Annotated in this window: 56 protein-coding genes; 54 read left to right on the forward strand and 2 right to left on the reverse strand. The window is 67.1% G+C overall.

The annotated features are described in order from the left end of the window. Positions 1-318: 4Fe-4S binding protein (locus JW876_10320; GenBank protein MBN1885901.1), on the forward strand; the 318-nt coding region annotated here is incomplete at its 5' end. 79 nt (positions 319-397) lie between these two features. Then, the gene (locus JW876_10325; GenBank protein MBN1885902.1) at positions 398-1270 is read left to right on the forward strand and encodes a lysophospholipid acyltransferase family protein; all 873 of its coding nucleotides are present in this window, start codon (positions 398-400) and stop codon (positions 1268-1270) included. Here the strand turns inward: JW876_10325 and JW876_10330 are convergent. Beyond that, the gene (locus tag JW876_10330) at positions 1267-1599 is read right to left on the reverse strand and encodes a DUF3467 domain-containing protein (protein ID MBN1885903.1); all 333 of its coding nucleotides are present in this window, start codon (positions 1597-1599) and stop codon (positions 1267-1269) included. The two genes, JW876_10325 and JW876_10330, sit on opposite strands and share 4 nt — an antisense overlap. A gap of 376 nt (positions 1600-1975) precedes the next feature. Between JW876_10330 and rfaE1 the strand changes: the two genes are divergently transcribed. From rfaE1 to JW876_10410, 16 genes are all read left to right on the forward strand, one after another. Beyond that, positions 1976-2917, forward strand: coding sequence for a D-glycero-beta-D-manno-heptose-7-phosphate kinase (gene rfaE1, locus JW876_10335; protein MBN1885904.1), 942 nt, complete (start codon positions 1976-1978; stop codon positions 2915-2917). 5 nt (positions 2918-2922) lie between these two features. Further along, positions 2923-3414, forward strand: coding sequence for a D-glycero-beta-D-manno-heptose 1-phosphate adenylyltransferase (gene rfaE2 / locus JW876_10340; protein MBN1885905.1), 492 nt, complete (start codon positions 2923-2925; stop codon positions 3412-3414). Positions 3415-3480: 66 nt separating this feature from the next. Further along, positions 3481-4797: a GTPase gene (locus JW876_10345; GenBank protein ID MBN1885906.1), complete on the forward strand. Its 1317-nt coding sequence runs from the start codon at positions 3481-3483 to the stop codon at positions 4795-4797. Positions 4798-4860: 63 nt separating this feature from the next. Further along, the gene (gene sucC / locus JW876_10350) at positions 4861-6021 is read left to right on the forward strand and encodes an ADP-forming succinate--CoA ligase subunit beta (GenBank protein ID MBN1885907.1); all 1161 of its coding nucleotides are present in this window, start codon (positions 4861-4863) and stop codon (positions 6019-6021) included. Beyond that, positions 6018-6890, forward strand: a complete 873-nt coding sequence (sucD, locus tag JW876_10355; protein ID MBN1885908.1) for a succinate--CoA ligase subunit alpha — start codon at positions 6018-6020, stop codon at positions 6888-6890. The genes sucC and sucD overlap by 4 nt, the downstream gene beginning before the upstream one ends. A 41-nt stretch (positions 6891-6931) precedes the next feature. Next, entirely contained in the window at positions 6932-7336 is a 405-nt protein-coding gene (ndk, locus tag JW876_10360) for a nucleoside-diphosphate kinase (GenBank protein MBN1885909.1), read from the forward strand. A 33-nt stretch (positions 7337-7369) separates the two neighbouring features. Next, positions 7370-7888 carry a DUF177 domain-containing protein gene (locus JW876_10365; GenBank protein MBN1885910.1) on the forward strand — a complete coding sequence of 173 codons (519 nt, stop codon included), beginning with the start codon at positions 7370-7372 and terminating at the stop codon, positions 7886-7888. Positions 7889-7919: 31 nt separating this feature from the next. After that, positions 7920-8108: a 50S ribosomal protein L32 gene (rpmF, locus tag JW876_10370; GenBank protein MBN1885911.1), complete on the forward strand. Its 189-nt coding sequence runs from the start codon at positions 7920-7922 to the stop codon at positions 8106-8108. A 52-nt stretch (positions 8109-8160) separates the two neighbouring features. Beyond that, positions 8161-9162, forward strand: a complete 1002-nt coding sequence (plsX, locus tag JW876_10375; GenBank protein ID MBN1885912.1) for a phosphate acyltransferase PlsX — start codon at positions 8161-8163, stop codon at positions 9160-9162. 38 nt (positions 9163-9200) lie between these two features. Continuing rightward, positions 9201-10157 carry a ketoacyl-ACP synthase III gene (locus JW876_10380; protein MBN1885913.1) on the forward strand — a complete coding sequence of 319 codons (957 nt, stop codon included), beginning with the start codon at positions 9201-9203 and terminating at the stop codon, positions 10155-10157. 20 nt (positions 10158-10177) lie between these two features. Next, on the forward strand, positions 10178-11125 hold the full coding sequence (gene fabD, locus JW876_10385; protein MBN1885914.1) for an ACP S-malonyltransferase: 948 nt from the start codon (positions 10178-10180) through the stop codon (positions 11123-11125). A gap of 76 nt (positions 11126-11201) precedes the next feature. Then, positions 11202-11948 carry a 3-oxoacyl-[acyl-carrier-protein] reductase gene (gene fabG, locus JW876_10390; GenBank protein MBN1885915.1) on the forward strand — a complete coding sequence of 249 codons (747 nt, stop codon included), beginning with the start codon at positions 11202-11204 and terminating at the stop codon, positions 11946-11948. A 29-nt stretch (positions 11949-11977) separates the two neighbouring features. After that, complete coding sequence (acpP, locus tag JW876_10395; protein MBN1885916.1) at positions 11978-12211, forward strand: acyl carrier protein; 234 nt, start codon at positions 11978-11980, stop codon at positions 12209-12211. Between the two features lie 56 nt (positions 12212-12267). Then, entirely contained in the window at positions 12268-13515 is a 1248-nt protein-coding gene (fabF, locus tag JW876_10400; protein MBN1885917.1) for a beta-ketoacyl-ACP synthase II, read from the forward strand. Positions 13516-13526: 11 nt separating this feature from the next. Then, on the forward strand, positions 13527-14312 hold the full coding sequence (rnc, locus tag JW876_10405; GenBank protein ID MBN1885918.1) for a ribonuclease III: 786 nt from the start codon (positions 13527-13529) through the stop codon (positions 14310-14312). Then, entirely contained in the window at positions 14302-14787 is a 486-nt protein-coding gene (locus tag JW876_10410; GenBank protein ID MBN1885919.1) for a hypothetical protein, read from the forward strand. Before rnc ends, JW876_10410 begins: the two co-directional genes overlap by 11 nt. A gap of 16 nt (positions 14788-14803) precedes the next feature. Here JW876_10410 and JW876_10415 read toward each other — a convergent pair whose 3' ends face one another. Beyond that, complete coding sequence (locus tag JW876_10415; protein MBN1885920.1) at positions 14804-16114, reverse strand: hypothetical protein; 1311 nt, start codon at positions 16112-16114, stop codon at positions 14804-14806. Between the two features lie 246 nt (positions 16115-16360). Between JW876_10415 and JW876_10420 the strand changes: the two genes are divergently transcribed. The 36 genes from JW876_10420 to JW876_10595 form a co-directional block, all read left to right on the forward strand. Then, the gene (locus JW876_10420) at positions 16361-18067 is read left to right on the forward strand and encodes a tetratricopeptide repeat protein (protein MBN1885921.1); all 1707 of its coding nucleotides are present in this window, start codon (positions 16361-16363) and stop codon (positions 18065-18067) included. Then, complete coding sequence (locus tag JW876_10425) at positions 18064-18822, forward strand: hypothetical protein (protein ID MBN1885922.1); 759 nt, start codon at positions 18064-18066, stop codon at positions 18820-18822. Before JW876_10420 ends, JW876_10425 begins: the two co-directional genes overlap by 4 nt. Before the next feature lie 82 nt (positions 18823-18904). Continuing rightward, on the forward strand, positions 18905-19546 hold the full coding sequence (locus JW876_10430) for a sigma-70 family RNA polymerase sigma factor (GenBank protein MBN1885923.1): 642 nt from the start codon (positions 18905-18907) through the stop codon (positions 19544-19546). 25 nt (positions 19547-19571) lie between these two features. Next, positions 19572-20204 (forward strand): hypothetical protein, encoded by a 633-nt coding sequence (locus tag JW876_10435; GenBank protein ID MBN1885924.1) that lies wholly within the window; start codon positions 19572-19574, stop codon positions 20202-20204. 112 nt (positions 20205-20316) lie between these two features. Further along, entirely contained in the window at positions 20317-21330 is a 1014-nt protein-coding gene (locus JW876_10440) for a DUF4837 family protein (GenBank protein MBN1885925.1), read from the forward strand. A 92-nt stretch (positions 21331-21422) separates the two neighbouring features. Continuing rightward, positions 21423-22412 (forward strand): tetratricopeptide repeat protein, encoded by a 990-nt coding sequence (locus tag JW876_10445; protein MBN1885926.1) that lies wholly within the window; start codon positions 21423-21425, stop codon positions 22410-22412. 21 nt (positions 22413-22433) lie between these two features. Continuing rightward, positions 22434-22997: an elongation factor P gene (gene efp, locus JW876_10450; protein ID MBN1885927.1), complete on the forward strand. Its 564-nt coding sequence runs from the start codon at positions 22434-22436 to the stop codon at positions 22995-22997. Next, entirely contained in the window at positions 22994-23464 is a 471-nt protein-coding gene (gene accB, locus JW876_10455) for an acetyl-CoA carboxylase biotin carboxyl carrier protein (protein ID MBN1885928.1), read from the forward strand. Before efp ends, accB begins: the two co-directional genes overlap by 4 nt. A 118-nt stretch (positions 23465-23582) precedes the next feature. After that, positions 23583-24719 (forward strand): type IV pilus twitching motility protein PilT, encoded by a 1137-nt coding sequence (locus JW876_10460; protein MBN1885929.1) that lies wholly within the window; start codon positions 23583-23585, stop codon positions 24717-24719. 10 nt (positions 24720-24729) lie between these two features. After that, positions 24730-26088 carry an acetyl-CoA carboxylase biotin carboxylase subunit gene (accC, locus tag JW876_10465; protein MBN1885930.1) on the forward strand — a complete coding sequence of 453 codons (1359 nt, stop codon included), beginning with the start codon at positions 24730-24732 and terminating at the stop codon, positions 26086-26088. A gap of 5 nt (positions 26089-26093) precedes the next feature. Beyond that, on the forward strand, positions 26094-26804 hold the full coding sequence (locus JW876_10470) for a 2-phosphosulfolactate phosphatase (GenBank protein ID MBN1885931.1): 711 nt from the start codon (positions 26094-26096) through the stop codon (positions 26802-26804). A gap of 28 nt (positions 26805-26832) precedes the next feature. Next, positions 26833-27894, forward strand: coding sequence for a thiamine phosphate synthase (locus JW876_10475; GenBank protein ID MBN1885932.1), 1062 nt, complete (start codon positions 26833-26835; stop codon positions 27892-27894). Between the two features lie 46 nt (positions 27895-27940). Further along, the gene (locus JW876_10480; GenBank protein ID MBN1885933.1) at positions 27941-30097 is read left to right on the forward strand and encodes a DNA translocase FtsK 4TM domain-containing protein; all 2157 of its coding nucleotides are present in this window, start codon (positions 27941-27943) and stop codon (positions 30095-30097) included. Further along, a complete protein-coding gene (gene rimO, locus JW876_10485) occupies positions 30084-31412 on the forward strand; it encodes a 30S ribosomal protein S12 methylthiotransferase RimO (protein ID MBN1885934.1) in 1329 nt (442 codons plus the stop codon). Before JW876_10480 ends, rimO begins: the two co-directional genes overlap by 14 nt. Before the next feature lie 98 nt (positions 31413-31510). Beyond that, positions 31511-32194, forward strand: a complete 684-nt coding sequence (locus JW876_10490) for a hypothetical protein (GenBank protein ID MBN1885935.1) — start codon at positions 31511-31513, stop codon at positions 32192-32194. Further along, positions 32187-33119 carry a tetratricopeptide repeat protein gene (locus JW876_10495; GenBank protein ID MBN1885936.1) on the forward strand — a complete coding sequence of 311 codons (933 nt, stop codon included), beginning with the start codon at positions 32187-32189 and terminating at the stop codon, positions 33117-33119. The genes JW876_10490 and JW876_10495 overlap by 8 nt, the downstream gene beginning before the upstream one ends. Next, entirely contained in the window at positions 33094-33882 is a 789-nt protein-coding gene (gene bamD, locus JW876_10500; GenBank protein ID MBN1885937.1) for an outer membrane protein assembly factor BamD, read from the forward strand. The genes JW876_10495 and bamD overlap by 26 nt, the downstream gene beginning before the upstream one ends. Continuing rightward, complete coding sequence (nadD, locus tag JW876_10505) at positions 33872-34483, forward strand: nicotinate (nicotinamide) nucleotide adenylyltransferase (protein MBN1885938.1); 612 nt, start codon at positions 33872-33874, stop codon at positions 34481-34483. Before bamD ends, nadD begins: the two co-directional genes overlap by 11 nt. Further along, entirely contained in the window at positions 34480-37185 is a 2706-nt protein-coding gene (gene polA / locus JW876_10510) for a DNA polymerase I (GenBank protein ID MBN1885939.1), read from the forward strand. Before nadD ends, polA begins: the two co-directional genes overlap by 4 nt. Next, the gene (coaE, locus tag JW876_10515) at positions 37182-37820 is read left to right on the forward strand and encodes a dephospho-CoA kinase (protein ID MBN1885940.1); all 639 of its coding nucleotides are present in this window, start codon (positions 37182-37184) and stop codon (positions 37818-37820) included. Before polA ends, coaE begins: the two co-directional genes overlap by 4 nt. After that, a protein-coding gene (prfB, locus tag JW876_10520; GenBank protein MBN1885941.1) for a peptide chain release factor 2 occupies positions 37799-38915 on the forward strand; the annotation gives its coding sequence in 2 pieces (ribosomal slippage) (positions 37799-37879 and positions 37881-38915; 1116 coding nt in all). The genes coaE and prfB overlap by 22 nt, the downstream gene beginning before the upstream one ends. Before the next feature lie 79 nt (positions 38916-38994). Then, positions 38995-40404, forward strand: a complete 1410-nt coding sequence (lysS, locus tag JW876_10525) for a lysine--tRNA ligase (protein ID MBN1885942.1) — start codon at positions 38995-38997, stop codon at positions 40402-40404. Positions 40405-40419: 15 nt separating this feature from the next. After that, positions 40420-41676: an FtsX-like permease family protein gene (locus JW876_10530; protein ID MBN1885943.1), complete on the forward strand. Its 1257-nt coding sequence runs from the start codon at positions 40420-40422 to the stop codon at positions 41674-41676. A 57-nt stretch (positions 41677-41733) separates the two neighbouring features. Further along, entirely contained in the window at positions 41734-42408 is a 675-nt protein-coding gene (locus JW876_10535) for an ABC transporter ATP-binding protein (GenBank protein ID MBN1885944.1), read from the forward strand. A gap of 12 nt (positions 42409-42420) precedes the next feature. Further along, entirely contained in the window at positions 42421-42927 is a 507-nt protein-coding gene (locus JW876_10540; protein MBN1885945.1) for a UvrB/UvrC motif-containing protein, read from the forward strand. Next, positions 42927-43979 (forward strand): protein arginine kinase, encoded by a 1053-nt coding sequence (locus tag JW876_10545; protein MBN1885946.1) that lies wholly within the window; start codon positions 42927-42929, stop codon positions 43977-43979. The genes JW876_10540 and JW876_10545 overlap by 1 nt, the downstream gene beginning before the upstream one ends. A 38-nt stretch (positions 43980-44017) precedes the next feature. Then, positions 44018-46462: an ATP-dependent Clp protease ATP-binding subunit gene (locus JW876_10550; GenBank protein ID MBN1885947.1), complete on the forward strand. Its 2445-nt coding sequence runs from the start codon at positions 44018-44020 to the stop codon at positions 46460-46462. Positions 46463-46645: 183 nt separating this feature from the next. Then, positions 46646-48907: an outer membrane protein assembly factor BamA gene (gene bamA, locus JW876_10555; protein MBN1885948.1), complete on the forward strand. Its 2262-nt coding sequence runs from the start codon at positions 46646-46648 to the stop codon at positions 48905-48907. Positions 48908-48977: 70 nt separating this feature from the next. Then, positions 48978-49517 carry an OmpH family outer membrane protein gene (locus JW876_10560; GenBank protein ID MBN1885949.1) on the forward strand — a complete coding sequence of 180 codons (540 nt, stop codon included), beginning with the start codon at positions 48978-48980 and terminating at the stop codon, positions 49515-49517. Positions 49518-49630: 113 nt separating this feature from the next. After that, on the forward strand, positions 49631-50689 hold the full coding sequence (gene lpxD, locus JW876_10565) for a UDP-3-O-(3-hydroxymyristoyl)glucosamine N-acyltransferase (protein ID MBN1885950.1): 1059 nt from the start codon (positions 49631-49633) through the stop codon (positions 50687-50689). After that, entirely contained in the window at positions 50664-51974 is a 1311-nt protein-coding gene (locus JW876_10570; GenBank protein ID MBN1885951.1) for a bifunctional UDP-3-O-[3-hydroxymyristoyl] N-acetylglucosamine deacetylase/3-hydroxyacyl-ACP dehydratase, read from the forward strand. The genes lpxD and JW876_10570 overlap by 26 nt, the downstream gene beginning before the upstream one ends. 11 nt (positions 51975-51985) lie before the next feature. Next, entirely contained in the window at positions 51986-52762 is a 777-nt protein-coding gene (gene lpxA / locus JW876_10575; GenBank protein MBN1885952.1) for an acyl-ACP--UDP-N-acetylglucosamine O-acyltransferase, read from the forward strand. Positions 52763-52795: 33 nt separating this feature from the next. Next, positions 52796-53755 (forward strand): Gfo/Idh/MocA family oxidoreductase, encoded by a 960-nt coding sequence (locus JW876_10580; protein MBN1885953.1) that lies wholly within the window; start codon positions 52796-52798, stop codon positions 53753-53755. 12 nt (positions 53756-53767) lie between these two features. Further along, positions 53768-54889 (forward strand): lipid-A-disaccharide synthase, encoded by a 1122-nt coding sequence (lpxB, locus tag JW876_10585; GenBank protein ID MBN1885954.1) that lies wholly within the window; start codon positions 53768-53770, stop codon positions 54887-54889. Then, complete coding sequence (locus JW876_10590) at positions 54886-55569, forward strand: lysophospholipid acyltransferase family protein (GenBank protein ID MBN1885955.1); 684 nt, start codon at positions 54886-54888, stop codon at positions 55567-55569. The genes lpxB and JW876_10590 overlap by 4 nt, the downstream gene beginning before the upstream one ends. Continuing rightward, positions 55556-55827 (forward strand): tetraacyldisaccharide 4'-kinase (locus JW876_10595; GenBank protein MBN1885956.1); only part of this gene is annotated, 272 nt, incomplete at its 3' end. The genes JW876_10590 and JW876_10595, both read left to right, overlap by 14 nt.

A 55827-nucleotide genomic window follows, 5' to 3' on the forward strand; every position in this document is an offset into this window, starting at 1 on the left:
ATCGACTGCGTCGGCGACGGGGCGGATGTGCGCGCCGGGGGGTTCGCGCTCCCCTCCAACAAGGGGCTCAGGCTCGTCCCCGAGTGGCTCGCCAAGCTCGTCGCGCCGCTGGTGTGGGTGCAGCCGGCGATCGTCCCCGAACGGTGCGTGGGGTGCGGCTTCTGCGCGGAGAGCTGCCCCGTGGACGCGATCGACCGCGACGGCGACGTCTACCGCATCGACCGGCGCCGGTGCGTGCAGTGCATGTGCTGCCACGAGCTCTGCCCGCACCGGAGCATCGATATTCGGATGAGCCGGCTCGCCCGCCTCTTCCGCTGAGCGGAACGGGCGCCTGAACGAAGGAGGCGCGGCCACGAAACGCTGGAAACGGATACGGCACCGGCTCGAGCTGGCGGGCGTGAAGCTGCTCGTCTTCCTGCCGCGGCTGTTGCCCATGCGCGCGGCCGTCCGCGTCGGCGGCCTGCTCGGGATCGTCGCCTTCGACGTCGTGCGCATCAGGCGGGCGGTGACCCTCGCCAACCTCGAGCGGGCCCTCGGCGACGTCCTCGACCGGCGCGCGCGGATCAGGACGGGGCGGCGCTCATACGTCAATTTCGCGAAGTCGATGGTCGAGTTCGCCTCGCTCGGGCGGCTCGGCGCCGGCAGGGTCCTCGATCTCGTCTCCTTCGCCGGGCGAGAGCACGCCGACGACGTCCTCGCGCGCGGCGGGGCGATCGTCGTCACGGGGCACTTCGGTTCGTGGGAGCTCCTCGGCGCCGCGGCGGCCGCCGCCGGGATGCCGGTCGAATTCCTCGTGGGAGAGCAGCAGAACCGGATGGTCGACGGCCTGATGAACGATCTGCGGCGCTCTGCGGGGATCGGGATCATCCCGCGCGGGGTGGCGGCGCGGGGGATCTTCGCCGCGCTGAAACGCGGACACCTGGTCGCCCTGCTGAGCGACCAGGAGGCCCGCCGGGGCGCGGGCGTCATCGTGGATTTCTTCGGGATCCCGTCGTCGACCTATCCCGGCGCCGCGCAATTCGCCTACCGCGCGGGCAAGCCGATCCTCTTCTGCTATATCGTGCGCCGGCCCGACGAGACGCACGAGGCGGTCTTCTTGCCGCCGATCGAGGTCGATCCGTCGGCCGAGCGCGAAACCGAGGTTCTGCGGCTCACCGCCGCGCACGCCGCGGCGCTCGAAGCGGCGATCAGGAAGCACCCGGACCACTGGCTCTGGGCGCACAAGCGATGGAAGACCTCGCCGCCGGCAGGCGGGCTCCCGGCCGGCTAGTGCATCTTGCTCTTCCCCGAATCCGATCCCGGATGGAATCCCATCGGCGACGCGCCGCCCGGGCCGCCCGGAGGCGCGATCGGGCCGAAGTTCTTCTCGTACTGCTCCACGGTGCGGCTCAGGACGATGAGGAGGGATTTCGCCGACTGCGGCGTCATGATGATCCGCGAGTGCACCCGCGCCTTCTTGAAGCCGGGGAGCATCCGGGCGAAATCGAGGATGAACTCCGAGGCGGTATGGGCGGTAACGACGAAATTCGAATAGGTCCCCTCGGCGGCCTTCTCGTCGATCTCGACCGGGAGGGATGTCTGCTTCTGCTCCGTGTCCATGCGCTGGCGATCCTTTCTTCCGGGCCTTCCACGTTCCCCGCGTTCCCCGTAATGATATACCCGTTCGCCGGCGGGCCGGTCAACACGGGAATCGGCCGCCGGCAAACCGGCCCCCGGCATCCGGGCAGGCCGCCAGGTGAGCGGCGTTTCGCCGGGGACCGTTCCGGCAGCGGCCGCGGCGGCTCCGCGGGCCGGAAGTCGCGCCGCCCGGCGGGTGAATACTCCTTGAAAAGCGATCAAGCTCCGGGTATATTGTCCCCTGTTCGGTTGTGTGTTATGTCGCAATTCGACAGACAAATCTGTCCGGCGATTCCGGTATAGAAAACGGCGGCGAGGAATGTTGCGGCGAAGAACGGTTCGCGGTATCTGCGGGAAGATGACTCGATCGGCAGTCGCCGTCGTCGGCGATCTCATGCTCGACCGGTATCTCTGGGGGCGGGTCGACCGGATCAGCCCCGAGGCGCCGGTCCCCGTCGTCGCCGTCGACGGCACGGGCTCCCGTCCGGGTGGCGCGGCCAACGTCGCCTGGAACCTCGTCTCCCTCGGCATCGACGCGCGGCTCGTCGGCGTGGTCGGCCGCGACGCCGCCGCGCGCGAGATGCGGGCACTGATCGCCGAGCGCGGAATCGAACCCGGTTTCATCATCGCCGACGGCGAGCGGGTGACGACGGAGAAGATCCGGATCGTCGCGCACAACCAGCAGGTCGTCCGCGCCGATTTCGAGACGGGCGGGGAGCCGGGAAGCCGGGCGCTCGGACGGTTGCTCGCGGCAATCCGGCGAGCGATCGACGGCGCCGATGCCGTCGTCGTTTCCGACTACGGCAAGGGCGTGGTGACCGGTCCCGTGATGGACGCGGTCCGCGAGGCGGCCGCCGCGCGCGGCGTGCCGATCCTCGTCGACCCCAAGGAAGGGCATTTCTCGCTCTACCGCGGGGCGTACGTGGTCACGCCGAACCGCAAGGAAGCGGGGGGGTTCTACAACCGCCGGATCGGGACGGCCGCCGAGCTCGACGAGGTGGGTCGGGCCCTCCTCGACGATCTCGAGGCCGCGGCGATTCTCGTGACGCTCGGCGAGGACGGCATGACCCTCTTCGAGCGCGGCGAGCGGCCGCGCCACTTCCCGACGAGGGCGAGCGAGGTCTTCGACGTGACCGGCGCGGGGGATACGGTGGTCGGCGTCCTCGCGGCGGGGCTCGCCGCCGGGGCCGGCCTGCACCGTTCCATAGAGCTGGCCAACGCCGCGGCGGGGATCGTCGTCCGGGAGGTCGGCACGGCCACCGTCGGGCGCGCCGAACTCGAACGTTCCTTTCCCGCGTGAGAGAGATGGAAGAGGCAACCGAACGCATCGTGCAGAGAGAGGACCTGCCCCGGCTGCGAGAGCGGCACGCCGGCGAGCGGATCGTCTTCACGAACGGCTGTTTCGATATCCTGCACCGCGGCCACGTCGAGTTGCTCGCCTCGGCCCGCGAACTGGGCGACCTGCTCGTCGTCGGTCTCAACAGCGACGACTCGGTGCGCCGCCTCGGCAAGGGGGACGGGCGCCCCTTCAACCGGCAGGACGACCGGGCGTACCTGCTCCTCATGCTCAGGTGCGTCGATTGCGTGACGATCTTCGACGAGGACACGCCGCTCGAGACGATCGCCGCGCTCAGGCCCGACGTCCTCGCGAAGGGCGCCGAGTACGCCCCGGGCGAGATCGTCGGGGCCGACATCGTCGAGGAGAACGGGGGGGAGGTCGTGCGGATCGACATGGTCGGCGCGCACTCGACGTCCGCCCTGGTGAGAAGAATACGAGAGGAGGCCGACGCGCCCTGAGCGGGAAGCCGCGGGGCCCGGAGGCCGGAACACGAGCGCAGTTACCATCGGAGGTGAATGGACCGCATGAGCAAGAAGAGGATCGTCATCATGGGTGCCGCAGGAAGGGATTTCCACAACTTCAACACGCTCTTCCGCGGCAATGCCGACTACGAGGTCGTCGCATTCACGGCGACGCAGATTCCCGACATCGACGATCGCGTGTACCCCGCGGAACTGGCCGGTGAGCTCTATCCCAAGGGCATTCCCATCAGGCCCGAGGAGGATCTCGGCGAGATCATCGAGAACGAGAACATCGAGGAGGTCCTCTTCGCATACAGCGACGTCTCGAGCCAGTACGTGATGGAGAAGGCGCAGTACGTCAACGCTCTCGGCGCGCATTTCGTTCTCGCCGGCGGCCGGCCGACGATGATCGAGAGCACGAAGCCGGTCGTCTCGATCTGCGCGGTGCGCACCGGCTGCGGCAAGAGCCAGACGACCCGCCGCGTCGCCAGGATCCTTATCGACGCGGGCAAGAAGGTGGCCGCGATCAGGCACCCGATGCCCTACGGCGACCTCGTCGCGCAGAAGGTGCAGCGCTTCGGATCCATCGAGGACCTGGCGAAGCACAAGTGCACGATCGAGGAGATGGAGGAGTACGAGCCGCACATCGAGGCGGGCGTCGTCATCTATTCGGGGGTCGATTACGAGGCGATCCTCCGCGAGGCCGAGAAGGAGGCCGACGTGATCCTCTGGGACGGCGGCAACAACGACCTGCCCTTCTACCGTCCCGACCTCGCCATCACCGTCGTCGATCCGCACCGGCCGGGCCACGAGCTCGAGTACTACCCCGGGTTCGCGAACCTGCTCATGGCCGACGTCATCGTCATCAACAAGATCGACACGGCCGATCTCTGCGGCATCGAGGAGGTCCGCTCGAACATCGCCCAGGTCAATCCCGACGCGATGGTCGTCGATGCGGCCTCGCCGCTCGTCGTCGACCATCCCGAGCTGATCGCGGGGAGAAAGGTCCTCTGCGTCGAGGACGGACCCACCCTGACGCACGGCGGGATGAAGTACGGCGCCGGCGTCATGGCGGCCCTGAAGTTCCAGGCCGCCGAGCTGGTCGATCCGCGTCCGTGGGCCACGGGCAAGATCGCGCGCACCTTCCGGCGGTATCCGGACGTGGGCGAGCTGCTCCCGGCGATGGGCTACGACGCCGACCAGATCAAGGATCTCGAGAAGACGATCGCCGCCACCGAGTGCGACACGGTGATCATCGGCACGCCGATCGACCTCACGAGGATCGTCAGGATCGACAAGCCCACCGTGCGGGTGAGCTACGATCTGGACGAGATCGGCCACCCGGATCTCGTCGACGCGCTGAAACCGATCCTCTCGTAGCCCGAGTTCGTCCGGCCCGGACGACCGACGGTTCGATCGATCGCAGAATACAGGGGGTTGCCCGTGAAAATGCACGAAGCGGACGCACGCGGCGTCTTCGCCGCCCACGGCCTGCCCGTGCCGCCGAGCCGGCTCGTCTGGACGGCGGACGAGGCGGAGGCGGCCGCCGGCGAGCTCGGTTGCCCGGTCGTCGTCAAGGCGCAGGTCCTCGTGGGCGGACGGGGCAAGGCGGGGGGCGTCAAGCTCGCCTCGACTCCCGGGGAGGCGGCCGCGAAGGCGGAGGCGATCCTCGGCATGGAGATCAAGGGCCTGCGCGTCGAGAAGGTCCTCGTGGCGAAGGCGGTGGACATCGCCGAGGAGTTCTACGTGGGCATGGTGATCGACAGGATCACCCGGCGGCCGATGATGATGGTCTCGCCCGAGGGGGGCGTCGACATCGAGGAAGTCGCCCGGACGGCGCCGGAGAAGATCCTCAAGACCACCATCGATCCCTCCGCCGGCCTGCTCGCCTTCCAGCTGCGCAGGCAGGCGGCATTCCTCTCGGGCGACCGCGACGTCGCCCGGCAGGTCGCCGGCGTGCTCCCGCGTCTCTTCGACGCCTTCATGGCGGTCGACGCCTCGCTCGCGGAGATCAACCCCCTCGTCGTCGATCCGGCGGGGAAGGTCTGGGCGATCGACGCGAAGATCAACATCGACGACAACGCCCTCTACCGGCAGCCGGCGATCGCCGACCTCCGCGACGACGCCGATGCCGATCCGGGCGAGGTCGAGTCGAGAGAGCACGGCCTCTCCTTCGTGAAGCTCGACGGCGGGATCGGCTGCATCGTCAACGGCGCCGGGCTCGCCATGGCCACGATGGACATGATCAAGCACTTCGGCGCGGAACCGGCCAATTTCCTCGACATCGGCGGTTCCTCGAGCCCGGAGAAGGTCCTCGCCGCGATGAAGATCATCCTCCGCGACCCGAACGTCCGCTCGATCCTCATCAACATCTTCGGCGGGATCACCCGGTGCGACGACGTCGCGCTCGGGATCATCGAGGCGAAAAAGCAGCTCGGCATCGAGGTGCCCCTCGTCGTCCGTCTCACCGGGACGAACGAGGAACGGGCCCGAGAGCTGCTCGCCGGCACCGACCTCGTTCCCGCCGCCTCCATGGAGGAAGGCGTGCGGAAGGCCATCGACGTCGCCCGCGGCAGCGCCGGCGAGAAAGGGAGGGACGCATGAGCATCCTCGTCGACAGGGAGACGCGGCTCGTCGTCCAGGGCATCACGGGGCGCGACGGCGCATTCCATACGGCGCAGATGATCGAGTACGGGACGCGGGTCGTCGCCGGCGTCACCCCCGGCAAGGGCGGGCAGACGACCGGAGACGGGGTACCCGTGTTCGACTACGTGGACGAGGCGGTTCGCGAAACCGGCGCGAACACGAGCGTGATATACGTTCCGGCGGCCTTCGCCGCCGATGCCGCATGCGAGGCGGCCGACGCCGGGATCTCTCTCGTCGTCTGCATCTCCGAGGGGATCCCCGTCAAGGACATGGTGCGCGTGCTGCCCTACGTCCGGGCGCGGGGCGCGCGGCTCCTCGGCCCGAACAGCCCGGGAGTCATATCGCCCGGGAAGGCGAAGGTCGGCATCATGCCCGGCCACATCCATCTCGAGGGCCGAGTGGGAATCGTCTCTCGCAGTGGCACGCTCACCTACGAGGTGGTGTATCATCTGACGAAGGCGGGGATCGGGCAGTCCACCTGCCTCGGCGTCGGCGGCGATCCCGTCGTCGGCCTGAACCTGCTCGACACGATGGATCTCTTCGCCGCGGACGGGGAGACCGACGCGGTGGTCATCATCGGGGAGATCGGCGGGAACGACGAGGAGCTCGCCGCGGAGAAGATACGCGCCGGCTACCCGAAGAAGACGGTCGCGTTCATCGCCGGCCGCACCGCGCCCCCGGGCAAGCGGATGGGACACGCCGGGGCGATCGTCACCGGCGGCACCGGCACCGCCGCCGAGAAGACGGCCGCCTTCGAGGCCGCCGGGGTGGCGGTGGCCGACACGCCGGCCGGGATCGCCGACATCGTGAAATCATTTCCGGCGTAGCGGAGAGCGCGATCGCCGGCATCGAGAAAACGGAGGAAGACGTGCAGAAGACCTACATGATGATCAAGCCCGAGGCCGTGCAGGCCGGGAAACAGGGGGAGATCATCGATTTCGTGCTCAGGAACGGATTTGCCATCACGCAAATGAAGCTCTTCCGCTTCGACCGGGAGCAGGCCGGCGAATTCTACGGCGTGCACCGGGAGAAGCCCTTCTTCGCGGACCTGATCGAGTACATCACCGGCGGACCGGTCATCGGGATGCAGGTCGAGAAGGAGGAAGCCGTCACCCTGGTGCGGGAACTCGTCGGGGCGACGAATCCCGCCGACGCGCGTCCGGGCACGATCCGGTACATGTACGGGACGAGTCTCCAGGCCAACGCGGTGCATGCCTCGGACGCCCCGGAGACCGCCGAAAAAGAACTTGCGATCGTCTTCGGTGACGATTAATATAAGCGCTTTATGAATCAGGACGTTACCAGAATGGAACTCGACCTCGGCCACAGCGCCGACCGGGACGGGTTTTCTTTCCGGGAGACGTTCACCCTCCCGACCGAGGAGGGGGGGGAAGCGCTCTGCGCGGTCGCCGTCGAGGGGACCTCGTCGAGGACGGGGAGCCGGTACTACGTCGACGCCGCCGTCACGGGCACCCTGACGGTCGATTGCTCGCGATGCCTCGGGCCGTACGAGCATCCCGTGGACGTGGCGTTCAGGCTCGTGCTCCAGCGAGGGGCGCACGACGCGCCGCCGGAGAGCATCGAGGACGACGATTTCGTTTTCCTGGACGAGAGGGCCGAGTACGCGTTCGATCTCTTCCCGCGCGTGCGGGAGGCGGTCATTCTCGACCTGCCCATCCGCTTTCTCTGCGACGACGGATGCCGGGGTCTGTGCCCGGCCTGCGGCGCCAACCTGAACGAGGGCGACTGCGGCTGCGAACGCGAGGAGGGGGATCCGCGCTGGGGGGCGCTGAGAAAACTGTTGAACCGCTCGGACGAGAGTTGAATATTGCCCGGAACCGGAAGGAGACACGGAAATGGCCGTACCGAAACGGAGAACGTCGAAATCCAAGAAACGGATGCGGCGCTCGCACTACAAGGCGGCGGCGCCGACCGTGACGAAGTGTTCGCATTGCCACCAGGCCAAGCCTCCCCACGTCGTGTGTCCGCACTGCGGGTACTACGGCGGGCGGGAAGTCGTCAAACCCGAAGTCGAGGAAGCCTGAGCCGGCCGGCGGCTCGGCGGTGTTTGGTCGAGGGTAGCCCGGTGAGGCGAGGATGAGAATCGGTCTTGACGCAATGGGCGGCGACAACGCGCCGGTGGGTATCATCGACGGCGCGATCGAGGCCGTGCGCGAACGGGACGGGCGGATCGAGGTCGTCCTCGTCGGTCCGGAACGGGTCGTGCGGGAATATCTCGAGGAACACGGGTACGGCGACGATCACATCGAGATCGTCGACGCGCCCGAGACGATCGGGATGAACGAGAGCCCGTCGCAGGCGATCCGGCGCAAGAAGGATTCCTCGATCGTCAGGGCGATGCTCCTGCAGAAGGAGGGCGCGGTCAAGGCCGTCGTGAGCGCCGGGAGCACCGGCGCGGCGGTGGTCTCGTCGCTCTTCTACCTCGGCCGGCTGAACGGGATCGACCGCCCGGCGATCGCTCTCTGGTGGCCGACGAAGACGGGGACGTCAATCATCCTCGACGGGGGCGCCAACGCCGACTGCACGCCGCGGAATTTGCTCCAGTTCGCCGAGATGGGGGCGGTCTACGCGGAATATTTCCTCGGCATGAAATCCCCCCGCGTGGGGCTGCTCTCGAACGGTGAGGAGTCGTCGAAGGGAAACGAGCTCACGCGCGAGGCCCACGCGCTCCTGGCGGCGAGCGATCTCGATTTCGCGGGGAACGTCGAGGGAGGGGACGTGTTCGAGGGAGCCGTCGACGTCGTCGTCACCGACGGTTTCACCGGGAACGTCATGCTGAAGTTTTCCGAGAGCGTCTTCGGCTACTTCAACTGGATGATACGGAAAGGGGTCGATTCGTCCGTGCTGGCGAGGATCGGGGCGGCGATGATGCGGCCCGTGTTCCGCGGGATGAAGCGGAAACTCGACTACGCGGAGTACGGCGGGATGCCGCTGCTCGGCGTGAACGGCGTGACGATCATCGGCCATGGCGGATCGTCCGCCCGCGCGGCGAAGAACGCGATCCTCGCGGCGGAGCGGTTCGTCGAGAGCGGAATCAACGAGCATATCAGGGCACGAACGGAGGAGACGGGGGAGTGACAGGCAAAGCGGGATGCAGGGGCGCGCGAATCGCGGGGATGGGCTACTACGTTCCCGAGCGGGTGCTGACGAATCACGATCTCGAACAGATGGTCGACACGACCGACGAATGGATCGTCACCCGTTCCGGGATCAGGGAACGCCACATCGCGGCGGACGACCAGGCGGCGAGCGATCTCTCGTACGAGGCCGCCCGGAAGGCCCTCGCCGACGCGGACATCGATCCGGCCGATCTCGATCTCATCATCGTCGCATCGGTCACCCCCGACATGTCCTTTCCCGCGACCGGATGCCTGCTGCAGGACCGGCTCGGCGCGACACGGGCCGCGGCCTTCGATCTCAGCGCCGCCTGCTCCGGCTTCATCTACGGGACGAGCGTCGGGCGCGCGATGATCGCCAACGGCCAGGCCGACCGCATCCTCGTGGTGGGCGTCGAGCTCCTCTCGCGGATCACCGACTGGGACGACCGCGCCACCTGCGTCCTCTTCGGCGACGGGGCCGGCGCCGTCGTGCTCGAGCCCTGCGAGCCGGGCGACGGGATCCTCTCCAGCTTCATGCAGAGCGACGGCTCCCTCGGCGACCTGCTCTACCGGCCGGGGGGCGGTTCGCGGATGCCCTTGACCGAGGAACGGCTGCGGGAGGGGATGCAGTACACGAAGATGAAGGGGAACGACCTCTTCAAGTACGCCGTCCGCTCGATGGTCGACGCGGCGCACCGGACACTCGGCGACGCGGGGCTGTCGACCGGGGACGTGGATTACCTCATTCCGCACCAGGCGAACATCCGGATCATCGAGGGCGTGAGGAAACGCTTGAAACTGAAGAAGAATCAGGTCATCGTCAACATAGACCGCATCGGCAACACCTCGTCGGCGAGCATCCCGATCGCTCTCGGCGAGATGCGGGAGCAGGGGATGCTGAAGAAGGGCGATCTCGTCATCATGGTCGCCTTCGGCGGGGGGCTCACGTGGGGCTCCGTCCTGTTCCGGGTCTGACGGCAAGGAGACTGAGTACGATGAAGAAGACAGCGATGTTGTTTCCCGGGCAGGGATCGCAGTACGTCGGCATGGGGAAGGATCTCGTCGCGGCCTACCCCCGGATCGCGGAGATCTACAGGGAAGCGGACGAGACCCTCGGCCAGTTCTTCTCGCGCCTCTGCTTCGGCGGCGAGGCGGAGGTCCTCACCGAGACCCGCAACGCGCAGCCGGCGATTCTACTCAACAGCGTCGCCGTCGCGACGATCCTGCGCGAGGAAGGCGGCGTGGAGCCGGCGATCGCGGCCGGGCACAGTCTCGGCGAATACTCGGCCCTCGCGGCGGTCGGCGTGCTCGCGCCGATGGACGCGCTGCGCATCGTGCGCAAGCGCGGCGAGCTGATGTACGAGGCGGGGCTGCGCCAGCCCGGCACGATGGCGGCGATCATCGGCCTGGAGGCGGAGACGGTCGAGGAGATCTGCCGCGCCGCGTCGACGGGCGAAGAGACGGTCGTCATCGCCAATCTCAATTCCCCCGGGCAGATCGTCGTCTCCGGGCACATTCCGGCAGTCGAGCGCGCCATGGAATCGGCCACGGCCGCGGGGGCGAAGAAGGCGGTCAAGCTGAACGTCTCCGGCGCCTTCCATTCGCCGCTCGTCGCCTCGGCACAGGATGAGCTCGTCTCCTTCATCGGGCAGTTCGACTTCCATCCCGCCCGTGCGGGAGTCGTTTCGAACGCCGACGCGAAACTCGTCCGCGAGCGCGGCGAGATCGTCGATGCGCTCTCGCGCCAGCTCACCAGCCCCGTGCGATGGACCGAATCGATGCGCGTCCTTCTCGACGGATGGGACGGGGAGATCATGGAGATCGGTCCGGGCAAGGTCCTTTCCGGCCTCATGAAGCGCATCGACCGGTCGCGGCCGGTCGAGACGGTCGGCACGGCCGCGGCGCTCGAGGCGTACGTCGCGCCCGAGGTCGAGATCGCCTGATCTTCTGCTTTACCGGCGACCGAGATTCTGGTATACAGGGGCGTTCCCGGCGCCGCAAGCTGAAGGAATGGATGAGATGAATGGAATGAAGGGAAAAACGGCCATCGTGACCGGCGCGGGCCAGGGGATCGGCAGGGATATCGCCCTGGCGCTCGCCGCGCGGGGTGTCGACACGGCCGTCATCGACGTCAACGCCGCGGGAGCGGAAGAGACGGCGGCGCTCGTCGAACAGGCGGGGGCCGGCTCGCTGGCGCTCGCCTGCGACGTCGGCGACCTGGGACAGGCGCAGGAGTGCGTCGCGAAGACGCTCGCCTGGCGGAAGCAGGTGCACTTCCTCGTGAACAATGCAGGCATCGCGAGGGACAACCTGCTCATCAGGATGAGCGAGGCGGAGTGGGACGCCGTGATCAGGGTGAACCTGACCGGCGCCTTCAACTTCACCAAGGCGATCGCGCGGCACATGTTCAAGATGCGGTGCGGCAGGATCGTGAACATCTCGTCGGTCATCGGCCTCATGGGCAACATCGGCCAGGTCAACTACGCCGCCAGCAAGGCCGGCGTCATCGGCCTGACGAAGTCGGCGGCCAGGGAGATGGCGGCGAGAAACGTCACGGTCAACGCCGTGGCCCCCGGTTTCATCGAGACGGCGATGACGGACGCGCTTCCGGAGAAGGCGCGCGAGGAGATGCTCCGTCTCATTCCGCTCGGAGCGTTCGGAACGGGGCGCGACGTCGCGAACGTCGTCCTCTTCCTGCTCTCCGACATGGGTTCCTATGTCACCGGGCAGGTCCTGCACTGCGACGGCGGCATGGTGATGTCCTGAACGAACGTTTACAGGAGGTACGACGCAAGATGACGATCGAGGAACGGGTAAAGAAAGTCGTCGAGGAGCAGCTTTCGGTCAACGAGGATCAGATCACGCGCGAAGCGTCCTTCATAGACGATCTCGGCGCCGATTCCCTCGACACGGTGGAACTCGTCATGGCTCTCGAGGAGGAATTCGGCATCGAGATCCCCGACGAGGAAGCCGAGAAGATCACGAAGGTCGGCGAGGCCATCGATTACATCGAGGGTCACAGCGAATAATCCGGGGCGCCGGCCTCTGCGCCGGCGCGACCGGCATCAACGATACGGGGGGCGAAGTGTCTGGAAACGGCAGAAGGGTGGTCGTCACCGGTCTCGGGCTCATCAGCCCGTGCGGCAATGATGTCCAGTCGGCATGGGAGGCCGTACTCGCTCGCAGGAGCGGGATCGACAGGATCGGGGCCTTCGACGTCGGCGAGTACACCTCGCAGATCGGCGGCGAGATCAAGGACTTCGATCCGACGACCGTCATCGACAAGAAGGAAGCCCGGCGGATGGACCGCTTCACCCAGCTCGCCATCGCCGCCTCCGTCGAGGCGATGAACTCGGCGGGGCTGGGAGAGGGCGTCGAGGACAGCGACCGGTTCGGGACGATCATCGGCTCGGGGATCGGGGGGATCTACACCTTCGAGACCCAGCACGAGAATCTCATCGCGAAGGGCCCGTCGCGCATCAGCCCCTTCTTCATCCCGATGATGATCTCCGACATGGCAGCCGGCCTCGTGTCGGTGCGATTCGGACTGAAGGGACCGAACTTCTGCACGGTTTCGGCCTGCGCCTCCGGCGGTCACGCGATCGCCACCGCCTGTCTCACCATCAAGCACGGACTCGCGGACGCCGTTCTCACGGGCGGCGCCGAGGCGACGATCTCGCCCATGGCGCTCGGCGGCTTCTGCTCGATGAAGGCGTTGTCCACGCGGAACGACGAGCCGCAGCGGGCAAGCCGGCCCTTCGATCGCGACCGGGACGGCTTCATCATGGCCGAAGGGTCCGGCATGGTCGTCATCGAGGAGCTCGAGCACGCCCGGGCGCGCGGCGCGACGATCCTCGCCGAGCTCGTCGGCATCGGGATGACGGGGGACGCGTACCACATGACCTCGCCCGCTCCCGAAGGGGAGGGGCAGGGACGCGCGATGAAGATGGCGCTCGACGACGCCGGCATCGAGCCGAAGGACGTCGATTACATCAACGCGCACGGCACGTCGACGCAGCTCAACGACCCGGGAGAGGCCGCGGCGATCAGGCGGGTCTTCGGCGAGGGCCCTGCCGCGCCGAAGGTCAGCTCGACCAAGTCGAGCCACGGCCATCTGCTCGGCGCCGCCGCCGGCCACGAACTGGTGATCTGCGTCAGGGCCATCGGGGAGAACATGCTCCCGCCGACGGCGAACCTGGAGAATGTCGATCCGGCGTGCGAGCTCAACCACGTCTTCGAGGCGGAGAAGGCCGAGTTGACGTACGTGATGAGCAACTCCTTCGGATTCGGCGGACACAACGTCAGCCTGCTGCTGAAGCGGTACGGGGAATAGGCCTCGTCGAGATGAAACGCTTGACCGCCATCTTTCGTCGTCTTTTCGGCGCCGGCCGGCCGGCCGCGACCGCCGGCTTCGGCGGATTCGAGAAGAAGATCGGGTATCGTTTCGAAAATGGCGCGTTGCTCCTCGAGGCGCTGACCCACCGGTCGACCCTCGGCGAACTCAGGCCGGGGGAATCGGGGATCACCTACGAACGCTTCGAATTCCTCGGTGACTCGGTGCTCGCGCTCGTCACGAGCGACTATCTCGTGCGGAATTTCCCCGACGAGGACGAGGGGCAGCTCACCCAGAAGAAATCCCTGCTCGTGTCACAGACCGTCCTCGCGAAGAAGGCGGTCGCCATCGACCTCGCCTCGCACATCATCGTCTCCGGCAACGCGTCGCGGGGCGGAGTGGCCGACCAGGACTCCGTGACCGCGGCCGCCCTCGAGGCCGTGATCGGCGCGGTATACCTGGACGGCGGGCTCGAGCCCGCCCGCGACCTCATCGAGGAGCTGATCCTCGATGACATCGACAAGACGCTCGAGCATTCGGATCACATCAACTACAAGAGCCTCATCCAGGAACTCACGCAGTCGCGGTTCAAGACCTATCCGATCTACAAGGTGAGATCCACGTCGGGCCCGGAGCACGACAAGGTCTTCCTCGTCGAGGTGCACGTCGCCGGGCGCATCCGCGGGAAGGGGCGCGGGAAGAGCAAGAAGGACGCCGAGCAGATGGCGGCGAAGAACGCCCTCTCGAACATGCGACACCGCCACCGCGGCAGGCGGGGAGGGAAGAGTGACCGTTAGGAAGGTGAAGCACGCTCCGTTCACCTTCGGCGGGGACCCCGCGGCCTTCTGCGAGGAATGCAGGCTGCCCTGCCGCCTCGACGAGATGCAGGTCGACTGCCACCGCCGGTTCTTTCTCCATGGTCTCGTGAACTGCTCGTACTTCGTCTACGGCCACTGCTTTCTCGTCGACGAGCCCGGCTGCGTCTTCGACAACGGCGGGAAGCACGATTCCTACTGGCTCCAGCTGCTCAACACGTGGTTCCACAACGCCGGCGGAGTGCCCGAGGACGAGGAGTTCCTCCGCCGCCGGGGTGAGGTGGAAGCGCTGATCGAGGAACAGATCACCCGCCAGAACGTCTTCCTCTGCCGGTACCTCGAGGAATACTACAACCGGGTGATGGAGACCGGAGGGGGCCTGGGCGAGAAGATGCTCTCCCGCCTCGACGACGCGTATCTCTCCCTGCTCCGCGGGATCAGACGGAAGACGGACTAGGTCGGTCCGGGACCGCTCAGAAGCGGTATCCCCCCGAGACGACGATCTCCGTGATGTCCCGTTTCTCGGAGAATTCCCCCGTATCCCGATCGAATCCGCCGAAGGCGACGGCTGCGTCGATCAAAAAGACGCGGTCGACGACGGCGCCGATGCCGAAGGTGAAGAGGTGGCGGTCGGTGCCGATCTCGTAGTCGGCCACGATCGATTCGGGCGCGTCGTCGACGATCAGGCTGATCTCGTCGATCGACCGCGTCACGAGCGGCGCGTAGGAGTAGCCGCCCCGGAAACTCATCGCCGGCCAGGGAAGCCTGATCTCCGCGCCGAAACAGAGGTTCCACACGTCGTCCAGCACGTCGCGCCCCGGCGCGAACTCGTCGTCGAGGCGCTGCCCCTCGTATTTCGTCTGGGTCCAGTCGACGTATTCGACGTCGGCCGTGACGAGGACGAGGTCGGTGACGAGGGCGAGACCCCCGCGGAAGCGCATCGGCAGGGTGTAGTCCTCCTCGATGATCCCCCATGCGGGATCGCTTTCCCAGCCGACGTACGGGCCGCTCTTGTAGGTGCCGCTGTAGTCGACGACGCCGTCGCCGTCGTAGCTCAGCCAGGCCGGGCTCGAGACCGTCACGCCGGCCTGGAGCGCCTCGTGGGGAAAGAACATGACGCCGAACTCGAGGGAGACGCCGTCGAGATCGACCTCGACGTCGTCGGTATAGAGGGCGATCGAATCGGTGTCCTCGTAGCGTATCTCGTCGACGATGTCGAGGGACTGTTCCCAGACGACGAGCGCCGCGCCGAGGGCGACGGCGGGAGAAAGGTCCACGCCGATGCCGAACCGGTACTGGTAGATCGTCCCGCTCTGCATGTAGCGGTTCATCGACATCGCGCCGCCGCTCCACAGCCCCGACTTGATCCACTCGAGATCCCCCGTTCCCGCGCGGAAGACGCCGACGCCGAGGACGATGTTGTTGTCCATCTCCTCGTAGGGGAAGACGCCCGCGAGATGCCCGAGGGACGTGTAGGAACCGCCCTGCGCCGAGCGGAGGCCGCCATAGGCGTTGTCGATGTCGACGGACACGTGGTGGATGCCGATCGAGAAGGCGTTCCGATCCACCTGGACGAGGCCGGCGGGATTGTAGACGAGGCCGAAAACGTCGTCCGAGACCGCCGTGTACGCGCCGCCGAGCGCGAAGGGGCGCGCGCCGGTCCGCGTTGGATCCATGATGCCGAACCGTTCCAGCATCACGGCCTGGAACACCTGCGCGCCCGCCGTCCCGTGGATGAGAACGGCCGCGAGCGCCGTCAGAAAAAGGAGTCGTCTCTTTTTCATCGGAAGATCCTTTCATCAGGGCGGGACGCGACCTCCCGCCGCGGCCGGATCGTCATCCGGATCCCTCCGGCGCCGCCGCGCGTCACCACGATCGGGAACCCGGCGACGACAAGTATACCGCTCCGTCCCCGGGGAAGTCAACGCAACGAAGCAAACGAAAGAAACGAATGGAGCCCGGCGAAATGTCATCGGGGATTTGCTCCGCGCCCCCCGCCGGGTTATACTTGACGCATGGAACAAAGGATCATGAAACTCGTCGCCCCGATCGTGCTGGCCTTCGCGCTCGTCGTGGCCGCGCCGCCGGCGGCCGTGGCGCAGACCGACCCGCGGGCGCTCTCCTCCTACATGAAGGGGGTCTTCCTCGAGTCGCGGTACGACCTCGTCCACGCCTACTCGTGGTACATGTACGCCGATCGTTTCGCGCCAAGAACCGCGCGCATCCATCTCCGGCTCGCCCGCGTGACCCTCGAGCTGGGCGATCTCGGGAAGGCGCGCGACTTCGCGAGCCGGCTCATCGGCATCGAGAACTACGACTCGGAGGCGCGGCTCATCCTCGCCGAGGCGCAGTACCGTGCCGGCGATCCGGCGGCGGCGCTCGAGAGCCTCGACGCGCTCGACGGGCGCGAGGACGTGCCGCTTTTCGAGATGTTGAAGTTCAGGGCGAAGATCTACCTCGAGACGGATCGGATCGACGAGGCGCGCGACGCTCTCGAGGAGGCGGCGACCCTCTTCGACGACGACCTGTACGTCCACTACAAGCTCGGGTTCCTCTACGCGAGGCAGGGCGACGCCGACCGGGCGATCGCCTCATTCCGCCGCGCCATCGAGCTGAATCCCGGGCTCGCCGGCGCGCACGTGGCGCTCGGATCGATCCTCGCGCACGAGGGCCGGCGCGACGAGGCGAAGGAGGCCTACCGCCGCGCGCTCGAGGTCGAGCCGGACAACCGCACCGCGATGGTCGAGCTGGCGGGACTGCTCGTCGACGGCGACGAGATCGACGAGGGGATCAGGCTCCTCGAGAAGATGAGGAGCGACGAACAGCTCGACGCGAACGGCCTGATCACACTCGGGCGCTTCTACTACCGCGCAGGACGGCGGGAGGAGGCGCTCGGCGTCTTCCGGCGCCTGCTCGCCGAGGACGGCGAGCGGCCGAGCTTGTTGCGCATCGTATCGGAACTCGAGGTCGAGGGAGGCAACCACCGGACCGCCCGGCAATACCTCGAGCGCCTCGTGCGGATCGAACCGGACGTGTTCAACAACTACGTGGGGCTCCTCCTCCTCGGCTTCGATCTCGCCGGCGCCCCGTCGTCGCCCGCGGAAGCGGCGGCGATCCCCGAAGAGGAGGCGCTGGGGTACCTGCAGCGGGCCGAGGCGCTCGTCGACCCGGACGCCCCGCAGGACAACTACCTGCTCGGGGCGATCAGGCGGCAGCGCGGCGACGGCGCGATGGCGGAGGAGTATCTCCTGCGCGCCGAACGTTTCGCGCCGGAAGATCGCCGCATCCTCCTCGAAGTGGCCACGCTCTACGAGCAACGCGGCGACTGGGATCCCGCGCTCGAGCGGCTCTCCCGCCTCCACGAGCTCTTTCCCGGCGACGCGTCGCTGCAGAATTTCTACGGGTACGTGCTCGCCGAGAAGGGGGAACGACTCGATTTCGCGGAGGAACTGCTCGTCAGGGCGCTCGCCGCCGAACCGGACAACGGCTACTATCTCGACAGCCTCGGATGGATAAAGTACCGGCAGGGGGAGTACCGGGAGGCCGTCGACCTGCTGCTCGACGCGGTCGTGAAGGCGAACGACGATTCGGTCATCTGGGAACACCTCGGCGACGCGTGGGACAAGCTCGGCGACCGAGAGAAGGCGGACGACGCCTGGCGGCGCTCCGTCGAGATCGATCCAAAGAACGAATCGGCCGGCGGCAAGCTCGGCCGGGGCGAGAGCGGAGGGGATTGAGAGCAAGAACCGTGATCATGGGAGGATCGCCCGCGATCCTCGTTCTGGCCGCACTGCTCGCATCATGTGCCGGCTCGCCCCCCGGAGGGACGGCGCTTTCCGGCGGCGGTTCCGACTTCGCGTCGATCGCGATGCCGGCCACGGAACCGGGGCTCGAACTGGCCGGCAAGGCGAAGATCGACCTGCCCCGGGCGCGGCTTCGCGGCGCCTGCCGCATCCTTTTCCTCCCACCAAACCGGCTGCGGATCGATTTCCGCCACTCGAGCCTCTTCGGCGCCTGGCGCGAGGACGCGACGATCGCCGTCGACGGAGGGGAATTGACGATCGTCGATCGCGAGCGGGGCACGCGACTTTCCGGCGCGGAGGCGATCGACCTGATCGGCGGCCACCTGGAGATGGCGATCAGTCCCGGCGACCTGGTTGCGGCGCTCCTCCTCGGGCCCTTCCCATTCGACGAGTTCGAGGATATCGCGTGGGGCGGAAAGGGGAACCGGACGCTGGCCGCCCGGTGGCGCGGGCGGCAAATCGCGATCGAGCTCGACGAGCGGGGGCGTCCCGTAGAATTCCGTCTCCGCGGCGAGGATTCGGCGGACGACTGCATCGTCTCGTACCGGTACGATGGCGAAGCGGGCGACGCGCCGTCGCGCTACGTGGTGACGAGGGAATTCGGCCCGGGACGGCTCTCGTTGGACGTGAGCCGATCGGAACGGCGCCCCGTGGCGTTTCCCGAGCTCGATCCGTGGGATCGACGGTGAGAAAAAGCGGTCGGTCCGGGGGAACTTTCGGGGCGACGGGGGGTAGGAACAGGTGAAAGACGATACGACGGGAGACGATCGCGTGAACGTTGAAAGCCGGCCGGCGGCGGGACGCGGCGCGCTGGTGGAACTCTCCGACGAGGACCTGATCCTCCGGGTGCAGCGCGGAGAGAACCACGCGTACGACATCCTGGTCGCTCGGTACAAGAACCGCCTGTACGCCTATCTGTTCAGGCTTCTCGGGAACGAGAGCGAGGCGGAGGAATTCGCCCAGGAGGCGTTCGTCCGGGCCTACATGAACGCGGACAAGTACAGGACGGTCGCCAGGTTCTCCACGTGGCTCTACACGATCGCGACGAATCTCGTCAGGAACAGGATCAGGAACATAAAGCGCCGCCCGAAGATGGTGAGGATGTGGTCGGAGACGGACGGCGGCGACGACGGGCGGTGGATCGACGTCGAGGACGACGGGCCGACGCCCGAGGAGGAGATGGATCGCACGACGCTCAATGCCGCGATCCAGGAAGCGATAGGGAAGATACCGGTCAAGTACCGGCCGGCCTTCGTGCTGCGGGAGATAAACGGATTGAGCTACGACGAGATCGCCGCGGCGACGAACCTCAAGCTCGGGACGGTGCGTTCACGCATCAACCGGGGGAGGATGTATTTCAAGAAGGCGGTCGCGCCGCTTCTCGGAGACGATACCAGGTTCAGGGGGAAATGACATGCGTTGCGCAAGGGCACGGGAGATGTATCTCTCACACTTCGACGGGCTCCTCGACGAGAAGCAGAGGATCCTGCTGCAACAGCACCTCGACGCGTGCGCCGCGTGCGCCGCGTTCGCCGGGGAGATGGATCGCTGTCTCGCGCTCGTCCACGATCTTCCCGACGTCGAGCCGTCGGAGAATTTCGAATGGAACGTCAAGCGGCGGATCCTCGAGGAGCGGGCGAGAGCGGTGCGCTCGCGGGGCGATCTCCTGATCGGCTCCTGGCGTTGGGGCGCCAAGTTCGCCGCCACCGCGGCGGCGGTCGCGGCGGTCGCCGTCTTCGCGATGACGAACTGGCTCGGCCAGGCGGGCATGCCCTCCTTCGCCGTCGAGGAGACCCACCCGGCGGCCCGGACCGCGGCGGTCCGGACGGAGGTCGACCGCGGCCGCACGAACATGGGCTATCCGCCGGTGCTCCAGATGGTCTCGCAGGAGGCCTTCCCCGTCACGAAGAGCGTGGAACCGTCGAGGGATCTTCCCATCCGGTTCGCCGGATCGGATGCGGCCGATTCTCTCGCCGCGGAGAACCGGCTGCTCCGCGAGCGCCTGCTGCAGCTGCAGCGGGAGAACCTGTACTACCGCCAGGTCATCGTACGGATGAGGACGCGACGCTGAGCCCGCGCGCCGACCTCCGGACCCGGAGAGACCCCTCGACCACGGGGGGTCTTTTCTTTTCCCTTGCCCGGGGCGCCTCGTGCTTCGTATCGTTCCCACGGGAGGAATACTCATGAGACGAATGGCAATCGCGATCGCAACGATCGCGCTCGCGCTCGCGTCGTGCGGCGTGAACAGCACGTATCCGCCCGTCGGCTCCTACAGCAACGTCGTCATCGTCACCGAGGCGGGGCGCGTGGAGGACGCCGTGACCGAGGCGATCGTCAGGGAGATCCAGCACGAGATGGATTATTACACGAAGACGGAACTGCAGTTCCGCGTCCGTCTCGTTCCCGCGCTCGATTTCGAGCGGCAGCGCCCGACGAAGAACATGGTGATCTGCGGCGTCGTCAGGGACGGCGACGTGGGCAGGATCATCGAGAGTTTCATCGGCACGACGGGCGTTCGCCGGGTGCTCGAGGGGAAGGACCGCGTCTTCCGCAAGATGGATTATCCCGTGAAGGGCCAGTACACGATCATCGTGACCGCGTCGAGCCGCGAGACCCTTCTCGAGACGATCAGGGAGAACGGGGCGACGGTCCGCGATCTCATCGAATACGGCAACCGGCTCCGCCTGCGCGACTTCCTTCTCGATCGGGAACGCGAGGACCTCGAGGAGGAGCTCGCCGCGAAGTACGGCTTCTCCCTCCGCATACCGGAGCTCTACGAGCTCAACCAGGAGCGCCCGGAGGTGCCCGGCTTCGAGTTCGTGCGGACGCCCCCCCACCGGGGCCTGACCGTCTCCTGGGAGCCCTGGGACGGGCGGGGACTCTCGCTCGCCGATTCGAGCCTCCTCTACGAGGCGCGGGAGCGGCTCGCCTGGGCGATGTACGATCGCGACGTCATGCGCCGGGAGATGGTCCGGTTCGACGAGGAGGCGCTGGGCGACTACGAGGCCGTGGCGATGAGGGGATACTGGGAGAACTCCGAGGACCTCTACGGGGGGCCGTTTCTCTGCTTCTTCGTGCTCGACCGGGTGGCCTCCCGGCTCTGGATCGTCGACTGCGTCGTCTACGCGCCGACCTTCGACAAGCACACGTTCATCAGGGAGCTGCACGCCGTCGCGGAGACCTTCAGCATCCGGTGAGGCGGCGGCCTGGAGGCGCCACGACGCGCTTGACAGCCGCGATGCGCTCTGGTAGCTTCCGTCTCGACCGGCGTTTGAACGGAAGGGAAGGGATGACAGGAGCTTTCAGCGAAGAGACCGGGCACCTCGAGGAGCGGTTCGAACGCGCTCCGTCCTCCCGTCTGTTCGCGCCCCTCGCCGACGCCTACCGCAAGGACGGGGCGGTCGATCGGGCGATCGAATTGTGCGAGCAGGGCCTCGAGCGCTATCCCGATTACGCCAGCGCGCACGTGATCCTCGGGAAATGCTACTACGACAAGGGGGCCACCGAGCGGGCGAAGGCCGAGTTCGAGCGTGTCGTCGAGATCGACCCGGAAAACATGGTGGCGCTCAGGTTCCTCGGCAACATCCTGCTCGCCGAGGGAGACCGCGACGGCGCCGCGTCCTTCTTCCGAACGCTCCTTTCCATCGACCCGACGAACGGGGAGGCCGCGTCGGCCCTCGGGGAGCTGGAAAACGAATTCCGCGTGCGGGAGATCGATCTCGGCTCCACCGCCGACGGATCAGAGGGCGAACGCTCGCGCGACCTGGCGACGATGACGCTCGCCGGCATCTACGCGTCGCAGGGATACTACAACAAGGCGCTCGGGATCTACCGCGACGTGCTCAGGCGGGAGCCGGACAACGCGGAAGCGAAGAGCATGCTCGAGCGGCTCGGCCAGCTCGTCGACGGCGACGACCGGGAGCGGGACCTCGCGTTCGACGAGGACGTTCTCACGATATCCGTCGACGACGTCGGCGAGGAACTCGCCGTGCACACGGCGGGACCGGGAGGATCGACGGATTCCGCGGCGGCGGAACGCGGCGAGATCGCCGACGCCGTCAGGGAACTCGACGAGGAGGAGCGGCGAGGCGGCGATGCAACTCCGGCGACCGGATCCCCCGAAGCGCCGCGGGAATCCGTCCCGCGCCGGGAGAGGCCGGGGCGCCGGGAAGGGAATGCCCCGCCGGCCGCCGACCGGGCTGCCGCCGCACCCACGCCGCCGGAGATGGCGGATTTCCGCAACTGGCTCAACCGCCTGAAGGGCGACGCCGACAACTGATGTCTGGAGGAGAGGAAGGGCATGGCCGACACGAGCGATTTCCGCAACGGGCTCATCATCCGGCTCGATGGAAAACTCTATGCGATCGCTGATTTCCAGCACGTCAAACCGGGCAAGGGCGGCGCCTTCGTCAGGACGAAGCTCAAGCAGATCCCCGAGGGGTTCGTCATCGACAAGACCTTCAGGGCGGGGGAGAAGGTGGACGAGGTCCGCGTCGAGCGGCACGCCTTCCAGTACCTCTACAGCGCCGACGACCTCTACTACGTGATGCACAAGGAGACCTACGAACAGATTCCCCTGCCGAAATCCCTCCTCGACGACCAGCTCGACTATCTCAAGGAGAACACCGACATATCCGTCCTCATGACCGGCGACAAGCCGATCGCCGTCGAGCTGCCGAATTTCGTCGAACTCGCCGTGACCGAGACCGAGCCGGGGCTCCGTGGCGACACCGCCCAGGGTGGATCGAAGAGCGCGACCCTCGAGACGGGAGCCGTGGTCACCGTGCCCCTCTTCATCGAGATCGGTGACGTTCTCAAGGTCGATACGAGGACCGGGCGGTATATCGAACGGGTGAAGGGATGAGAGAGAACGAGATCCGGAAGCTCGCGGCGATACTCCGCGAGGAGGACCTGGACGAGATCGAGATCCGCGGGCCGTTCTCGTCGATCCGGGTGGCCCGCCGGGTCGCCGTCGCGGCGCCGGCCTCCGGCGAGATCGTCCAATCCGCATCGTCTCCGGCGCCCGCCGAGGCGGCCGCGGAGGTTCCCGTCGACGAAACGGGCGCCGTTGAAGAGGCGCCCGCGGCGTCCTTCGAAGAGGTCGTTTCCCCGATGGTGGGCACCTTCTACCGCGCGTCGTCGCCGGGGGCGGAGCCGTTCGTGGCCGTCGGGCAACGCGTCGAGGTGGGCGAGGTGCTCTGCATCATCGAGGCGATGAAGCTGATGAACGAGATCGAGGCGGAGCGATCGGGGATCATCCAGAAGGTCCTCGTCGAGAACGCCCAGCCGGTCGAGTTCGGTCAGCCGCTTTTTCTCCTCGATTCGGCCTGATCCTTGCAAAATATCCTTCCCGACACAGCCACGACCGACGTGCGCCCGGACGTGCCGAGCCCGGCCCGGCGGCGCGTGGACGCATGGCGAAACAACTCGAGGCCTGGAAGGTAATACAATGAATATAAAGAACATACTCGAAGCCATGATCAAGAGCAAGGCGTCGGATCTTCACGTGAAGGCAGGCCTCCAGCCGGTCGTCCGCGTCGACGGCAAATTGCAGCATCTCGAGTTCGATCGCCCGACTCCGAAGGACATGGAGGAGATCGCCGACCAGATCCTCACGCCGAAGCAGAAGGAGCGCTTCAAGAAGACGCGCGAGGTGGATTTCGCGTTCGGCGTCGCGGGGCTGGCCCGTTTCCGCGCGAACTTCTACGTTCAGCGGGGATCGATCGCCATGGTCTTCCGCCACGTCCCCGTCGAGATATTGACGCTCGACGATCTCGGGCTCCCCGGGATCCTCAAGGAACTCGCCTTGATGCAGCGCGGCCTCATCTTCGTCACCGGTACGGTCGGCAGCGGCAAGTCGACCACGCTCGCGGCGATGGTGAGCGAGATCAACCGCAGGGCGAACAAGAACATCATCACCGTCGAGGATCCGATCGAGTTCCTCCACCACGACGAGAAGAGTATCATCAACCAGCGCGAGATCGGTTCGGACACCTCCTCGTTCCACGAGGCGCTGCGGCACATCCTCCGGCAGGATCCCGACGTGATCCTCGTCGGCGAGATCCGCGACGCCCTGACGATGGAGATCGCCCTGATGGCCGCCGATACGGGCCATCTCGTCCTCTCGACCCTGCATACGACCGATGCGACGCAGACGATCAACCGCGTCATCTCCTTCTTCCCGCCGCACCAGCACCAGGAGATCCGCTACCTGCTCGCCTCCACGCTCCAGTCGGTCATCGCGCAGCGCCTGATCCCCCGGTGCGACTGCGCCGGGCGCGTGGCCGCGGTCGAAGTAATGGTTGTCACCTCTTCCATCAGGGAGTATATTATTGACCCTGAAAAGACGCCCATGATCTCGCAGGCGATCAGGGAAGGGGTCTCGTCGCACGCCATGCAGAGCTTCGACCAGTCCCTCATGAAGCTGTTCACCGAAGGGCTCATCTCCATCGAGGAGGCCATGAAGAACAGCACCAATCCCCACGAATTCAGCCTGCGGCTCAAGGGCATACAGGCCACCAGCGACAAGACGTGGGAAGGGTTCGAGGGAGCCGGCAGCGGCGTTGCGTCATCCGGCGACTTCTAGATCGATCCGTATGTACAAGAAAATCCTGATCGCCGCGCGCGGAGAGATCGCGCTCCGTATCATGCGCGCCTGCCAGGAGCTCGGTATCCGGGCGGTCGTCGTGCACTCGGAGGCCGACCGCGATTCGCTCCAGGTCAAGCTCGCCGACGAGGACGTCTGCATCGGCGGGGCCCAGCCCGTCGAGAGCTATCTCAACATCCCCCGCATCATCGCCGCCGCCGAGATCACCGGCGCCGAGGCGGTGCACCCCGGATACGGATTCCTCGCCGAGAGCGCGCGTTTCGCGGAGATCTGCACATCCTGCGGCATCGACTGGATCGGTCCATCGCCCGAGGTCATGATCGCCATGGGGAACAAGTCGACCGCCCGCCGCCTGATGGCCGATGCGGGGCTGCCGATCATCCCCGGGAGCGAGGGGATCGTCGGCACGGAGGAGGAGGCGGTGGTTTTGGCCGGGGAGATCGGCTACCCCGTCATGATCAAGGCGGCGGCCGGCGGGGGCGGGCGAGGCATCCGCGTCGTCCGCGACGTCGAGGATCTCCGCGGGCTCTTCCACCAGGCGGGGCAGGAGGCGGAGATCTCCTTCGGCGACAGCGGCCTCTACCTGGAGAAGTACCTCGAGGCGCCCCGGCACATCGAGGTGCAGATCTTCGGGGACGGCGAGGGACGGGCGATCCATCTCGGCGAGCGCGAATGCAGCATCCAGCGGCGCCATCAGAAACTCATCGAGGAATCCCCGTCGCCAGGGATCGACGACGAGATGCGCCGGCGCATCCTCGACTTCGCGGTGAAGGGCGCCGAATCGATACGCTACGGCTCGCTCGGCACGATGGAGTTCCTCGTGAGCGGGGGGCGGGTGTACTTCCTCGAGATGAACACGCGGGTGCAGGTGGAGCATCCCGTGACGGAGATGGTGACGGGGATCGATCTCATCAAGGAGCAGATACTGCTCGCCTCGGTCGGCGTCAGCCGCGTTTTCGACGCCCCGCCCCGCTTCCGCGGGCACGCGATCGAGTGCCGGATCAACGCCGAGGACCCCGCCAGGAACTTCAAGCCGGCGCCGGGCAGGATCGATTTCTGGCATCCCCCCGGCGGCCCCGGGGTCCGCGTGGATTCCCACCTCTACGCGGGATACGTCGTGCCGCCGTACTACGATTCCCTTCTCGCGAAGATCATCACCTGGGGGGAGACGCGGGAGGAATCGCGCCAGCGGATGGCCAGATCGCTCCGCGAGTGCGTCATCGAGGGGATACCGACGACGATTCCCTTCCTGTTGTCCGTCCTCGAGGACGACGTCTTCATCTCCGGCGATTTCGATACGGATTACATCGACAACCGGGGTCCCGTTCCCCCCGCGGAAGGGACGTGACGGGCGTGGAGACGATCTTCTACGCGACGCCGGAAGAGGCGGGCCGCGACACGCAGCAGGGCGCGGCCGTCGTCGTCATCGACGTCCTCCGCGGCGCGAGCACCGTCGTGAGCGCCATGGACAACGGCGCCGCGAGCGTCATCCCCGTCGAGGACATCGAGACCGCGCTCCGTCTCGCTCCCCCGGCGGAGCAGGAGGAGAAGCTCCTCGCGGGCGAGCGGAAGTGCCTCCCGATCGAGGGCTTCCAGCTGGGGAACTCGCCGGGCGAGTTCACCGGGGACGTGGTCGGCGGCAAGACGGTGGTCCTCACGACGACCAACATGACGCGGGCCGTCGTCGCGGCGGCGAAGGCGGGCAGGCTCGTCGTCTGCGCGATCGTCAACGTCTCAGCCGTGGCCGAGGCCCTGCGGCGCGAGCCGCGCGTGGTGGTCCTCTGCAGCGGGTTCGAGGGCCGGGTGGCGATCGAGGACCTCCTCTGCGGCGGCATGCTCCTCTCGCGTCTCGGGTTCCGTTTCGGGGACGGCGACCTCGACGACGCGGCCCGGCTGGCCCTGCTCGCGGCCGCGGAGTATGGCGACCGCACCGAGCTGCTGCTGCGATCGTGCGAGCACGGCCGGCGGCTCCTTTCCCTCGGATTCGAGCGGGACATTCTCTACTGCGCCCGGACGGATTGCAGCGGGCGCGTTCCCGAGATGGACGGGGGCGCGATCAGGTGACGTGTTTCCCGGACGCCCCCGCGACGCCATGAAGAACACCGAACGAATGCAGATCCTTCGCATCCTCGACGCGAACGCGAACCGTTGCGCCGAGGGCCTTCGCGTAATCGAGGAGATCGCCCGTTTCGTCCTCGGCCGCGAGGATCTCATGCGCGAGCTCAAGGAAACGCGCCATGACGTCCGGCGCCTGCTCGACCGCCTCGCCGGCGGGTCGCGCGTGTTCCGGGACGCCGACGGCGATCCGGGGAGCACGCTGACGACGGACTCGGAACAACTCCGCGGATCGCTCTCCTCCGTCGCCAGGGCCAATTTCGCCCGCGCCGGCGAGGCGCTCCGCGTGATGGAGGAATTCGGCAAGCTCCTCGATCCCGAGACGACGACCCTCTTCAAGCGGCTTCGCTTCTCGGTCTATTCGCTCGAGAAGCGGTTTCTCGGCGTGGAAGACAGGAAGCTCGCCCTGCCCGGAGCGCCCTTTCTCTACGCCTTCGTCGACCGCTCCCTCGTCACCGCGGAGGAGACGGCGGCCGTCGCCGACGCGCTGGCCTCGAAAGGGGCGGGCGCGATCCAGTACCGGGCGAAAGAAATCGACGACGACGCCCGCAGGCGCGACCTCGCGCGCATCATGCCGGCAGTCGCCGGGCGGGCGCCGGTGATCGTCAACGACGATCCGCGGCTCGCGCACGAAGCGGGGGCGGACGGCGTGCATCTCGGCGCCGGCGACCCCTCGCCCGCCGAGGCCCGGGATATCCTCGGCCCGGAGGCGATCGTCGGGGTGACGGTCCACACCCCCGCCGAGCTCGCCGCCGTCGATCCGTCGGCGGTCGATTACATCGCCGTCGGCGCCGTCTATCCGACGACGACCAAGCCCGGCGTCATCCCCGTCGGAACGGCCTTCGTCGCCGAGGCCGCGCGGCTGTTCCCCGGGCCGGTCGTCGCCATCGGCGGAATCCTGCCCGCGAACGCGGCCGCGGCGCTCGAGGCGGGCGCCGCCGGTCTCGCCGTCCTTTCGGGGATCCTCGTGGGGGACATCGGGAAAAACTGCTTGTCGTACTTGGACATCATTGATAGAACGGGGAAGCGCGGACGCTGACCGTCCGGACGGCGGCACGCCGGCGACCGCGCGGGGGAGAGGACCGATGGCGACGAGGAGAAGAATAGCCGCCGGCGTGGTGCTCCTGCTCTGCGCCGCCTTCACCGCCGTGGCGATCGCGTCGTACGATCCGGCCGACTGGGGCGGATTCTGGCGCGTCAGCAATCTCTGCGGTCCGATCGGGGCGTACGTCGCCGGTTCTCTCAGGTGGGCGCTCGGATACGTCTTCTCCTGGATCGTTCCGGTCTTCCTCGCCTGGATTGCCGCCGGGGCATTCCGCGGCCGCGATCTCCGCGACGATTCCCGGCCGGTTCTCTGCCTCGCGCTTCTCGCCTGGATCGCCGCCGGCCTGACCGCGGCGGCGGGGGGCCAGTCGGCCGCCGGGTGGGTCGGGACGGCAACGCACGGCAATCTCGAGCTTCTCGCCGGACGGATCGGCTCGGTGCTGCTCCTCGCGGGCGCGTTCGCCGTGACGGGGCTCTTCCTCTTCTTCCGGTCGATCCACGATCTGTTCGCGCGGCTCGGTTCGATCTCCCTGCCGCGCCTTCGCCTGCCGTCGTTGCGGCGCGGGAAGGCGGACGGGCAGCCCGCGGCGCGGAAACGGCGGAAGAAACGCGCCGCGACGACTGCCCCAGCGAACGAGGCGCGGGTTGCGGCCAACCGGGATGAGGACGCCGTGCGCGAGCCGGTCCGGATCGCCGTGAGCGGGGGCGCGCCGAAACCGAAGGCGGCCGCGCGGCCGCGGCCGGCCGCGGCGACGCAGGCCGACGACGCCCCGCTGCCCGATCTCTCCCTGCTCGATCCCTACGACGAGAGCGCGGTGAGGATCGACCGCAAGAATTTGCTCGCGCGATCGGAGGTCATCGAGGCGAAGCTCGCCGATTACGGGCTCCGGGGCAACGTCCAGGAGGTGCGCCCGGGGCCGGTGGTGACCACCTTCGAGTTCGTCCCGGCGGCCGGGGTCAAGGTCTCGCAGATCGCCAACCGGTCCGACGACATCGCGCTCGCCCTCGCGGCGCGGGCGATACGCATCCAGGCGCCGATCCCGGGCAAGGGCGCCGTGGGGATCGAGGTGCCGAACGCCGACCCGAAGATCGTCTACCTCAAGGAGATGCTCGAGAACTATCCGCCGGACGCGGACGGGCTCGTCGTGAGCCTCGGCAAGACGGTGACGGGCGAGCCCTACTTCGCCGATATCGCCGACATGCCGCACCTGCTCATCGCGGGGGCGACGGGAAGCGGGAAGAGCGTCTGCATCAACTCGATCATCTGCTCGCTGCTCTATCATCACACGCCGCGGACCTGCCGGTTCATACTCGTCGACCCGAAGCGGCTCGAGCTGATCACCTACAACGGCATCCCGCATCTCCTGCACCCCGTCATCACGGAGGCGAAACAGACCCTGCGCGTGCTGAACTGGCTGACGATCGAGATGGACAGGCGGTACAAGCTCCTCGCCTCCTTCGGCGTGAAGAACATCAAGAGCTTCAACCGCAAGGCGGCCCGCCAGAAGCTCGTCCATCCGGAGACGGGGGAGCCCCTGACCGCGCTGCCCTATTTCGTCACGGTGATCGACGAGCTTGCCGATCTCATGGTGACCCTCGGCAACGAGATCTACCCGCCGATCACGCGGCTCTCCCAGATGGCGCGCGCCGTGGGGATCCATCTCGTCTTCGCGACGCAGCGGCCGTCGGTCGACGTGGTGACCGGGCTCATCAAGGCGAACTTCCCCTGCCGGATCGCCTTCCAGGTGACGCAGAAGACGGACTCCCGGACGATCCTCGACGTCAACGGGGCGGAAAAGCTCCTCGGCAACGGCGACATGCTCTACCTGCCGAAGACCGCGCCCGTGCCGATCCGCATCCAGGGCGCCTTCATCTCCGAGGGGGAGGCGGTGACCGTGGCCGAGTACTGGAAGGGTTTCGGCGAGAAGGGGGAGAAGATCGATCTTTCCGAGGAGAGCGGCGCCGGGGTCGACGACGAGGACGCCGACGTCGACGACGATCTCTTCAACAAGGCGAAGGAACTCGTCATCATTCACCAGCAGGGTTCGATCTCGCTCCTCCAGCGTCGCCTGCGCGTCGGGTACGCGCGCGCGGCGCGCCTCATCGACATGCTCGAACAGACCGGCGTCGTCGGCCCCTTCGAGGGAAGCAAGGCCCGGCGCGTCCTCGTGCGCAGAGAGGATTATGAGCGCAGCTGATCTCCACGGCCCCCGCACCTATCGATTCGTCCATCTCGGATGCCCGAAGAACCTCGTCGACGCGGAGAAGGCCGCCGGCGGACTCGACGCGGCGGGATGGCGCGAGGCGGCCGGCGGTGAAGAGGCGGATCTCGTCGTCGTGACGACATGCGCCTTCATCGAGCCGGCCGTCGAGGAATCGGTCGACGAGATCCTCCGCGCGGCCGCGGACAAGCGCCCCGGGCAGAAGCTCGCCGTGGTCGGCTGTCTCGTCTCGCGCGAAGGTGAGCGGCTGGGTCCGCTGCTGCCCGAGATCGACCTCTTCCTCGACGTCGCCGGGTTCGAGCGGCTCGCCGAAGAGGCGGCGGCCCTCTTCGGGCTCGTGCCGCCCACGCCGCCGCCGGCAGGCGCGCGCCGGCTCTTCACCCCGCCGCATATCGCCTATCTCAAGATCGCCGAGGGTTGCTCGAACCGCTGCTCCTACTGCCTGATCCCGTCGATCAGGGGCGATCTCGTCTGCCGGCCCCGGCGCGAAATCGTCGACGAAGCCGCCCGTCTCGCGTCGGCGGGAGCGCGCGAGATCGTCGTCATCGCGCAGGACACCAGCGCCTGGCGCGAGGGAACCCGCGGCCTGGCGGACCTTCTCGAGGAGATCGCCGCTGCGGCCCCGGGGGCCTGGCTGCGTCTCATGTATCTCCACCCGGCGCATCTCGACGCGGCGGAGTTCGCCCGGCTGGTGGAGGGGGGCGTCATCCTCCCCTATCTCGACATCCCCGTCCAGCACGCCGCCGACCGCGTCCTGCGCGGCATGCGGCGTGGATACGGCCGCATCGAGCTCGACCGGATTTTCGGCCGGCTCCGCGAGATCGACGGACTCGTTCTCCGGACGACGGTGATGACCGGTTTCCCCGGCGAGACGGCCGGGGACTTCCGCGATCTCCTCGATTTCCTCGAGCGAATCCTGTTCGACCACGTCGGCGTCTTCGTGTACTCGCCGGAGGAGGGGACGACCGCATCGGGTCGGAAGGTCTCCCGCAGGGTCGCGCTCTCGCGCCGGGACGCGGTCGTCGAGCTCCAGATGGAGATATCCCACGAGCGGCTCGCCCGTCTCGAGGGGCGGCGGCTCCGGGTTCTCGTGGACGAGGCGTGCAGGCCGGAAGAGCGGCCCGAGTCGTCGGTCACGGCGATCGGCCGGTACGCGGGGCAGGCCTACGAGATCGACGGCGTGACCTGGCTCTCGGGCACACTCCCCGCGCCGGGCGCGGTCGTCGAGGCCCGCGTCGAGCGGGCCGAGGCGTACGACCTTTTCGCTCGCATCGTCCGAGATTTCCGTTGACTTTTCCGTGCAATTCACGTTTATAAAACGTTTAAGGGGAATGAATGCGTCCGCCGGGCGCCGTCCGGCGGTTCCGTCGTCGCGGGGAGGTCATCAGGGTGTCATCGATACGCGGATACAGGCCCTTCACTCGGTGTTGCAGCCTCGTCGTCATCGCGCTGCTCCTGGTCGGTCTGCCCGCCTCCTCGACCACGCAGGGCGCGGGGGAGAAGGCGCCGACGAACTACGAGGTCATCGAGCGGATATCGCGGGCGGCGATCGGGGAACTGCTCGCGAACATGCCGACGGTCCGCCGCGACCTCGTCATCCAGCTCGTCAAGGCGCGGGGCGTCGGGGAGATCGATTTCGTCTTCGAGAACACCCTGCTCAAGACGATGCGCGAGTCCGGGTACCGCGTGGCCGTCGACAAGCCGGCCGACGGGGGAGAAGCCCCCGCCTACCGGTTCACCTACCAGATCATCAACCTCTCCCTCGATTACCCGGAGATCGGCCGCCAGTACGTCGTCGGGGCCAAGAAGGTCGAGCGCCTCGCCGAGGTCGGCGTTTTCGCGCAACTCGCCGACATGGCCTCGGGAGACATCCTCTGGGTCGGGGATACGCAGAAACGATACGGGGACACCATCCCGTACGCGTACCTGAAGCGGGTGGAAGACGAGGCGCACGGGTTCACGGCCCCCGAGCGAAACGAGATCCGCTGGGGCCGCCTTGTCGAGCCGGTCATCGTCACCGGTATCGTGACCGGGCTCGTCTACCTCTTCTTCTCCAATCAGCAGAATGACTAGGATTCCGTTCAACCGCGCGCGGGCGACCGTACTGTTCGCGGCGGCCGTCCTCATCGTCGCCGCGTCCTGCGAGCGCAAGACGCTGCTCGACGAAGTGCGGGTCGAATACGATGCCGGCAGGTACCGCGAGGCGCTCTTCCTCGTCCGGCACCACTTCAGGCGCGGCGGCGCCCGCACCCCGCCCCTCCTCTTCGCCATGGGGCGCTCCTATCTCCGTCTCGGGATCGAGGCGGAGGCCGAGGACGCCTTCGCCGAGGTCTACAGCATCGATTCGACCTACGCGCCGCGGATCGCCGACGAGCTGCGCACCGAGGCGGTGCGGAACCTCGAGGAGGGGAACGAATCGCGGGGAAGGCGTTTCGTCGTCCAGGCGATCAACTACGATCGGAACCTCTCCTTCGGACGGTGGGACGCCCTCGCCGGCGAACTGCTCATCGAGCAGAGGGATTACGAGGGGGCCATTCCCCTGCTCGATCGATGGCTCGCCGAGAGGCCGGATACCGTCGGCGCCGCCGAGGTCATGCTCAACCTCGGGGCCGCGTACGAGGAGGCGGGAAAAACCGATCGGGCGATCGAGGTCTACCGGGGGTTCATCCAGCGGTTCCCCCTGAGCAGGCTCCAGACGACCGTCCGCTGGAAGCTCGAGAATCTCCTCTACGACCGGGCCGAATCCCTCTTCCGCGGGGGGGAGCCGGACGGAGCGGAACGGATCCTCGCGGATCTCGCCGCCGCCGCCGACAACCCGCTCGTGCGGGAACGGGCGAACTTTCTGCTCGGCGAACTGTATGAAGAGCGGTACGATCACGAAGGCGCGATCCGGTTCTACCGGGAAGTCGTCAATCTGAATCTCGGTTCGAGCGGCCGGCTGGTCGATCGGGCCAAGGAAAGGATCGAGCGCATTGAGATGTCGAGATCGAAGCGTTAGACGGCCGGTCGCGTTCATCGCCGCCTTCCTGGCCCTGGCATCATGCGGCGGACCCTACAAGGGGCAGCGCGTACCGGAGCCCGGGCAGAAGATCGCGATCGCCGACGCCCGCTTCGAGCGGAAGGATTACGGCAAGGCGGCGGTCGAGTACAAGGACTTCCTCGCCTCCTTCGCCGGAAACGAGCGTGTCGACTACGCGCAGTATCGCCTCGCCGAGAGCTACCGGCTGGACGGGGACTTCGCGCTCGCGGCGGTGGAGTACCGCATCCTGATCAACGACTACGGCTACAGCGAATACGTCGACGACGCCTTCCTGCTCGAGGCCGTCTGCGCCTTCGCGCAGGCGCCGCGCGTGGAGCGCGACCAGACGAAGGTCTTCGAGGCGCGCTCGCGGATCGTCCGTTTCATACAGCTCTTTCCCGATTCGCCGCGCCGGGCCGAGGCCGACGAACTGCTCGCGCGGATCGACGACCGGCTCGCGGAGAAGGACTACCGCGCCGCGTCGCTCTACTTCGGCAGGAAGCGGTGGGAGTCGGCGGAGATCTACTTCGACAAGATCGTCGAGAACTACCCCGGGACACGGTGGGCGGGGATGAGCTGGTACCGGAAGGGCATCATCCACGAGCAGCGCGGCGAGACGGCCGAGGCCGTGCGCGCCTACGGCGAGGCGCTCTCCTCGGCCGCCGAGTTCGAGGGGAAGGACGACGCCGCCGACCGGTTGCGCGCCCTCTCCGGCGAGGGGAGCGGGGACGGTGACGGATAGGGACGCCATCGGACTGTTCGGCGGAACCTTCGACCCGCCGCATACCGGCCACCTGATCCTCGCGGAGCGGGCGGCCGACGCACTCGGACTCTCGAGAATCCTCTTCGTGCCGACCGCCAACCCGCCGCACAAGGAGACGGGCGCACTGTCCCCCTTCGACGACCGCCTCGAGATGACCGAAGCGGCCATCGGGGGAAACGGCCGGTTCGAACTATCCCTCCTCGAGGACGGTCCCGAGCCCTCGTTCACCTGGAAGACCCTCGAGCGGTTCGCCGGGGAGGGCTACGACCGCGAGCGACTCCATCTCCTCGTCGGCGGGGATTCCCTCGCCGAGATCGCTTCGTGGCGCCGCCCCGAGACGATCTGCCGGCTGGCGACGATCGTCGCGATGGCCCGCCCGGGCTGGCCGGAGACGCCCGTTCTGCCGGAGGACGCGGCCGTCGTCATCCTCGAGACGGGAACGAACGCGATCTCCTCGAGCGCGATCCGCCGGCTCGTCGCGGCGGGCCGCTCGATCCGCTACCTCGTTCCGGCGCCGGTCGAGAGATACATCGCGGAACACGGCCTCTACCGGGAGCCGGGGAAGGGGAAGCGTCCGTGACGCTCTTCCTCCTCGACGGGCACGCCCTGGCCTACCGCGCGTACTACGCGTTCGCGCGTTCCCCGCTCACCAACTCCCGCGGCGAGAACACCGGCGCGGTCTTCGGATTCGCCCGGTATCTCATCCAGCTGCGGCGGCGATACGAGCCGACGCATCTCGCCGCCGCGTTCGACGCGGGCGGGGAGACCGAGCGGCACCGCCTCTATCCGGAGTACAAGGCGAACCGGAAGAAGATGCCCGACGACATGAGAAGCCAGCTTCCCGTAATACACCGGCTCCTCGACGCGATGGGGATACCGGTGTTCGCGGAGCGGGGGTACGAGGCGGACGACATCCTCGCGACGGCGACGGCCAGGGCGCTCGAGCGCGACATGGACGTCAAGATCGTGACGGGGGACAAGGACATGCTGCAGCTCCTCTCGAAGCGCGTGCACATGATCCGGCCCTCGAAGGGGACGAATCTCGAGGACGAGGTCGGCCCGGCGTACTGCGAGGAGCGGTACGGGCTCGATCCCGCGCGGATCGTCGATCTCCTCGCCCTCATGGGGGACGCTTCCGACAACGTGCCGGGCGTGCGGGGGATCGGGGAGAAGACGGCGTTGCGGTTGCTTCACGAGTTCGGCTCCCTGGAAGCGATACTCGAGCGGACCGACGAGATCGACCCCGTCCACGTGCGGCGCAGGATCGAGGAGGGCCGGGAGCAGGCGCTGCTCTCCAGGCGCCTCGTCCTCCTCGCCGAGGTGCCGCTCGACGTCGACATCGAGCGTTGCCGGGCGGGCGAGCAGGACGACGAGACGCTCGCCGATCTCCTCCTCGATCTCGAGTTCCACGGGATCGTGAAGGAGCTCGGTCTCGGTTCGAGGGCGCCGGAGGGGGAACGGTACCTCCTCGTCGGCGAGGAGGGGCTGGAGGATCTCGCCGGCGAACTGCGCCGCGCGGGCCTCTTCGCCGTCGACACCGAGACGACCTCGCTCGACGCGATGTCGGCCCAGGCCGTCGGCATCTCCTTCGCGACGGAGCCGGGACGTGCGTGGTACGTTCCCGTGGCGGCGAAAAGCGGCGAAGCAGGCGGGGGCCTCTTCGAGAACGGCGGTGGAGAGGGGGCCGCACCCGAACGCGTCCGAGCGATCCTCGGCCCCGTGCTCGCCGACCGGTCGCTCGCAAAGATCGGGCACAACCTCAAGTACGACATCCTCGTGCTCGAGGGGGCGGGAATGCCGGTCGCCGGCGAGCTCTTCGACACGATGGTCGCCTCGTACGTCCTCGAGCCGGACAAGCGCTCGCATTCCCTGGACAACCTCGCGCTCGAGCTGTGCCGCCACCGCATGATTCCCTACGCGGAGCTCTTCGCGAAAGGCGACCGCTCGCGCGACATCCTGACCGTGCCCGTGGAGCGGCTCCGCGACTACTCGTGCGAGGACGCCGATTACACCTTCCGACTCCGGAACATCTTCGACGCCGCGCTCGACGAGGCCGGCGCCCGACCGCTCTTCCGCGAGGTCGAGATGCCCCTCGTCGGCGTGCTGGCAAGGATGGAGCGGGAGGGGATGGGGATCGACACGTCGGTGCTCGAAACGCTTTCCCTGCAAACCGCCGCGGAGATCGAAACGCTGACGGCGAAGATCCACGAACTGGCAGGCGTGGAGTTCAACATCAACTCCGGCAAGCAGCTCCAGGAGATCCTCTTCACGCGCCTCGGCCTGTCGCCCGTACGGAAGACGAAGACCGGCTTCTCGACCGACGTCGACGTGCTCACCGAGCTCGCCGCGGAGCATCCGATCGCCGGGATGCTCCTCGAGTACCGGCAGCTCGTCAAGCTCTCCGGCACCTACATCGACGCCCTGCCCAGGCTCGTCAACGAGCGCACCGGCCGGATACACACCTCCTTCAACCAGGCGGTGGCCTCGACGGGACGTCTCTCCTCGAGCAACCCGAATCTCCAGAACATCCCCGTCCGCACGCCGCTCGGACGGATGATCCGCGGCGCCTTCGTCCCGCGGCCCGGCAACATCATGCTCGACGCCGATTATTCGCAGATCGAGCTCAGGATCATGGCGCATCTCTCTGGCGACGACGAACTGGTCCGCGCCTTCCGCGACGGGGCCGACGTCCACACGCGGACCGCCGCGCAAATACACGGCGTGGCCCCGGAAGAGGTGACGCGCGAGATGCGGGCCCGCGCGAAGACGATCAATTTCGGGGTGATGTACGGGCTCGGCGCGCGGGGGCTCGCCCGCCAGCTCGGCATCGGCACGGATGAGGCGAAAACCTTCATCGAGGAGTATTTCGCCACGCACGGGGGGATCGCCAGGTGGATCGGGACGGCACGGGAATCCGCGCGCGAGCGGGGTTACGCCGAGACGCTGCTCGGCAGGCGCCGCGCCCTGCCCGACATGGACTCGAAGGACGGCCGCCTCCGCTCCTTTTCCGAGCGGATCGCGGTCAACATGCCGATCCAGGGGACGGCGGCGGACATGATCAAGGTGGCGATGATACGCCTCGACCGGCATATCCGGGAAGGGGAACTCGCCAGCCGCATGGTTTTGCAGGTGCACGACGAACTGGTCTTCGACGTCGTCCCCGACGAGCTCGAGGCCCTCGAGGAAGCCGTCCGACGGATCATGGCGTCGGCGATCGAGCTCGACGTGCCCGTCGTCGTCGACGCCGGCTCGGGAGCGAACTGGCTGGAGGCACATCCGTGAGACAGCCCCTGATCGTCGTCACCGGCGGGATCGCGTCGGGAAAGTCGACCGTGGCGCGCGTCATGGCGGACAGGGGCGGCGTCCTTCTCGACGCCGACGAGCTGGCCCACCGGGCGCTCGACGAGCCCGGATTCCGGGAGAGCATCGTCGGGGCGTTCGGCGAGGGAGTGCTGACGCGGACCGGGCGCGTCTCCCGCACGCGGCTCGGCCGCCTCGTCTTCGCCGAGGACGGCCGTCTCGAGACGCTGAACCGCTTCGTCAAGCCCTTCGTCAAGCAGATCATCGAGGACGAGGTGGCCCGTCTGGCCCCGGGGGATCGGTACATAGTCCTTGATGCGGTCCTGTTTTTCCAGTATACATTCACATTCGGAGCCGACCTGAGCATCCTGACGACCGCGCCGGAGGAGACCAGGATCCGGCGGATGATCCGCAGGGACGGGCTCACGCCCGCCGAGGCGCGAGAGCGGATCGATCGGCAGCGGCCGCTCGAGGAGGGCTGGCGGCAAGCGGACGTGGTGATCGACACGGGCGGGCCGAAATCCCGGATGATCGCCGCGGCCGAGAAGGTGCGCGACCGGTTTCTTTCGCCCGACGGCGGGAGGAGGACGATCCGATGGAAGACAGACCGACGATGAAGGACGTCAGGGCGACGGTCGCCGAAGCGGAGAAGCGGCTCCTGCAGCTGCGTGAGTATCTTTGACCTCGCCGCCACCGAGAACGAGGCGGCCGGCATCGAAGAGAAGATGAACCAGCCCGGCTTCTGGGAGGAACGGGAGACGGCGGAGGAACTCGTCACGCGGCTGAAAGTCCTCAGGTCGACCATCGATCCCTATCGCGAACTCAGGCAGAACATCGACGCGGTGAAGGAACTCGCGGAGATCGGCGAATCGGGGGACGATTCCCTCGTCGACGAGCTCGACGGCGAGCTCGCCGCGATCGACCGGGGACTCGGCGAGTTCGAGCTGACCGTGCTCCTCTCCGGGGAGCACGACCGCGGGAACGCGCTGATGAACATCCACCCGGGGGCGGGCGGGACGGAATCGCAGGACTGGGCCGAGATGCTGCTCAGGCTCTATACCCGATACCTCGAGGGACAGGGCTGGACCTTCACCCTCCTCGACCACCAGCCGGGGGACGAGGCGGGACTGAAGAACGCGACACTGGAGGTGAAGGGCGCCTACGCGTACGGGAAGCTGAAGGGGGAGAGCGGCATCCACCGTCTCGTGCGCATATCGCCTTTCGACGCGAACCACCGTCGCCATACCTCCTTCGCCTCCGTTTTCGTCTACCCGGAGATCGACGACCGGATCGACGTGGAGATCAGGGACGAGGACGTGCGGATCGACACCTACCGGGCGAGCGGCGCGGGCGGGCAGCACGTCAACAAGGTATCGTCGGCCGTCCGGATCACGCACTTTCCGTCGGGGATCGTCGTGCAGTGCCAGAACGAGCGCTCCCAGCACCGCAACAGGGAGACGGCGATGAAGATGCTGCGTTCCCGTCTCTACGCGAAGCTCCTCGAGGAGGAGGAGGAGCGGAAGGCGAAGATCGCCGGGGAGAAGAAGGACATCTCCTGGGGCAACCAGATCAGGAGCTACGTCTTCCATCCCTACACGATGGTGAAAGACCACCGGACCGGCGCGCAGACGGGGAATATCCCGGCCGTGATGAACGGGGACATCGAGATCTTCATCGAGGGGTATCTCCGGTGGAAGGAAAGGAAGCACTGACGTGAAGGACAGCGACAAGACCTTCGAGGGAGGACGCGAGCGGGAGCAGCGCATCGAGAAGCTCGACCGGCTGCGCGAGATGGGGATAGAGCCGTATCCGTACCGTTTCGAGCGCACGCACCGGATCGGCGAGGCGATCGAGGCGGGCGAGGAGCTGATCGAGCGGAAGGAGACTGTCGCGCTCGCCGGGCGCTTCACGGCCGTGCGGGGGCACGGGCACACGTCCTTCGGCGACATCAGGGACGACACCGCCCGGATCCAGATCTACATCAAGGACGCCGATGTCGACGAGAAGACGTTCGCGCTCTTCAGGCTTCTCGACGTCGGCGACATCGTCGGTCTCCGCGGCCATCTCTTCCGGACGCGCACCGGGGAGCTGACGCTCCACGTCGCCGGGCTCGAGCTGCTCGGCAAGTCGCTTTTGCCCCTGCCGGAGAAGTACCACGGGCTCAAGGACAAGGAAATCAGGTACCGCCGCCGGTACCTCGATCTCATCGTGAACGACGAGGTGCTCGGCGTCTTTTTGACGCGCTCGCGCATCATCGAGAGTCTGCGGCGGTTCCTCTCCGCCAACCGGTTCATCGAGGTCGAGACGCCGATCCTGCAGCCGATCTACGGCGGGGCACTCGCCCGCCCCTTCGTCACCCACCACAACGCCCTCGACATACCCCTCTACCTGCGGATCGCCGACGAGCTCTATCTCAAGCGGCTCATCGTGGGGGGGATGGAACGGGTCTGCGAGTTCGCGAAGGACTTCCGCAACGAGGGGATGGACCGTTCGCACAATCCCGAGTTCACCATGCTGGAGTGCTACGCCGCCTGGTGGGACTACCGCGACATGATGGCCTTCGTCGAGGAGATGTGGACGACGCTCGCGCGCGAGATCGTCGGCGCGACGACGATCTCCTACGGAGAGCACAAGATCGACCTCGCCGCCCCGTGGCGCCGGCTCGCCTTCCACGATGCGATCGCGGAGAAGACGGGGCGGAGCCTGCGCGACGCCGACGAGGCGGCTATCGCCGGCGCGGCGAAAAAGGCGGGGATCGACGTCGACGGGTTGACCGGACGGGGCGAGCTGCTCGACGCGATCTTCTCGGAGCTCGTCGAGCCGGAGCTGATCCAGCCGGTGTTCATCACCGACTACCCGATCGAGCTCTCCCCGCTCGCCAAGGTCCACCGGAGCGAGCCGGGGCTCGTCGAGCGGTTCGAGCCGTACATCGCGGGCTTCGAGGTGGGAAACGCCTTCAGCGAGCTGAACGATCCCCTCGACCAGCGGGCGAGGTTCGAGGACCAGGCGCGGATGCGCGCCGCCGGGGCCGAGGAGGTCCACCCGGTCGACGAGGATTACCTCCGGGCGCTCGAGTACGGGATGCCGCCGACCGGCGGGCTCGGCGTCGGCATCGACCGGCTCGTGATGCTTCTCACCGATTCCCCCTCGATCCGCGACGTCATCCTCTTTCCGCAGATGCGGCCAGAGAAAGGCCGCTGACAGGGAGCCGCGCGGATGCACTATTCCATCTCCATCGCCATGCGCTATCTCCGGACCCGCCGGCGGGCGGGCCTGGTATCGCGCGTGACGATGATCGCCGTCGGGGGGACCTTCGTCGGCGTGACGGCCCTGGTCATCGTCCTTTCCCTGATGAACGGCTTCGAGACCGAACTCAGGAGCCGCATCATCGGATTCAACACGCACGTGCTCCTCTTCGCCCACACCCCCTCGGCGTGGGAGGGGATCGATTCGGTCGCGGCGATCGTCGACAGCATCCCCGAGGTGCTCGGCACGGCGCCCTTCGTGCGGGGCGAGGCCCTGACCTACTACGAGCTCATCCCCGGCGTGCGCGTCAAGACGCTGGGCGTGATCGTCAAGGGCATCGATCTCGAGCGGGAACGGTTCGTCTCGACCGTCGTCGATTCGATCACGCCGCCGATCACCACGTTCAGAACGAGCGGCTTCGACGACGGCGACGACCTGCCGGGGATCGTCCTCGGGAGGGATCTCGCCGACGCGCTCAGGATCGCGATCGGCGAGAAGATGAGCCTCGTCACCGCGCCGGCGCGTCTCGTGCTGGGGAAGGTCAAGCCCCGAACGAAGGAGTTCCGCGTCGCCGGCTATTTCCGGACGGGCGTCTACGAGTTCGATTCGCGCTTCGCCTACGTCGGCCTGGGGGAGGCGGAGGCGCTCTTCGACTTCGAGGGCGCGTCCCACGGGCTCGGCGTGAAGATCGAGGACATCTACCGGGCCGCGGACGTCGACGAGGCGATCCGCGGACGCCTCGCCGTCTGGGAATACGGCACGAACAACTGGATCAACCAGAACCGGAACCTCTTCAGCTACATAAAGGTAGAGAAGATCCTGATGTTCCTCCTGCTCGCCCTGATCATCCTCATCGCGGCCTTCAACCTCGTCGGCATGCTGACGATGGTGATCATGGAGAAACGGAGCGAGATCGGCATCCTCCGCTCGATGGGAGCGTCCTCCGGCGGGATCATGTCGATCTTCATGTTCGAGGGCACGCTCATCGGCTCGCTGGGCACGGGCGCCGGCGTGGCGGCCGGACTCGCGATCTGCGCTCTGCTCGACAAGATAGAGCTCGGGCTTCCGCCGGACGTCTATTTCATCAACACGCTGCCGGTGGTGGTGCAGCCCCTCGACGTTCTGCTCATCGCGGCCGCGTCGCTCGCGATCTCCTTTCTCGCGACGGTCTACCCGAGCTGGGAGGCATGCCGCGTGACGCCGCTCGACGCGATACGGTACGATTGACCGGGCCGGTCCCGCTTGCCCGCGGGACGCGCGGGGCCCTATATTCGGAGAAGAGAGATGAACATCCTCGAGGCAGAGAAGCTCGACAGGACCTTTCCCGGGACGACGACGCCGATCAGCGTCCTCAAGGGCGTCGACTTCGCCGTCGCGCAGGGGGAGGTCGTCGTGATCCTCGGCGCCTCGGGCGCCGGGAAGAGCACGCTGCTGCACATTCTCGGTACGCTCGATCGTCCCGACGGCGGTCGCGTCCTGATCCGGGGGGTCGATACGACGGCATGCGGCGAGCGCGAGCTCGACCGTATCCGCAACCGCGATCTCGGGTTCGTCTTCCAGTTCCACTACCTGCTCCCCGAGTTCAGCGCGATCGAGAACGTGATGATGCCGGCCGTTCTCGGCGGCCGTCCGCGGGCGGAAGCCGAGAAACGGGCCCGCATGCTCCTCTCGCGGGTCGCCCTCTCCGATCGCGTGGCGCATCGTCCCGCGGAGCTCTCCGGCGGCGAGCAGCAGCGGGTCGCCGTCGCGCGGGCCCTGATGAACGATCCGGGGATCGTGCTCGCCGACGAGCCCTCGGGCAACCTCGACGAGACGAACAGCGAGAGCCTTCACGCGCTGCTCGTCGAGTTGAGCCGGAGCACGGGAGAAAGCTTCGTGGTGGTGACCCACAAGCGTGAGCTCGCCGAGCGGGCCGACCGCGGCCTGCGTCTCGAAAACGGCCGGCTTTCGCCGATCTGACGGGCGGTTTGCATGCTGTGCCAGTTCTGCAGGAAACGCGAGGCGACGATCCACTTCACGAACGTAATGGGCGACACGGTGGAGAAGATCCATCTCTGCCGGCAGTGCGCCGACGAGAAGGGTTTCGATTACCTCAAGAAGAGCAACTTCACGATGGAGCATCTCCTCTCCGGGCTGATGAGCGACGCGGCGGGCGCCGCCCCGGCGGGCATGCGCGACCGGTGTCCGAACTGCGGAGCGACCCTGGCGTCGATCATGAAGGCCGGGAAGATCGGCTGCTCGGCGTGCTACGAACACTTCGGGGAGGGGCTCATGCCGTCGCTCAGCCACATGCACGGCAATACCCGCCACCGCGGCAAGATTCCCGGACGTCTCGGCGGCCCGAGCCGGCGGCGCCGGCTCGAGGATCTCCGCCGGGAGCTCGCGGACGCCGTCGCCGAGGAGCGCTACGAGCGGGCCGCGGAGATCCGCGACGAGATCCGCTCGATCGGCTCGACGGACGAGGGGGGGGCGGACTGATGGGGGCGATCGACGAGCTGATCAGCGAGCCTGCCTCGTGGCTCTCGGGACAGAACGAGGAGAGCGAGCTGGTGATGTCCTCCCGCGTGCGGCTGGCCCGCAACCTCGATCTGCGCTCCTTCACGCACCGGGCGGACGCCGCGGAACTGGCCGCCATCCGCGACGAGGTGCGCGGGGCGATCGGGGAGACCGCCTCCCTCGGCGGGGCCATCGTCATCGATCTCGACGACGCTCCCGAGCCGGACCGGATGCTGCTCGCCGAACGGCGCCTCGTCTCCCTGGCGATGGTGAAGAAGCACGTCGGCCGCAGCCTCGTCGTGGACAGGACGGAATCGATGAGCGTGATGATCAACGAGGAGGATCATCTCCGGCTGCAGGCCGTCTCGTCGGGGCTGAGCCTCGGCGAGGCGTTCGCCCGCATCGACGGCCTGGACGACGAGATCGACGGCCGGCTGCCGTACGCCTGGTCGGAGCGGCTCGGCTATCTCACCGCCTGCGCGACCAACGTCGGCACGGGCATGCGCGTCTCGGCGATGGTCCATCTCCCCGGTCTCGTTCGCAACAAGGACATCGCGCCGGTCCTCGACGGCCTCAGCCACGTCCGCCTCACCGTCCGCGGCGCCTACGGCGAGGGCTCTCAGGCGATGGGCAATTTCTTCCAGGTCTCCAACAGCATCACCCTCGGGGTCTCCGAGGCCGATACCGTGCGGAACCTCGTGAGCCATGTCCGTAAGCTGTTGGAATTCGAGAAAAAGGCCCGCGAGGTGCTGATGCGGAAGGCACGGAGTTTGCTGGAGGATTCCATATGGCGGGCCGCGGGCATTCTGCGGACCGCGAGGGTGCTGACGTCGAAGGAAGCGATGGGCCTGATATCCTCGGTGCGGATGGGCGTCGGGATGGGCATCATCACCGACGTCGGCCTCGCCGATATCAACGAGATGACGATCATGATACAGCCCATGCATCTGCAGTTCCTCTTCCGGCGCGCGATGGACGCCGAGGAGCGGGACCGGTGCCGGGCGGATTACGTGCGCGCCCGGTTCGGCGGATGAGGCGCCGGGCGGGCTGAGGAAAGGAAGCGGGCAGAACGATGAACGACAAGTTCACCGAACGGGTCAGGAAGGTCATCTACCTCGCGAGGGACGAGGCGAACCGTCTCCAGCACGAGTACATCGGCACCGAGCATCTCCTCCTCGGGATCGTCCGCGAGGGTGAGGGGATCGCCGCGATGGTGCTGCGCAAGCTCGACCTCGATTTCGAGCAGATCCAGCAGGCGGTGGAGAACCTCGTGAAGCCGGTCGGGGGGACGCTCACGATCGGCGAGGTGCCGCTCACGCCGCGTGCGAAGCGGGTCCTCGAGCTCGCCGTCGAGGAGGCGCGCCTGCTCGGCCATTCCTACGTCGGCACGGAACACCTGCTCCTCGGCCTCATCCGGGAGGGGGACGGCGTGGCCGCGCGGGTGCTGCTCGAACTCGGCGTCGACCGCAAGCGCGTGCGCGACGAGATCATGAAGATCCTCGCGCGCAGCGGCGGGCCCGGCGCGAAGCGCGCCATCAAGGAGAAGAGCGAGACGCCGACGCTCGACCAGTTCGGCCGCGACCTGACGCAGCTCGCGCGCGACAACAAGCTCGACCCGATCATCGGCCGCGACCACGAGATCGGCCGTATCGTCCAGATCCTCTGCAGGCGGAAAAAGAACAATCCCGTTTTGATCGGCGAGCCGGGCGTCGGGAAGACGGCGATCGTCGAGGGACTCGCCCAGCGGATCGTCGAGAGCAAGGTGCCCGAATTGCTCCGGGACAAGAGGATAACCACGCTCGATCTCGCATCAATCGTTGCGGGAACGAAATACAGGGGACAGTTCGAGGAACGTCTCAAGACGATCATCAACGAGATCCGCGACAACGAGCAGGTGATCATCTTCATCGACGAGATCCACACGATCGTCGGCGCCGGCGGTGCCGAGGGGGCGATCGACGCCTCGAACATGCTCAAGCCCGCCCTCGCCCGCGGCGAGATCCAGTGCATCGGGGCGACGACGCTCGACGAGTACCGCAAGCACATCGAGAAGGACGGCGCCCTCGAGCGCCGGTTCCAGTCGGTCATCATCAATCCGCCGACCGAGAACGAGACGATCCGGATCATCAAGGGGCTCCGCGACAAGTACGAGGCCCATCACCGGACGAAGTTCACCGACGAGGCCATCACGCAGGCCGTGCACCTCTCGCAGCGGTACATCCAGGGCAGATTCCTCCCCGACAAGGCGATCGACATCATCGACGAGGCGGGGGCGCGGGCGCGCCTGACCGTCACGACCGTGCCGGAGGAGCTCCGCAAGATCGAGAAACGCATCGAGGAGGTCGCCCTCGAGAAGGAATCGGCGATCCAGGCCCAGGAATTCGAGAAGGCCGCCGCCTTCCGCGACACGGAGAAGGAGCTCCGGGGCACCCTGCAGGAGATGCACCGCGAGTGGAGCGAATCCCGGCAGGAGAAGGAGTCGGTCGTCACCGAGAAGGACATCGCGGCCGTCATCTCGGAGATGACCGGTATCCCCGTCTCCGACGTCGAGGAGGAGGAGACGGTCAAGCTCCTCAATCTCGAGGGGGAGCTGCGCAGGCGGGTCGTCGGCCAGGAGGAGGCCCTCAAGGCGATCGCCACCGCCGTGCGCCGGAACCGCGCGGGCCTGCGCGATCCGCGGCGTCCGATCGGTTCCTTCATCTTCCTCGGACCGACGGGCGTGGGCAAGACCGAACTCGCCCGCACGCTCTCGGCCACCCTCTTCGAGAGCGAGGACGCCCTCATCCAGATCGACATGTCGGAGTACATGGAGAAGTTCGCCATCTCGCGGCTCGTCGGCGCGCCCCCGGGATACGTGGGGTACGAGGAGGGAGGCCAGCTCACCGAGAAGGTGCGCCGCAAGCCCTACTCCGTCGTGCTGCTCGACGAGATCGAGAAGGCGCACCCGGATGTCTTCAACCTCCTTCTGCAGATCCTCGAGGAGGGGTCGCTCACCGATTCCTTCGGCCGCCGGGTCGATTTCAAGAACACCGTCCTGATCATGACCTCCAACGTCGGGGCCAAGGAGGTCAAGGGCAGGAAGGGGATGGGTTTCGTCTCCGACGAGGACGATGCCGGCTACCAGCACATGAAGTCGAAGATCCTCGATGCGGCGAAGCAGCTCTTCAATCCCGAGTTCATCAACCGTCTCGACGAGATCATCGTCTTCCGCCAGCTCCTCCGCGAGGATCTCATGCAGATCATCGAGATCCTCCTCGCCGATCTCTACAGGCGGCTCGAGTCGCAGGGGCTCGATTTCGAGATCACGATGGAGGCGAAGGAGTACATCCTCGACCGGGGCTTCGATCCCGAGCTCGGCGCCCGCCCCCTCAAGCGGGCGATCCAGAAGCTGCTCGAGGATCCGCTCTCCGAGCGGATGCTCTCCGGGGCGATCACCAGGAACGAGCGGCTCCGGATCACCACCGACCCCGGGGCGAAGACCCTCCTCTTCGAGACGGTGAAGCAGACCCAGCCCTGAGCCGGAACCTTCTTCCGGCGCGGACGTACAACCACCAGGCATCCCCCGTGGCCGGTCCATCGCGACCGGCCGCGGCGCATCCGGCGGGTGTTTTATCGGCGATCCCCGCGGAGGGCGATTTCGGTTTGCAGGGACCGGGGGGCTGTGCTAGCATTCACCGAATTTGTCCGGGAGGAAACGCGGATGGCCCGCACGAGACTCGCGTGCATGACGATGACGATGCTCCTTCTCCTCGCCGCGCCGGCGATCGCGCAGAGGATCGACCGCATCGAGGTCAGGGGGAACAGGAATATCTCCGCGGAGAGGATCATCTCGATCTTCGGCCTCAGGGAAGGTGTCGATTTCCGTCCCGAGGCCGTCACGGCGGGGATCAAGCGTCTCGTCCGCTCGAAGGATTTCGCCGACATCCGGGCCTTCCGGCGGATCGAGGGCGGGGCGGTGACGATCGTCCTCGAGGTGCAGGAGTATCCCCGGGTGAGCCGCGTCGTCGTCGAGGGCACCGACAAGCTCAAAAAGAGCGACGTCGAGGCCAAGATCCTCCTGCGTGAAGGCTTCTTCGCGCGCCCGTCGATCATGACGAAGGACGCCGAGGCGATCCGCGCGCTCTACGCCGAGAAGGGATACAACCGCACGCGGGTCGAGACGGTCACGGGAACGCCCGACGACGACGGCCGGGCGGTGGTGCTCTATCGCATCCGCGAGGGCGGCAAGATCAAGATCCGCCACATCGATTTCCTGGGCAACGGCCAGATCGACTCGAAGACGCTCCGCGACGCGATGGAGAGCAGCGAGGACCGATGGTGGCGCGGCGGCGATCTCAAGCCGAAGCAGATCGAGGAGGATCTCAAGACCCTCCGGCGGCTCTACGAGAACGAGGGATACCTCGACGCAACCGTCGAACTGGCCTCGCAGGAGGAGGTCGACGGGGGGGGGAAGGTCGATCTCTTCATCGCCGTCGACGAGGGGCCGCGGTACGTTCTCGGTGATATCACCTGGTCGGGGAACGAGACGGTCACCGACGAGGAGATCGCCGCCTTGATCACGGTCGAGGAAGGGGATCCCTACGCCCGCGAGATGATCGAGATCGGGCAGGTCGGGCAGGTCAACAGCCTCTACTGGGAGCGGGGGTACATCTGGAGCAGGGTGATTCCCGAGCGGTCGATCCGACGCCGGCGCATCGACCTCGATCTGCAGATCGTCGAGAACGATCCGGCGTACATCAGGGAGATCAAGATCTCCGGCAATGCCAAGACCTTCGAGGACGTCATCCGGCGCGAGTTCCGGACCTACCCGGGCGACAAGTTCGAGCTGAACCGCGTGCAGCGGAGCCTCAGGGACGTCTTCCAGCTCGGGTACTTCGCCGGTCCCCCGAACATCGACACCGAGCCGGTGAACGACGCGGGAGACATCAACCTGCTCATCGCCGTCGAGGAGAAGCAGACGGGTAACTTCAAGTTCGGCTTCGGTTTCTCCCAGCTCTACTCCGCGAGCGGATTCTTCGGCATCCAGGAGCCGAATTTTCTCGGCAGGGGCAACAGCATCGCCCTCGACTGGGAGTTCGGAAAGTACCGGACCAACCTGAACTGCCGGTACACCGAGCCGAACCTCTTCGGCACCGAGACGGCCTTCACCGTCAATCTCTTCAACTGGATACTCGACCGGGTGCAGCAGCTCTACTACACCGACCGCAGGAAGGGCTTCTCGCTGCAGCTCGGTCATCCCTTCCCGCTGCTCGACTACACGCGGATCTCCGGCTCCTACCGGCTCGAGCAGGTCGAGCTCTCGAACTTCTCCGAGAGCTACCCCGAGACGGGGGCGCTCCGGGAGGTCGACTGGCCGCTCAACAAGAGCTCGTTCATGCTGTCGCTCACCCGGAACTCGACCGACAGCCCCTTCCACCCGACGACGGGGTCGGTCACGAGCCTGAGCACCGAGTTCGCCGGCGGACCCCTCGGGGGAAACGTGAAGTTCATCCGCTACACTGCCGGCATGTCGTGGTTCCGCAACATCTTCTGGAAGTTCACGTTCCATCTCGACATGACCGCCGGTCTGATCGACGACTTCGGCGGCGCGGGGGGGGTCCAGGACTACGAGAAGTACCGGCTCGGCGGAAACCGCCGTTACGCGTTGCGGGGCTACGATTTCTACGAGGTCGTCCCCGACGGGAACGACGCCTACGTCGGCGGCAATTTCATGACCACCTTCACGCAGGAGATCCTCTTCCCCTTCTCCTCCCAGGTCTACGGTTTGATCTTCCTCGACGCGGGGAATGTCTGGAACTCCTTCGGCGAAGCGAATATATTCGATCTCAGGCGGGGGCTCGGCCTCGGGGTGAGGCTCGAGATGCCCGGCCTCGGCAATCTCGGATTCGATTACGGGTACGGTTTCGACAAGGACGGGGCCCCCGGGTGGGAACCCCATTTCACCTTCGGCACCTTCTTCTAAAAAGGTGTTTCCCCCGACGGAAAAAAGGATATATTTGGTAAAGTCCAAACCAGACACGGGAGGAACGACGATGAAACGGTACGCGATCGCGTTTGTGGCCATCCTTCTGACCGTTCTCGCCTGCGGTACGGCAGCCGCCCAGGAGCAGAAGATCGGCTACATCGACACGGGCAAGATATTCGCCGAGTTCAAGGAGACCGTCGAGGCCGAGGAGGTCTACGCCAAGGAGGTCGCCGACTGGAAACAGAAGGCCGAGGCGATGGAGGCCGAGCTGGCGCAGATGCGCGAATCGCTCCAGAGCCAGAGCCTGATGCTCAGCGAGGAGAAGCTCGCCGAGAAGAAGCTCGAACTCGACCAGAAGTTCAAGGAATACCAGCAGTACATGCAGGATGTTTTCGGCGACAACGGCGAGGCGGCCCGCAGGAACCGGGAGCTGACCCAGCCGATCGTCGAGAAGATCAACGGCGTCATCGCCACGATCGCCAAGGAACAGGGCTACACCATCATCCTCGACGCCGCCCAGGGGAACATCGTCTACGCGATCAAGGAGATCGATCTGACCGAAGCGGTCCTGCTCCGTCTCCAGGAGCAGATGGAGTCGATCCAGTAGAACAGCTCGCCGCCCGACGGCGGCCTATCCTTTCGACCTTCCGCCCCTCGGCGGACGAACGCCGCGGGCAGTCCCGCAGCCGTGCGGGAGCAGCGGACGACCGGGTGTGACTGATGGTCAGGTACACGCTACAGGAACTGGCGGAGATTGTCGACGGCGTCGTCATCGGCCCGGGAGACGTCGTGATCAGCGGCGTGGCCGGCATCAAGGAGGCGCAAACCGGGGAGATCACCTTTCTCGCCAATCCCCGCTACGAGGCGTTTCTCGGCGAGACCGGGGCCTCGGCGGTGATCGCGGACCGCGACGGCGATTCCCCCCGCCCGATCCTGCGCGTCGACAATCCGTATCTCGCATTCCTGCGCGTGGTAACGCTCTTCGCCGACGATCCGACCACGATCTACCCGCGGGGGATCCACCCGACCGCGGTCGTCGCGGACAGCGCGGCGATCGGCGACGAGGTCTCCATCGGCGCCTTCGCGTACGTCGGGGAACGCGCGACCGTGGGAGCGCAAACGACGATCCTCCCGCACACCTGTGTCTGCGCCGACGCGGCGATCGGTGAACGCTGCCTGATCTATCCGCATGTCACGGTCCGCGAGCGATGCGAGATCGGCGATCGGGTCATCGTCCACGCGGGAGCGGTGATCGGATCGGACGGCTTCGGATACGCGAGGCAGGGGGACATCCATCTCAAGATCCCCCAGATCGGGATCGTCAGGATCGAGGAGGACGTCGAGATCGGCGCGAACACGACGATCGACCGGGCGACGACCGGGGTCACCCTCGTGAGGCGGGGCTGCAAGATCGACAATCTCTGCCAGATCGCCCACAACGTCGTGATCGGCGAGGACTCGATCCTCGCCGCCCAGGCGGGGATCTCGGGGAGCACCGAGCTCGGCAGGAACGTCGTGCTCGCCGGCCAGGCGGGGCTCGTCGGTCACATCAGGATCGGCGACGGCGCCCGTGTCGGCGCCCAGGGGGGCGTCACGAAATCGATCCCGCCGCAGACGAGCGTCTCCGGCTACCCGGCGCGCGAGCACACGCAGGCGCGCAAGATCTACGCTGCGAGCAAACGCCTTCCGGACCTGCTCAGGGAGTTCAGGGAACTGCGGGCGCGGGTGGAGGCTCTCGAGAAAGGACCAGGAAGTGGTGCGCCAGCAGAGGACGATTGAGCGGTCCTTCGCCTACGAGGGAATCGGTCTCCACACGGGAAAGAAGGTGCGGACGGTCTTCAAGCCCGCCTCGCCGGATACGGGGATCGTCTTCAGGCGCGTCGACCTCGACGTGCCGGTCGACATCCGCGCGATCGCCGGCAACATCCCCGACGGGGATCCGGTCAGGAACACGACGATCGCCTCGGGGGACGCGAAGATCCACACCGTCGAACACATCCTCGCGGCCGTCTCGGGCCTCCAGGTGGACAACCTCGTCATCGAGATCGACGCCGACGAGCCGCCCGAGCCGCGCGACGGCTCCTGCATGCAGCTCGTCGCGCTGATCCGGGAAGCGGGCATCACCGTCCAGGGCGCGCCGATACGCCCCCTCAAGATCACGACGCCCGTCGTCTGGGAGGAGGACGGCGTCGAACTGATCGCCGTTCCCCACGACAGGTTCAAGGTGTCGTTCACGATCGAGTACGAGAACCGCCACATCGGCACGCAGTACGCCTCCTTCGAGATCAACCCGGAGACCTTCGCCGACGAGGTCGCTCCCGCGCGCACGTTCGCCCTGATGTCCGATGTCGAGATGCTCCGCAACCTGGGGCTGATACGGGGAGGGAGTCTCGAGAACGCCATCGTCGTCGATGACGACGGCATCATGAACGACACGCCGCTCCGGTTCCCCGACGAATTCGTGCGGCACAAGATCCTCGATATCGTCGGCGACCTGACCCTCGTCGGCGCCCCGATCGAGGGACACGTGATCGCCGTCAGGGCCGGCCACCGGTACAACATGCACTTCGTCCGGCGCCTCGCCGAGCGGCTCTCGCGGCAGCGAGCGACGGCGACGGGCGGCGCGAAGGGTCTCTACGACATCAACATGATCCAGCGGATCATGCCGCATCGCTACCCCTTCCTCCTCGTGGACCGGATACTCGAGCTCGAGGACCGGAAACGGGTCGTGGGGATAAAGAACGTGACGGTGAACGAGCCCTTCTTCGTCGGGCACTTTCCCGGACACCCGATCATGCCCGCCGTGCTCATCATCGAGGCGATGGCGCAGGTCGGCGGCATCCTGCTGCTGTCAAGCGTCGATACGCCGGAGAAGTACCTGGTCTATTTCATCGGCATCGACAAGGCGAAGTTCAGGAAGCCGGTCGTTCCCGGCGACCAGATCCGCTTCGAGCTCGAGATGGTGTCGTTGAAGAGACGCTACTGCAGGATGAGGGGGAAGGCCTTCGTCGACGGCGTCGCCGTCGCCGAGGCCGAGCTCACCTCGTCAATCGTGGATCGCTGAGGGAGGAACAGATGGCCGTCGACATACACCCGACCGCGATCGTCGACCCCGGGGCGGAGCTCGGGACGGACGTCACGATCGGGCCCTGGACGATCGTCGGCGGACGGGTCAGGATCGGGGACTTCACCCGGATCGATTCCTGTGCCCGCATCGAGGGACGGACGACGATCGGCCGGAACAACCACATCTATCACGGCGCCGCGATCGGCCTCGATCCCCAGGATCTCAAGTACGAGGAGGAGGAGACGTACGTCGAGATCGGCGACGGCAACGTCATCCGCGAGTATGCGACGATCCATCTCGCCTGCGAGGAGGGCGAGAGCACGGTCGTCGAGAACGGCAACCTGCTGATGGCCTACACCCACGTCGCCCACAACTGCCGCATCGGGAGCAATGTCGTCCTCGCCAACGCGGTGAATCTCGCCGGGTACGTCACGATCCACGATTACGCGATCATCGGCGGCCTCACGCCGGTGCACCAGTTCGCCTCGATCGGGGCCCATTCCTTCGTCGGCGGCGGCAGCCGCATCTCGAAGGACATCCCGCCCTTCATCAAGGTCGCCGGATCCCCGCCGAAGGTGAGCGGCACCAACAGCACGGGGCTCAAGCGCCGCGGATTCAGTTTCGAGCAACGGTGCCTCATCAAGAAGGCGTACGTGATCCTGTACCGGAGCAACCTGAACGTGTCCCAGGCGGCGGAGCGGATCGAGAGGGAACTGCCGCAGAATCCGGACATCAAGATGTTCGTCGACTTCATCCGCGGCTCGAAACGCGGCATCACCAAGTAGGGCGTTCGTTCCATACACAGCGGGAGGTGCGGGATGGACGGGGCGACCCGCAACCTGAGGGCCGGCGTCATCGGCGTCGGAAGCCTCGGCATGAACCACGCGCGGAACTACTCGGCCATAGACGGCGTCGAGCTCGTGTGCCTGCACGACATCGACCGCGGCCGCGCGGAGGAGGCGGCAAAACGATTCGGCGGCCTGGTCTGCAGCTCGATCGACGACCTCCTCGGGCACGTCGACGCGGTGAGCGTCTGCACCCCGGCCACCGACCACGTCGAGGCGGTGACCGCCGCCATGGAGCGGGGCGTCCACGTTCTCGTCGAGAAGCCGATCGCCTCGAGCGCGGCGGAGGGGAAAAAGCTCGTGCGCCTCGCCGCCGAGCGGGGTGTCTGCTTCCAGGTGGGCCATATCGAGCGGTTCAACGGCGCCTACGAGGCCGCCGCCCGGCTTCTCGACCGGCCGCGGTTCATCGAATCGCATCGGCTCGGCACCTTCACCCCGCGCGGAACGGACGTCTCGGTCGTCGTCGACCTGATGATCCACGACATCGACCTCGTGCTCGACGTCCTTGGCGGCGAAAAGCTCGTCGATCTGCGCGCCTCGGGAGCGGGCGTGCTCACCGACTCCCCCGACATCGTCAACGCCCGCCTCGAGTTCGCGGGGGGGTGCGTGGCGAATCTCACCGCGAGCCGCATCTCTCGCGAGCCGCTCAGGAAGATCAGGTTCTTCCAGGAGAACCGGTACGTCTCCGCCGATCTGCGGGCGAAGACGGTCGAGGCGTTCGAACGGACTCCCGGGGTCGATCCGGCGGTCGTCTCCGCCGATCCGACCTGCTTCATCCGCCCCGTTTCCGTCGAGATCGACGGAGATGAACCGCTCAGAAAGGAGATCGCCTCCTTTCTCTCCGCCGTCGCGGACGGACACGAGCCGCGGGTGACGGGAATGCAGGGGCTCGCGGCGCTCGGCGTCGCCGAGCGCATCCTCGAGTGTCTCTGACGGGGGGTTCCCGTGCCGACGATCCTCCTGACCTGCGGCGAGACGAGCGGCGACCAGCACGCCGCCATGCTCGTCCGCGAACTGTTCCGGCTCGATCCGTCGACGCGGATCATCGCGCTCGGCGGGCCGGAGGTGCAACGGGCGGGCGCCGAGGTCCGCTATCCGATGGATCGCTACGCCTTCATGGGTTTCTCGGAGATCATCCACGGCATTCCCCGCGTTCTGTCGCTCGAACGGCGCATCGGGCGTCTCTTCGACCGGAAAGAGATCGACCTCTTCGTCCCGGTCGATTATCCCGGCATGAATCTCCGCCTCGCCGCGCGCGCCTCGAACGCGGGCGTCCCCGTCCTCTATTTCATCGGGCCGCAGGTCTGGGCCTGGGGGCGGTGGCGGCTCGGACGGATGCGTCGCGTCGTCGACCGGATCGCCGTCATCCTGCCCTTCGAGGAGGAGCTCTACGCGAAAGCCGGGATCCCCGCCGAATTCGTCGGCCACCCGATGCTCGGAGAGATTCCCGCGCCGCCCGCACCGAAGGAGGCGCCCGCGAGGAAACGACCCTTCGACGTCCTCCTCTTTCCGGGGAGCAGGAAACACGAGGCGGCGCGGACGGCCGCCCCGCTCGGCAGGGCGGCCGAACTGATCGGGGCCAGGCGGCCCGACGCGCGGTTCGTCGTGGGACTCGCGCCGCTCATCGACGAATCGATGGCGCCGGTGCCGGCGTCGATCGCCGGCCGCACCCGCTACGTGCGGGACGGGATCGACCATCTGCCCGGCGCGGCCCTCTCGCTGGCCTGCTCCGGCACGGTGACACTCCAGTCGGCGCTCTCCGGCACGCCGACGGTGGTGCTCTACCGCTCGTCGGCCTTCTCCCACGCGCTCGGCCGCTGCCTCGTCCGCATTCCGTGGATCGCGATGCCGAACGTCCTCGCGAACAGGCGGATCGTCCCCGAGCTGATCCAGGGCGACGCGACGGGGGAACGGGTCGCCGCCGAGGCCCTCGGCCTCCTCGACGACGCCGGCCGGTACCGGCGGATGTCCTCGGATCTCATCGACCTCAGACGTCTCCTCGATGGGCCCGGGGCGGCGCGGGTCGCCGAGATCGCCCTCGAGATGGCCGGCACGGGAGGGGCATGAGGCTGCGTTTGCATCCGGGGGCGGCGAGCGTCGTCGGCGCGGCGGCGGTCGCGCTCCTCGGCGCCACATGGCGGATCGAGATCCGCGGGCTCGAGCGCGAGCGGGAGGCGCGCGGGCTCTCGGGGAACGTCATCTATCCCTTCTGGCACGGTCGCCTGCTCGCCCTCTCGTGGACGCACCGCGGCAGGCACGTCCAGGTGCTCGCCTCGGAGCACTACGACGGCGACCTGATGGGCCGGATCATCGCGCGGCTCGGCTTCGGGCATCTCAAGGGCTCGACGACGCGCGGGGGGGCGCGGGCCCTGCGGGAGCTCGCCGCCGCGGCCCGCGACGGCCTCGACCTGGGGCTGACCGTCGACGGGCCGCGGGGACCGCGGGGCGAGGTGCAACAGGGCGTCATCGAGCTGAGCAGGATGACCGGCGCGGCGGTCCTTCCGATCGCCGACGCGGCCAGGCCCCGCCGCCTCCTCGGCTCGTGGGACCGCTTCCAGGTGCCTGCGCCCTTCGCGCGCGTGATCGTCGACCACGGGGCCCCCTTCGTCGTGCCGCGGGATGCCGACGCCGCCGAACGCGAGCGCCTGCGGCGAGGACTCGAGGAGACGCTCGCCGGGATGACGGCGAAACTCGACCGCGATCTGGGGTACGCTGACGGAGAGGTGTGGCCGCATGCGGATCATTGAACGCTACCCGGCGGGGATCAGGGCATGGTCTGGCCGGGGCGCGTGGGCGTTTCTTCTCCCCGCCAGGGCGGTCGCCGCGGCCGCCTGGCGGCTCGGCGCGGCGTGGAGAGGCGGAGCGGCCCCGCCGCCGCCCGGCGGAAGGCGGCCGCGCGTGATCTCGGTGGGGAACCTCGAGGTCGGCGGGGGAGGCAAGACACCGTTCGCCATCCTCCTCGCCGGCGCGGTGCGCGACGGGGGCGGCCGGCCCGTCGTGGTGAC

Source organism: Candidatus Krumholzibacteriota bacterium, assembly GCA_016931295.1.
In the GTDB taxonomy this organism is placed as follows: Bacteria; Krumholzibacteriota; Krumholzibacteriia; order Krumholzibacteriales; family Krumholzibacteriaceae; genus JAFGEZ01.

Coding starts and splice junctions, on each gene's coding strand:
- rfaE1 (MBN1885904.1), top strand. CDS start 1,976: ATGACTCGATCGGCAGTCGCCGTCGTCGGCGATCTCATGCTCGACCGG.
- JW876_10445 (MBN1885926.1), top strand. CDS start 21,423: ATGACAGGAGCTTTCAGCGAAGAGACCGGGCACCTCGAGGAGCGGTTC.
- efp (MBN1885927.1), top strand. CDS start 22,434: ATGGCCGACACGAGCGATTTCCGCAACGGGCTCATCATCCGGCTCGAT.
- accB (MBN1885928.1), top strand. CDS start 22,994: ATGAGAGAGAACGAGATCCGGAAGCTCGCGGCGATACTCCGCGAGGAG.
- JW876_10550 (MBN1885947.1), top strand. CDS start 44,018: ATGAACGACAAGTTCACCGAACGGGTCAGGAAGGTCATCTACCTCGCG.
- JW876_10495 (MBN1885936.1), top strand. CDS start 32,187: ATGACTAGGATTCCGTTCAACCGCGCGCGGGCGACCGTACTGTTCGCG.
- JW876_10480 (MBN1885933.1), top strand. CDS start 27,941: ATGGCGACGAGGAGAAGAATAGCCGCCGGCGTGGTGCTCCTGCTCTGC.
- JW876_10420 (MBN1885921.1), top strand. CDS start 16,361: ATGAAACTCGTCGCCCCGATCGTGCTGGCCTTCGCGCTCGTCGTGGCC.
- JW876_10365 (MBN1885910.1), top strand. CDS start 7,370: ATGGAACTCGACCTCGGCCACAGCGCCGACCGGGACGGGTTTTCTTTC.
- JW876_10460 (MBN1885929.1), top strand. CDS start 23,583: ATGAATATAAAGAACATACTCGAAGCCATGATCAAGAGCAAGGCGTCG.
- JW876_10560 (MBN1885949.1), top strand. CDS start 48,978: ATGAAACGGTACGCGATCGCGTTTGTGGCCATCCTTCTGACCGTTCTC.
- lpxD (MBN1885950.1), top strand. CDS start 49,631: ATGGTCAGGTACACGCTACAGGAACTGGCGGAGATTGTCGACGGCGTC.
- JW876_10440 (MBN1885925.1), top strand. CDS start 20,317: ATGAGACGAATGGCAATCGCGATCGCAACGATCGCGCTCGCGCTCGCG.
- lysS (MBN1885942.1), top strand. CDS start 38,995: ATGGGGATAGAGCCGTATCCGTACCGTTTCGAGCGCACGCACCGGATC.
- JW876_10535 (MBN1885944.1), top strand. CDS start 41,734: ATGAACATCCTCGAGGCAGAGAAGCTCGACAGGACCTTTCCCGGGACG.
- fabG (MBN1885915.1), top strand. CDS start 11,202: ATGAATGGAATGAAGGGAAAAACGGCCATCGTGACCGGCGCGGGCCAG.
- JW876_10590 (MBN1885955.1), top strand. CDS start 54,886: ATGAGGCTGCGTTTGCATCCGGGGGCGGCGAGCGTCGTCGGCGCGGCG.
- rpmF (MBN1885911.1), top strand. CDS start 7,920: ATGGCCGTACCGAAACGGAGAACGTCGAAATCCAAGAAACGGATGCGG.
- JW876_10435 (MBN1885924.1), top strand. CDS start 19,572: ATGTATCTCTCACACTTCGACGGGCTCCTCGACGAGAAGCAGAGGATC.
- JW876_10540 (MBN1885945.1), top strand. CDS start 42,421: ATGCTGTGCCAGTTCTGCAGGAAACGCGAGGCGACGATCCACTTCACG.
- rimO (MBN1885934.1), top strand. CDS start 30,084: ATGAGCGCAGCTGATCTCCACGGCCCCCGCACCTATCGATTCGTCCAT.
- JW876_10580 (MBN1885953.1), top strand. CDS start 52,796: ATGGACGGGGCGACCCGCAACCTGAGGGCCGGCGTCATCGGCGTCGGA.
- bamA (MBN1885948.1), top strand. CDS start 46,646: ATGGCCCGCACGAGACTCGCGTGCATGACGATGACGATGCTCCTTCTC.
- JW876_10330 (MBN1885903.1), bottom strand. CDS start 1,599: ATGGACACGGAGCAGAAGCAGACATCCCTCCCGGTCGAGATCGACGAG.
- plsX (MBN1885912.1), top strand. CDS start 8,161: ATGAGAATCGGTCTTGACGCAATGGGCGGCGACAACGCGCCGGTGGGT.
- JW876_10475 (MBN1885932.1), top strand. CDS start 26,833: ATGAAGAACACCGAACGAATGCAGATCCTTCGCATCCTCGACGCGAAC.
- JW876_10380 (MBN1885913.1), top strand. CDS start 9,201: ATGGGCTACTACGTTCCCGAGCGGGTGCTGACGAATCACGATCTCGAA.
- lpxA (MBN1885952.1), top strand. CDS start 51,986: ATGGCCGTCGACATACACCCGACCGCGATCGTCGACCCCGGGGCGGAG.
- rfaE2 (MBN1885905.1), top strand. CDS start 2,923: ATGGAAGAGGCAACCGAACGCATCGTGCAGAGAGAGGACCTGCCCCGG.
- accC (MBN1885930.1), top strand. CDS start 24,730: ATGTACAAGAAAATCCTGATCGCCGCGCGCGGAGAGATCGCGCTCCGT.
- acpP (MBN1885916.1), top strand. CDS start 11,978: ATGACGATCGAGGAACGGGTAAAGAAAGTCGTCGAGGAGCAGCTTTCG.
- JW876_10530 (MBN1885943.1), top strand. CDS start 40,420: ATGCACTATTCCATCTCCATCGCCATGCGCTATCTCCGGACCCGCCGG.
- rnc (MBN1885918.1), top strand. CDS start 13,527: ATGAAACGCTTGACCGCCATCTTTCGTCGTCTTTTCGGCGCCGGCCGG.
- JW876_10415 (MBN1885920.1), bottom strand. CDS start 16,114: ATGAAAAAGAGACGACTCCTTTTTCTGACGGCGCTCGCGGCCGTTCTC.
- sucD (MBN1885908.1), top strand. CDS start 6,018: ATGAGCATCCTCGTCGACAGGGAGACGCGGCTCGTCGTCCAGGGCATC.
- JW876_10545 (MBN1885946.1), top strand. CDS start 42,927: ATGGGGGCGATCGACGAGCTGATCAGCGAGCCTGCCTCGTGGCTCTCG.
- JW876_10345 (MBN1885906.1), top strand. CDS start 3,481: ATGAGCAAGAAGAGGATCGTCATCATGGGTGCCGCAGGAAGGGATTTC.
- fabD (MBN1885914.1), top strand. CDS start 10,178: ATGAAGAAGACAGCGATGTTGTTTCCCGGGCAGGGATCGCAGTACGTC.